The following is a 57,671-nucleotide window of genomic DNA, read 5'->3' as shown; positions in this document are numbered from 1 at the left end:
CCGCTCATCGGCGTCGGACTGCTCTACCGATCCGGCTACTTCCGCCAGTCGCTGACCGCCGACGGTTGGCAGGCCGAGCACTACCCGCCGCACGACCCTCAAGGGTTGCCTCTTCGTTTGCTGACGGACGCAGGCCCGGCTTCCGAAGACGGATCGCCGGTCGTCATTCACGTCGCCATGCCCGGTGGCCGGGTGCTGCGTGCGCGAGTGTGGATCGCTCAGGTCGGACGAGTGCCGTTGCTGCTGCTCGATTCCGACATCGCCGAGAACGACGCGGATCTGCGCGGCGTCACGGACCGTCTCTACGGCGGGGACCAGGATCACCGCATCAAGCAGGAGATCCTCGCGGGTATCGGCGGCGTCCGCGCGGTGCGCGCCTACACCGCGGCGTACGGATTGCCCGATCCCGAGGTGTTCCACATGAACGAGGGGCATGCCGGATTCCTCGGCATCGAACGGATTCGGGAACTTGTCACCACCAGCGGTCTGGACTTCGATTCGGCTCTGGCCGCGGTCCGTGCCGGAACGGTCTTCACGACGCACACTCCGGTTCCCGCCGGAATCGACCGCTTCCCGGCGGATCTGGTCCGTCACTACTTCGGCGGAGCGAACGGCGAGAACGAATCGAGTTTGCTTCCCGGCCTGACCGTCGACCGCATCGTCGGGATGGGGCGTGAAGCCGATCCGTCGATCTTCAACATGGCGCACATGGGTCTTCGCCTGGGCCAGCGAGCCAACGGCGTCTCGAAGTTGCACGGCATCGTCAGTCGCGACATGTTCAACGGTCTCTGGCCGGGCTTCGACGCCGACGAGGTGCCGATCGGTTCGGTCACCAACGGTGTTCACGCGCCGACGTGGGCGGCGCCGGAGTGGATGGACGTGGCCAGGCGGATCGTCGGTCAGGAGCAACTCGAAGAAGCACGCGGGTGGGAGCGCCTGCACGAGTTGTCGGCAACCGAACTGTGGGAAACACGTAATGCGTTGCGCGGCAAGTTGGTCGACGAAGTTCGTCGTCGTGTCCGAGCGTCCTGGCTCGAACGCGGCGCGACCGAGGCCGAACTCGGCTGGACCACTGGAGTATTCGATCCCAACGTCTTGACAGTCGGATTCGCGAGGCGCGTTCCGACGTACAAGCGGTTGACGCTGATGCTGCGTGATCCCGAGCGTCTGCGTGCGATGTTGCTCGACGAGAAACGTCCGGTGCAGTTGGTGGTGGCCGGCAAGTCGCACCCCGCCGACGACGGCGGTAAGGCACTCATCCAGCAGGTCGTGCGGTTCGCCGACGAAGCGGATGTGCGTCACCGCATCGTCTTCCTGCCTGATTACGACATGTCGATGGCCCGCTACTTGTACTGGGGCTGCGACGTGTGGCTCAACAACCCGCTTCGCCCCCTCGAGGCGTGCGGTACTTCCGGCATGAAATCCGCGCTCAACGGCGGCCTCAACCTCTCCATTCGCGACGGATGGTGGGACGAGATGTACGACGGCGAGAACGGGTGGGCCATTCCGACGGCCGACGGTGTTCTCGACGACGTGCGGCGTGACGATCTGGAAGCCAGCGCCCTCTACGAACTTCTCGAGCACGCGGTACTGCCGACGTTCTACGACCGTGATGCAGCCGATCTGCCGACGCGCTGGGTCGAGAGGGTTCGCCACACCCTCGAGAATCTGGGTCCGAAGGTGTTGGCATCACGCATGGTTCGTGACTACGCCGTCGACTACTACGCCCCTTCGGCGGAATCAGCTCGAGCGGTAGTGGCGGACGATTTTGCCGGCGCGCGTGAGGTGGCCGAGTTCCGCCGTCGCATCGAATCGCAGTGGCCGTCCGTCGCCGTCGAGCAGGTGGACGGTTCCGGACTGCCGGACACTCCGGAGATCGGTGCGACCATCTCGTTGAAGGCCAAGGTCCGTCTCGGCGGCTTGTCGGTCTCGGATGTCCAGGTACAGGCAGTCCTGGGACGCGTCAGCCCGGGCGAGGAGCTCACCGACGTGGTGACGTTCCCGATGACACACTTCGGCGCCGAGGACGGAACCGAGATCTTCGAAGCCGAGGTTGCGCTTCCGGTCTCCGGCTCCGTGGGATACACCGTGCGGGTGCTGCCGCATCACCGGTTGTTGGTCGATGCGTCCGAACTCGGGTTGGTGACCACTCCGAGCGTCTGACGTATTGCATTCTGCCCCGGTCCGTTCGGTCGGTACCGGGGCAGAATTGTGCCCGCGTGAGAACTGGGTCAGCGACGTGAGTCGCGGATGCGGGCGAGCGCCTTGCGGACGACTTCGGGGTTGGTCGTCTCCCAGAACGGAGGCAGCGATGCGCGAAGGTAACCCGCGTATCTCGCCGTGGCCAGACGCGGATCGAGCACGGCCACCACGCCCTTGTCGTCGGTGCTACGAAGCAGACGGCCGACGCCCTGTGCCAGGAGCAGCGCCGCGTGATTGGCCGAGACGCTGAGAAAGCCGTTATCGCCATGGGATTCGATAGCCTGCTGGCGAGCCATCAACAGCGGGTCGTCCGGGCGCGGGAACGGAATCCGGTCCAAGATGACGAGGCTCAGTGACGGACCCGGAACATCGACGCCCTGCCACAGGGACAACGTGCCGAACAGTGACGTGGGTTCGTCCTTGGCGAAGGCCTTGACGAGGGTGCCGGTGGCGTCGTCGCCCTGGCACAGGATGGGGGTATCGAGGCGTTCACGCATCGCCTCCGAGGCGGCTTTGGCGGCGCGCATCGACGAGAACAGGCCGAGGGCGCGTCCGCCCGCAGCCTCGACGAGTTCGGCGATCTCGTCGAGATAGACCGGGGAGAGGCCGTCGCGGCCGGGCGTAGGGAGGTGGCGGGCAATGTAGATGATGCCGGCCTTTGCATGGTCGAAGGGCGACCCGACGTCGAGTGAGTTCCAGCGGAAAGCCGAAGCGTCAGAAGGTGCTTCGGTGCCGATGGCGGTACCCGAGTCGGGGCGCGCGGACGATTCCGCAGGAAGACCCCAGTTGACGGCGAGACCGTCGAACGATCCGCCGACGGTCAGTGTCGCGGAAGTGAGAACGACGGTGGATTCGGCGAACAGTCGCGAGCGCAGCAATCCGCCGACGGAGAGCGGAGCCATCCGGACGGAGCGCCGCACCGATCCGCGGAACTCGTCCGAGGACAGCCAGACGACGTCCTTGCGCTTGGCCGGGTCGGGTTCGTCGAAAGCGGTGAGAATACGCACGGCACTGTCGTGGACGTCGTCGACGGACGAGAGTGCGGCGTTGCGGGCCGCAGCGGCTTCGGGGTCTGCGGCTGCCATGCCCGGTTTGGCCGGACCGATAGCGGTGCGCAGCGACCAGGCCGCGTCGCGGATCGCAGCCAGTGCGGGTGCCGCCCCGTCCGGGAGGCCTTCCCAGCGACCTGGGCGCAATTCCTCGAGGAGTCCAGCCCACCCCTCGCCGGCAGCTTCGAGGCGATCGGCATCCTGCTCTTCGGCGATCTTGCCGCAACGCCGGGCCGCGGCACTGATCGAGGCGGCAGTGAGATCGGCCGTGGCGACGCCGGTGACGCGGTCGACCAACTCGTGGGCCTCGTCGATCACCACGACGTCGTGGTCAGGCAGGATCTGGATGCCGGTGATGGCGTCGATCGCGAGCAGTGCGTGGTTGGTGACCACTACGTCGGCCTTCGACGCCTCGACTCGGGCGCGCTCGGCGAAGCAGTCCTCACCGACCGGGCACTGGTTCTTACCGATGCATTCGCGGGAGGTGACACTGACCTGCCGCCACGCCTGATCGGATACGCCCGGCACCAATTCGTCCCGATCACCGGTTTCGGTGTCGGAGGACCATTCGGTGAGGCGGACGACCTCCCGGCCGAGACGCGAGACCGTGAACGGATCGAACAACTCGTCCTCGGGTGGCTGCTCGGACGCGCCGGTATGGATCTTGTTCATGCACAGATAGTTGTTGCGGCCCTTGAGGATTGCGAACTCTGCGCGTCGGCCGAGTGGCTTCTTCAGGGCATCGGCGAGTCGAGGCAGATCTCGGTCGACGAGCTGACGCTGCAGCGCGATGGTGGCGGTGGACACGACCACGGTGCGTCCCGATTCGACCGCGTGGCGCAGGCTCGGAACGAGGTAGGCGAGCGACTTACCGGTACCGGTGCCGGCCTGGACGGCCAGATGCTCGCCGGTGTCGATCGAGTGCGCCACGGCGGACGCCATCGTCAGCTGACTGGTTCGTTCGGCACCGCCGAGCGACCGCACCGCTGTCTGGAGCAGTTCGGGAACGTTCGGGAGTTGATCGGCCACCCACGAAGGTTAATGGATCCCTACGTCAGAAACGTCCACGGATGATTCCCGGGGTGGTTCCCCGGCATTCGAGTCTTCTTGCGACGAGGCCTCGTCTCGCCCGATCAGCTGCACTCCCGCCTCCCGCATCTGCACCAATGCCGACTCGATCGTGGCGGTCGACACACCAGCGGTGAAGGGGAGAAGGACAGTCGTGGCGAACCCCGCGCGCGCGGCATCGACGGCCGTGGCCTTGACACAGTGATCCGTGGCAATTCCGATCACGTCGACGTCGGTGATCTCGTGGGCGCGGAGCCAGTCCTCGAGCGTCGTGCCGTCCTCGGCTGCTCCTTCGAAACCGGAGTAGGCCGCGCTGTAGTCGCCCTTGGAGAAGATCGCCGACCCGGCGACGGAAGCGTCGAACGCCGGATGGAACTCGGCGCCGGCTGTCCCGACGACGCAGTGAACCGGCCAGCTGTCGATGAAGTCGGGATTCTCGGAGAAGTGCGCCCCAGGGTCGATGTGGAAATCGCGAGTCGCGACTACGGCGTCGTACTCGTGGGAGTTGACGAAATCGTTGACGGCTCCCGCAACCGCAGCACCGCCGTCGACTGCAAGAGCTCCACCTTCACAGAAATCGTTCTGAACGTCGACAATTATCAGTGCTTTTGCACTCACTGGTGCTCACCTCCGGTGAATCGAACGGGCACAGCCGAGTCTCCGCGCGAGAGCTTGAGGCCTTCCCACGGCAGGCTCACGAGCCCTGCCTTCAGAACTGCTCTGCTCTCTTCGAGCGTCGGCGCGCTGTCGACGACCTTGCCTTCGCGAACCAGCGGGATCAGCAGTTCGGTCGCGCCGTCCGCCTCGGAGACAGGTGACGGTGATCCGGCGGGGTAGATGACTTCTTCGACGATCGTTCCGGTCGGACGCACTACGCGCAGTGCCTTCTTGGCGCCGCCGCGAGATGCCTTGTTGGTGCTTCTCTTCTCGACCGCGATTCCGTCGACCTCGACAAGTTTGTAGACCATGCCGGCGGTGGGGGCGCCTGATCCGGTGACCAGGGAAGTGCCGACGCCGTACGAGTCGACGGGTTCGGCGCGCAGAGCCGCGATCGCGTACTCGTCCAGGTCGCCGGAGACGACGATGCGTGTTTTGGTAGCACCGAGATCGTCGAGTTGCTGGCGTACCTGACGAGCAAGAACGCCGAGATCACCGGAGTCGATGCGAACTCCACCCAGTTCGGGACCGGCAACGGCGACAGCCGTTTTCACGCCCTCGGTGATGTCGTAGGTGTCGACCAACAAGGTGGTGGATACGCCCAGAGCGGCGACCTGACCGCGGAATGCCGCGGCTTCGTCCGGACCGTCATCGGTGGTGTGCAGGAGCGTGAAGGCGTGCGCGCTGGTACCTGCGCTGGGTACGTCGTGACGCCGCGCGGCTTCGAGGTTGGAGGTGGCGTCGAAGCCGGCGAGATAGGCGGCACGTGAAGCGGCGACGGCGGCCTGTTCGTGTGTACGACGCGAGCCCATCTCGATCATCCGTCGACCGCCCGCTGCGCTCACCATGCGGGCTGCGGCCGAAGCGATCGCGCTGTCGTGGTTGAGGATCGAGAGAATCAAGGTTTCGAGGATGACGCACTCGGCGAAAGTTCCGCGGACCGAGAGGATCGGTGAGCCGGGGAAGTAGAAATCGCCCTCGCGGTAGCCGTCGATGTCACCGGAGAATCGATAGTTGCGCAGCCACTCGACGGTCGTGTCGTCGAGAAATTTTGCAACGATCGCCAGTTCCGGTTCACCGAACCGGAACTGCTCGAGTGCGTCGAGAAGGCGTTCGGTACCGGCGACGACGCCGTAGCGACGGCCGTCTGGCAGCCGCCGTGCAAATACCTCGAAACTGCAGTTGCGGAAGGCAGATCCGTCGGCGAGAGCCGCCGAGAGCATGGTCAGTTCGTACTGATCGGTGAGCAGTGCGGTGCTGGCACCGGCGTCGCGGATGTCGGAAATTTGCGTAGGCACGCACACAACTCTATGCGCGAGACGACGTGGGTGGGTGTTGTCGCCTCTCGTCGCGCCGTACCCTGGATACATGGTTTTCGGCGGCGCGACCGTGTCCGGCACTTACTCGGCGAACGTAACGATGAGAGGCGCTACGGCTTCCTCTCCTCAAGCCACGCCCGAGCAGTCGGAGGCTGTTTCGACCATCGAAGCCGCAGATCGGCCCTGGGTGACCATCGTCTGGGACGACCCGGTCAATCTCATGCATTACGTGACTTACGTGTTCCAGAAGTTGTTCGGCTACAGCAAAGCCAAGGCCACCGACCTGATGATGCAGGTCCATTCGGAGGGCAAGGCCGTGGTCTCGAGCGGTTCGCGCGACAAGATGGAGGCCGATGTTCGTCGCCTCCACGCTGCCGGTCTCTGGGCCACGATGCAACGCGACGACACCTGAGAAAAGCACTTTTTCGACCGATTTGTTCGCCTAACTCGTAGACGGGAGTCCGACGCGTGCGGACGTGGAGTAGGAAGAGTTCACTCGGCGGAGTGAAGTTCAAGTCCGAGATGGACGGCCACGAGGCGGCGGTTCTGCGCTCGCTCGTGGAGTCGGTGACCGGGCTTCTCGACGAGCGTGCGTCTTCGGCGCCGCAAGACGAGCTCGCCGCGCTGACGGGCCTTCGTACCGGAAATTCGGAGACACCCGACAATCCGGTATTGGCGCGTTTGCTGCCCGACTTCCAGCGCACCGATCCGGACAAGGTCGCTCCGGACAGTGACGATCTCGACGACGCCGGTGCCAATGTCAACGGCGCGCTGCGCAGTTTGCACGAGCCCGAGATCATCGATGCCAAGCGTGAGTCCGCTCGCATGTTGTTGGCTTCGCTTCCGGAGGCCGGCGGCAAGGTCGTTCTCACGCAGGAACAGGCCGATGCCTGGCTGTCCTCGCTCAACGACGTCCGTCTCGCGCTCGGAACCAATCTCGGCATCGACGCCGACACACCGGAGAGCCTCGAACCCGACGACCCGCGAGCCCCGCATCTCGACGTCTATCACTGGTTGACGTGGATGCAGGACTCCCTCGTCCAGGCGCTCATGCCATGACCACAACGCGGACCGGGCCCACTGATTCGCTGACAGATGTCGCCGGCCTCGCCGTCGGTCATCACCACAAGCTCGACGAGGGAGCCACTCTCGGAAGCGGCGCAGCCACCGGCTGCACGGTCGTGCTCGCGTCGGCCGGTGTGGTCGCCGGAGTCGACGTCCGGGGCGGCGGTCCGGGTACCCGCGAGACCGATCTGCTCGACCCGAGCCATTCGGTCCAGCAGGTCAATGCCGTGCTGTTGACCGGCGGTAGTGCCTACGGACTTGCCGCGGCCGACGGAGTGATGCGCTGGCTCGAGGAACACGATCACGGGATCGCGATGGGCGCTCCCGGCCAGGTAGTACCGATCGTGCCCGGCGCCGTGATCTTCGATCTGCCGGTGGGGGACTGGACCGTTCGTCCGACCGGCGATTTCGGATTCCTCGCTGCCGACACTGCTTCGCGCGAATTCGCCACGGGCACGGTCGGCGCGGGGGTAGGTGCCAGAGCCGGAGCGCTCAAGGGTGGGGTGGGAACGGCCAGCGTCGTGATCGCCGACGGCCCCGCCGAGGGGACGACGGTCTCCGCCTTGATCGTGGCGAATCCGGTGGGTTCGGTCTTCGACCCCAGAACAGGCCTGCCGTGGGGCGTCGGCTCGGACGGCGCGGAGTCGTTCGGCCTCAGGCTCCCCGACGCGTCCGAACTCGCGTCGGCCAACGCCGTTGCAGCCAAGGGAACCGTCCTCAACACCACGATCGGTGTGGTCGCCACTGACGCCGCCTTGACGAAAGCCGGGTGCCGACGCGTCGCCGTCGCAGGTCATGACGGCCTGGCCCGAGCAATTCGGCCCGCACATTCGCCGCTCGACGGCGACACGATCTTTGCGCTCGCCACCGGTGATCACACTCCGAATTCGGAGATCACGGTTCCGGACGCTTTCCCGAACGATCTGCCGATACTCGACGCGGTGTGCGCGGCTTCGGCCCAGGTGGTCGAACGTGCGATCGTCACAGCGATTCTCGACGCCACGTCGGTAGCCGGAATCCCGAGTTACCGCGAACTCTTCCCGTCCGCATTTCTCTAGGCAGCACTCCTGGAATCGGCGGTAATCTCGAATTGAGCCTGGTCGCGAGTGACCGGATCAGAAAACCGGATCGACGGTGGAGGACGCACACGATGACGATGGATTTCAACAGTCCGGACTTCGGCACCCGGACGCCGGCACCGAAATCCGGTCCGCCCTCGGTGTGGAAGCAGTCGGCCGTGTTGGTGGGCGGCTTCGCGATCCTGCTCTACGTGATCGAGATCGTGGATGTCATCTCCGGTCAGAATGTCCAGAACGCCGGCGTCACCCCGCGCACGCTCGACGGCCTGTGGGGAATCCTGTTCGCCCCGGTGCTGCACGACGACTGGGGTCATCTGATCGCCAACACCATTCCGGTGCTGATCCTCGGATACCTCGTGCTGGTGTCGGGAATTGCGCGGGGACTCGCGGCGACCGGCATCATCTGGGTGATCGGCGGTGTCGGGACCTGGTTGTTCGCCGGCTCGAACTCGAATCACGTCGGTGCGTCCGTGCTGATCTTCGGCTGGGTCACCTACCTGCTGGTGCGCGGGTTCTTCACGCGGAGCTTCACACAGATCCTGATCGGCGTTGCCGTCTTCGTCGTGTACGGCGGAGTGCTGTGGGGCGTTCTGCCGAGCGATCCACGGGTTTCCTGGCAAGGGCATCTGTTCGGAGCGATCGGCGGCGTGGTTGCCGCCTGGGCGTTGACGTCGGGGGAGAGGGCCAAGCGCGCCGGGTCGGCGCCGGCCGTTCGACCACCGAGTTTCTGAACGGACGTGGGTCACACCCTCACTGCGGTGTGACTTCGACGCGCCAAAACCACCAAGAGCTTTTTCCCAGACGGGTAGACGTGGCAGCATGACCGGTATGCGCATGACCGTCCTGGGGTGTTCCGGCAGCGTCACGGGTCCGGATTCACCGGCTTCGGGATACCTGCTCACGGCACCGGGAACTCCGCCGCTCGTGATCGACTTCGGCCCGGGAGTTCTTGGGGCGTTGCAGCGATACGCCGATCCGGGCGAGGTGACGATCCTGCTTTCGCACCTTCATGCGGACCACTGTCTCGACATGCCCGGCCTGCTCGTCTGGCGTCGCTATCACCCCAACCCGCCGGTCGGCCGTGCTCTGGTTTACGGCCCCACCGACACCGCGTGCCGCATCGGAGTGTCCTCCGCCGAGTGCGCCGGCGAGATGGACGACATCTCCGACACCATCGACGTCCGGCTCTGGGCCGAGAACGAGCCGGTGACGTTCGGTGAACTGAGCGTCGTCGCCCGCCGGATGAATCATCCACCCGAGGCTTACGGTTTCCGGATCACCGGCGCCGACGGCCGCGTCCTCGTCTATACAGGCGACACCGGTATGTGCGACAACGTCGTCGAACTCGCGCGTGGTGCAGACGTGTTGCTCTCCGAAGCGTCGTGGACCGACAGTCCGGATCGCCCCGAGGGAGTTCACCTCTCCGGTAAGGAAGCCGGCCGTGTGGCTGCGCTCGCCGGCGTCAAGGAACTTCTCCTCACGCACATCCCGCCGTGGACATCGCGTGAAGACGTGATCGCCGAAGCGAAATCCGAATTCTCCGGACCGGTCCATGCCGTCTCCGCCGGAAGTGTCTACGACATCTGATTCCCCTCACATTCGGTGCAGCGCTCACCGGGCGACCGCTAGGCTCACGAAGGTGACTACACGAGAAGACGGTAGGGCGGACGACGAGCTCCGCACGGTCAAGATCACCCGCGGGTTCACCAGTCACCCGGCCGGATCCGTTCTGGTCGAGTTCGGGAACACTCGCGTCATGTGCACGGCCAGCGTCGAAGAGGGTGTACCCCGCTGGCGCAAGGGCTCCGGCTTGGGTTGGCTGACAGCCGAATACGCGATGCTTCCCGCCGCCACGCACACACGCAGTGGCCGCGAATCGGTCAAGGGCAAGGTCGGCGGCCGCACGCAGGAGATCAGTCGACTCATCGGCCGATCACTTCGAGCGTGCATCGATCTCGCGGCGATCGGTGAGAACACCATCGCCCTCGACTGTGATGTCCTCCAAGCCGACGGTGGCACTCGCACCGCGGCAGTGACGGGGGCATACGTGGCCCTGGTCGACGCCGTGACGTACCTGCGCGCAGCCGACCTGCTCTCCGACCCACAGCCCATCTCGTGTGGCATAGCGGCCGTCAGCGTCGGCGTCGTGGACGGACGAGTGCGTCTCGACCTTCCGTACGAAGAGGATTCGCGTGCTGAGGTCGACATGAATGTCGTGGCCACCGATACCGGCACGCTGGTGGAAATTCAGGGAACCGGTGAGGGCGCCACCTTCCCACGCTCGACGCTGGACAAGCTGCTCGACTCCGCTCTGGCTGGTTGTGAGCAACTTTTCGAGATCCAGCGTCAAGCGTTGGCCGAGCCGTATCCCGGGGTGCTACCCGAACCGAAGAATCCGGAACCCAAGAAGAAGTTCGGTGCCTGAGCTGTGAGCGTACGAGTACTGGTTGCCAGCCGAAATGCCAAGAAACTGAAGGAACTTCACCGGGTGCTCGACGCCGCCGGAGTGAGCGGAATCGAACTGGTCGGGCTCGACGAGGTCCCGCCGTTCCCCGAAGCCCCCGAGACCGGAGCGACGTTCGAGGAGAATGCGCTCGCCAAAGCGCGTGACGGAGCAGCTGCAACCGGAATGCCCTGCATCGCAGACGATTCCGGTGTCGAGATCGACGCACTCAACGGTATGCCCGGCGTGCTGTCCGCGCGATGGTCGGGCAATCACGGAAACGACGGCGCCAACACGGCTCTGGTCCTGGCTCAGCTGGGAGACGTGCCAGACGAGCGTCGAGGCGCGGCGTTCGTCTCCGCCTGTGCACTGGTGATCCCCGGCGGCGACGAGACCGTCGTGCGCGGCGAATGGCGCGGGGTGATCGGCCGCGAACCAGCCGGCGACGGCGGCTTCGGATACGACCCCATCTTCCGTCCGGACGGCGACACCCGCTCGGCCGCAGAACTCACCCCGGCCGAGAAGGATGCGGCGTCACATCGAGGGCGCGCGCTCGTACAGCTCGTTCCCGCGCTGGCGGCACTGGCCGGCTGAACCGAATCCGAAAAGTGGAGCCCTGAACGCGTCTGCGTTCAGGGCTCCACTTTTTGAAACTCTCAGAGCTGGTAAGCCTGCTTCACCTGGGCGGTTCGCTTGTGCTCGAACACGAACGACAGGAACGGGATCGTGCCGGCGAGCGCGGTGGCAACCGTCGTACCGGGCTTCCACCGGGCCTTGATCGCCAAGTCGATCGTGAATACGAGATAGAGCATGTAGAACAGGCCGTGGATCTGGCCGATGTAGAACAACCACGACGGTGCGTCCGCCGAATTGTCGAGAATCAGGTACTTGTAGACCATCTCACCGGTCAGGAACAGCAGCCAGAGGCCGGTGATCCAGGCGAGAACGCGGTATCGGACCAGCGCCGACGCAACCTTCTTCTGCTTTTCTGCGTTGACTGCGGGGGTAGCGATGCTCGCTTCCGAACCGGTACTCACGTCGTGCTCCTATCGGACTCGCGAGCGGCGAGCTGCGCAAGGTAGTCGTTGTATTCCAGCATTTGGCGGGCTTCAGGGTCGTCGACGTCGAGGTTCACATCGTCGAACTCGGCCCGCGGGCGTTGCGGCAAGAGGTCGGCGGGAATCTCACGCGGCTCAGCGGCGGCTTCCTCGGCTTCGGCCTCTTCGGGGTCCACGTCTTCGAGCTGAACGAACTTGCGATACGCGTACACGACAAACGCCGCGAACAGCGGCCACTGGAACGCGTACCCGAGATTCTGTCCCGAGCCTCCGACGGCTTCGAAGCGCTCCCACTGCCACCAGCCGAGCGCGAGGCAGCCGGCAGCTGACACGATGACCAGCAGAATCAGCGCAGGTCGGCGTTTAGTAGCGTTCTTGGACACACTAAGACGGTACCTGAGAGCTATAGTGCCTCGCCCTGCGATCTCCGACACGGTGTCGTAGAAGCCGTCCCGCAGCACCTGTGCGCTATGCCCATCCTCACCCGCAACGCCAGGGCACTGAACACATTCTCCCGGCTGTGCTGCATCGATAACCTCGGCGCGTATCCGAAAGCAGGGGAGTGTTTCATGCACATCAGAGTGATTCGCCCGGTCATCGACACCACACTGACTCCGGCGGTGACAGCCGAGGTGGAGCACTGGGCGGCGCCCGGTACGACGGTCGACGTCGTGTCACTGCTCTCTGGCACGGCGAGCATCGAGTCCGAGTACGACGAGGCACTTGCCGGCCCCGGGATCGTGCAGCGGGTCGAGGAGGCGGCAGCCGACGGCGTCGACGGTGTGTTCATCACGTGTTTCGCCGATCCCGGAGTGCATGCCGCCCGAGAGATCATCGACGCTCCGGTGGTCGGCGGCTTCGAGCCGTCATTTCTGACAGCGATGAGTCTGGGCGATCGCGTCGGTGTCGTGACCATCCTGCCGAATGTCGTGCCGATGCTCCGATCGCTCACTCGGCGGTATGGGCTGGACAATCGGCTGGGCAGTATTCGAGTCGTGGACATGCCGGTGCTGGGCCTCGCCGATCGGGAGGAACTGATCGATCGACTGGCCGCTCAGGCGTCTGCGGCAGTGGAGAACGGCGAGGCCGACACCGTCGTTCTCGGTTGCACCGGGATGCTCGGTGTGACCAGTGCGGTCCGAGACAGGCTGCATGGCAAAGGGATTCACGTTCCGGTTGTGGATCCGACGGCCTCGGCGATCACCTGGTTGGAGAGCTCGGTCCGTCTGGGGCTGACACCGAGTCGGACGACGTACATGACTCCACCGGTCAAGGATCGAAAGCGCTGACCTTGCTCACGAGAACCGAAAAAGCCCCGCCGGATCAGATCCGGCGGGGCTCTTCGTTGTGCGCGAGGGGGGACTTGAACCCCCACGTCCTGAGACACTGGAACCTAAATCCAGCGCGTCTGCCAATTCCGCCACTCGCGCGCGGAATTCAAAGGATACGCGAGTGGAATCGCTCGCGGGCACACCACCCTGGTCGGGATGCGCCCGCCCGCTCTCAGGCCGTTTCGGCGAGTGGATCCGCTGCGGGCGGCATGGTGGATTTCTTCGACCGGCGAGGTTGCTCGGCCGTGCGTTGATACCGCCACGCAGCGTGGGTGAGCGTTTGAACATCGACATCGAGATGTTCGGCAACCGCAACGAGCAACTCGGCTGCGTCGGTGCTCGACAACAATTCCTCACCACTGCTTGCTTCGGTGGCGAACCGTGCAAGTAGATCTATCGAAGTTACCGTCAACTTCCCGGACAGGAACACCAGCGTCTCGAAGGTCCTGGGGCCGAGCCCCGGAACGGAGACAACTGCCGAACGGAGGCTTTCGGTGTCCTCGACGTCGGCACTGGACCTGCAACCGGATTCGACGAGCGCCTTGGCCGCACGAGCCGCACCCTCGGCTTTGGTGAAGTAGTTGCCCGGCACGCGCTGGCGATTGCCGAGAATCGTTGCGAGCTCGTCGCCACGGTCGGTGAAGGCGGCGAGAGCGGACAAGCTGTCGAGGCGATCGTCGGCGGCTACCGAGCGGTGTGTGCGCCAACGGTCGACGACGGCGCGGACTCCGGTCTTCGGTGTTCCGTAGGCGGCGCGCGACGAGAAGATCGCGTCGAGAAGGGCGGATTCGGACTCGCGCGGCCATCCCTGATTCCAATGCGGCCACGCCTCGCGCGGAAGCTCGGCGCCGATGAATTCGGCCGCTCTGACTACGTCTGTGTCTTTCATGATTTCTCCCCCCGAGAAGTTGTCCGGTGTGGACGCGCTGAACGTAGCGAGGGGGTCCGACAGATTGTGGCCCGGAACGCACGGGATCGACCGTCCGTCAAGGAGGTCACGAATTGGTAACAATAAATATGAGGGGTTCCTCAGGTTTCTGAAAATCCCGGTAACAGTCCCAGGCAGGGCGTTCGCGACCTACTCGCGAGTCACTTTCTCGAAGTCTCGTGAGGAAGATCACGGCCCCGAAAGTCCAGATTTCCAGGGTGCCGACAAACGTGAGGAAATCCTCATGATTCTGTGTAAACCTTGTCTTGCACGAACGCCCTGACTCCGTCGATTCTCTCGACGAATTCGCGAGCACTTCAGCCGGGCAGCACACCGCAAATCCCACCTCGCCGCAGAGGTGACCAGGAGAGGACGTACGCGTGACGATCGATGACACGACACCTACAGGAAACGGACGCGACTCGAAGGGTGGACGCCGTTTCGGCGTCGATGGGGGACAGTCCCGCACGACCAGCAAAGGTGCCCTCGTCGATTCGCTGAACAACGGCGTTTCCTACGCAATCGCTTTCGGTGGACAGGGCGCTCCCTGGCTCACCTCGCTCGAGGAGCTCAGCCGTGACAACGGCCTGGAGCCCGTTCTGACCGATCTGGTCAACGACGCAGCCGCACGCCTCGCGCCCGTCGCACAGGATCTCCTCGTGGTTCGCCCGGTCGGATTCGATCCGATCGCGTGGATGCTCGAAGCCGAGATCGTCGACGAAGAAGAAGGTGAGAAGTCGGCCGGGCCTTCCGCTGCCGCGCTCACCGCAGCTCCGGTGTCACTCCCCGGTGTCTTCCTCACGCAGCTTGCGGCGTTGCGTGCACTCTCCGCTCAGGGTCTGGATGTAGCCGGTAACCCGCCGGCTGCCGTCATCGGCCACTCGCAGGGCCTTCTGGCCACGGCTGCCGTAGCCGCGCAGGGCAATGACGACGGTGAACTCCTCGCCGTCGCACAGCTCGTCGGTGCTGCTGCCAGCTTGGTCGGCCGTCGCCGCGGCGTCATCGCCGGCGCCTCCGCGAAGCCGATGGTTGCGGTCTCGGGCGTCGATCCCGAGCGTCTCGCCGCCATCGTCGCCGAGCTTGCCGAGGGTGTGGCGCCTGAGCGCGCGGCTGTCCTCGCCATCCGCAACGGCCGTCGCCGCGTCGTTCTCGCCGGGCCGCCCGCTCAGCTGGCACGCGTGCAAGAGCGTTGTGAACAGATCGAAGCCGAGGAAGCCCGCGAGCGTGAGGGTAAGAAGCGTGGCGGTTCCGTCTTCGCGCCGTCCTTCGATCCGCTCGACACCGAAATCGGCTTCCATCACCCCGCATTGACCGAGGCCGTCGAACTCGTCGGCAGCTGGGCGACCCGTTGCGGTCTCGACGCGGACCGTGCGCGCGAACTTGCGCAGGGTGTCCTCGTCGATCCGGTCGACTGGGTCGAGGCTGTCGACGGCGCAATCTCCGCCGGCGCCAAGTGGATTCTCGATCTCGGACCCAGCGATCAGCTGACCCGTATGACGTCCTCTTCGCTGCGTGGACAGGGCATCGGCATCATTGCCGCAGCCACCCGCGGCGGACACCGCAATCTGCTCACCCCCGGTGCAGCACCTGAGGTCTCACGTTCGTGGTCCGAGTTCGCGCCGAAGCCCGTTGCGCTTCCCGGCGGCCGTATCGGCGTCGAGACCGCGTTCACGAAGCTGACCGGTCGTTCACCCATCCTGCTAGCAGGTATGACGCCGACGACGGTCGACGCCAAGATCGTTGCCGCGGCAGCCAATGCCGGTCACTGGGCCGAGCTTGCCGGTGGCGGGCAGGTCACCGAAGAAATCTTCGAAGACCGTGTCGCAGAGCTGAAGATGCTGCTCGAGCCGGGCCGCGCGGTCCAGTTCAACTCCCTGTTCCTCGACCCGTACCTGTGGAAGCTGCAACTCGGTGGCAAGCGCCTCGTGCAGCGTGCCCGTACCGCCGGTGCTCCCATCGACGGCGTCATCGTCACCGCCGGTATCCCGGAACTCGAAGAGGCTGTTGCTCTCATCGACGAGTTGTCCGAGATCGGCATCACCAACATTGCATTCAAGCCCGGCACCGTGGCGCAGATTCGCTCCGTGATCCGCATCGCCAACGAGGTTCCGAACTTCCCGGTCATCGTCCACATCGAAGGCGGCCGCGCCGGCGGACACCACTCGTGGGAAGACCTCGACGACCTGCTCCTCGACACGTACGCCGAGCTGCGTACACGCCCGAACCTGGTCATCTGCGTCGGTGGCGGCATCGGAACACCCGAGCGCGCAGCCGATTACCTGACCGGTCGCTGGTCCGCCGCAGCCGGTTTCCCGGCCATGCCCGTCGACGGCATCCTGGTCGGCACCGCAGCCATGGCGACTCTCGAGGCCACCACCTCTCCCGAGGTCAAGCAGCTCCTCGTCGACACACCCGGTACGCCGGACTGGGTCGGTGCAGGTACCGCTGAAGGCGGAATGGCCTCCGGCCGTAGCCAGCTCGGTGCCGACATCCACGAGATCGACAACGCGGCTTCGCGTACCGGGCGCCTCCTCGACGAGGTTGCCGGCGATTCCGAGGCAGTGGCCGAGCGCCGCGACGAGATCATCGCCGCCCTCGACGTCACCGCCAAGCCGTACTTCGGCGACGTCGAGACCATGACGTACGCACAGTGGCTGCGCCGCTACCTCGAGCTGACCGTCGGCATCGACGCGGCGAAGGAATTCGACTGCGGCGCCGATCTTCAGGACGCCATCGTCGAGGCGACGTCGAGCCCGTGGCTCGACATCACCTGGCGTGCTCGCTTCGGCGAGATGCTCCAGCGCACCGAGGCGCGTCTGCACCCGGTCGACCGCGGCCCGATCCCCACGCTGTTCGCTGACGCCGAGACCCTCGAGCGCCCCGAGGCTGCAATCTGCGCACTGCAGGCGTCGTACCCGGACTACTCGACCACCGTTCTGCATCCCGCAGACGTCTCGTTCTTCATCTCGTTGTGCAAGACGCCGGGCAAGCCGGTCAACTTCGTTCCCGTCGTCGACGGTGACGTGCGTCGTTGGTGGCGCAGCGACTCCCTGTGGCAGGCACACGACCCCCGCTACACCGCCGATCAGGTTTGCGTCATCCCCGGCACCGTTGCCGTCGCCGGCATCACCCGTGTCGACGAGCCGGTCGGTGACCTGCTCGATCGCTTCGAGAAGGCGACCTACGACGAATTGGTTGCTGCCGGAACCACTCCGGTTGCACTCGCGAGCCGTCGCCACCAGGATTCCGCACCCGGACTTCTCGACGCCGTTCTCTCGGCTCCTGACCTCCAGTGGGCCGGCCGCCTGACCCAGAACCCCGTCCGTCGTCTCGGCGACCTCGACGAGTGGAGTGCAGAGTCTGCCGACAAGGCAGTTCACGGCACCACCGGTTCCAGTCTGACCGTCGTCGATTCCTCGCACGTGCTGCTTTCGGTTCCGTTGGTGGCAGGCAAGTCGGTCGACATCACGATCACGATCCCCGAGTCCGTCGTCGACGGCGGCGCTCCGGTTGTCACCGAAGCCGATGCCGAAGGTGCGATGTCCGCGCTCCTGGCAGTTGCTGCCGGACAGGAACTTCCGACAGTCAAGAACGGCAAGGCTCGCCTCAACGTCGCGTGGGTTCCCGATCGCATCGCCGATCACGCCGGTGTCACCGGTTCGGGTCTGCCCGCCACGCTCAGTGTCAGCGGCAAGGCTGTTCCGGACGTCGTCGTCGGAGCATGCTGGCCTGCAGTGTTCGCAGTCCTCGGCGCAGCCAAGCTCGACAGTCTTTCCGTTATCGAAGGCATGCTCGACCTGGTCCACCTCGACCACACCGTCGACTTCGTCGGTGAACTTCCCTCCGAGACAAGCATTCTCGTGGTCAATGCCGAGGTCGCCTCGGTTCTCGACACCGACCTCGGTCGTGTCGTCGAGGTCAAGGTCGAGGTCGGTGCCATGCTCGGCGAGGGCCTCGACGCCCCCGCAGTCGTCACCATGACCGAGCGTTTCGCGATCCGCGGACGCACCGGTGCAGGCGAACTCGCCGACCCGGCTCGCGCCGGTGGATCGATCAGCGATGCGGCTGTCGACACCTCGCGTCGTCGTCGCCGTGACGCGAAGATCCTCGCTCCGGTCAGCATGGGCGCGTTCGCTCAGGTTTCCGGTGACCACAACCCGATTCACACCTCCGACAACGCCGCTCTGCTGGCCGGCCTCGGAACGCCGATCGTGCACGGCATGTGGCTCTCCGCCGCAGCGCAGCAGGTAGTCACCGCAGTCGACCCGGCCGAGACCCGCGTCCCGCCGCGCCGCCTGACCGCCTGGACAGCTCGCTTCCTCGGGATGGTTCGACCCGGCGCCGAGATCGACGTCCGTGTCGATCGTGTCGGTATCGACCAGGGCGCGGAAATCGTCGAGGTCGGCTGCCGCATCGACGGTGAACTGGTCATGGTCGCCACCGGCCGCACCGCCGCGCCGAAGACCGTCTACGCCTTCCCCGGCCAGGGCATTCAGCGCCCGGGCATGGGCCTCGACGCTCGCGCACGCTCCAAGGCCGCCCGCGACGTCTGGGAGCGCGCGGACAAGCACACTCGTAAGGCACTCGGATTCTCGATTCTCGCTGTCGTGCGCGACAACCCGGTGACCGTCAAGGCCCGTGGTGTCGAGCACAGGCATCCCGACGGTGTCTTGCACCTGACTCAGTTCACCCAGGTGGCCATGGCCGTTCTCGGTGTTGCCCAGGTTGCCGAGCTGCGCGAATCCGGAACCTTCATCGAGGATTCCCTTCTGGCCGGTCACTCGGTCGGTGAGTACAACGCACTCGCCGCTGTCGCCGAGGTTTTCCCGCTCGAAGCACTTCTCGAGGTCGTCTTCCAGCGTGGCTCCGCCATGCACCAGCTCGTTCCCCGTGACGAAGCCGGACGCTCCGACTACCGCATGGCCGCTATTCGCCCGTCGCAGATCGGTGTTTCCGACGACGACGTGCAGGGCTTCGTCGCCGGTGTCGCCGAGACCTCCGGTGAGTTCCTCGAAATCGTCAACCTGAACCTGCGCGGCAGCCAGTACGCCATTGCCGGTTCGGTAGCCGGTCTCGATGCACTCGAGGTCGAAATCGATCGTCGCCGAGCAGAATTCGGTGGCAAGCGGGCATACATCCAGGTTCCCGGCATCGACGTGCCGTTCCACTCCACCGTCCTTCGCGGTGGCGTGGCGGACTTCCGCGTGTGCCTGCAGGACTTGCTCCCGCACGACATCGACCCGGACATCCTGATCGGCCGCTACATCCCGAACCTGGTTCCGAAGCCGTTCTCGCTGCGTCGTGACTTCGTTCAGGAAATCGCCGACCTGGTGCCGTCCGAGCCGCTGCAGGAAGTCCTCGCAGACTTCGACAGCTACGCAACGCGCACTCACGAGTTGTCCCGCATCATCCTGATCGAGCTGCTGGCTTGGCAGTTCGCCAGCCCGGTCCGTTGGATCGAGACGCAGGACCTGCTCTTCGGTGACGAGTCCGAAGGTGGACTCGGGGTCGAACGCTTCGTCGAGATCGGTCTCGGCGCTGCCCCGACCGTTGCAAACCTCGCGTCGCAGACCCTCAAGCTGCCGGGCCGCTTCGGCTACCCGGTTGAGGTTCTCAACGTCGAGCGCGAAGCCGCGATCGTCTACGGCACCGACGTCGACCCCGCTGTCGATGACGACGACGAGATCGAAGCGCCTGCCGCGCAGGCTGCTCCGGCCGCCGCGGCCGCTGCTCCGGTTGCCGCTGCCGCGCCGGCTGCACCTTCGGGTGGACCGCGTCCGGACGACCTCACCTTCAAGGCGCCCGACGCCACGAAGGTCCTGATCAGCCTGTGGACCAAGCTCCGTCCCGATCAGGTCGGCCCCGCGGACACGATCGAGGCACTGTGCGACGGCGTTTCCTCGCGTCGCAACCAGCTTCTGGTCGACCTCGGCTCCGAGCTCTCCCTCGGTGCCATCGACGGGGCCGCAGACGCCGACATGGGCTCCCTGGGGGCAACCGTCGACAAGCTCGCCCGTACGTACAAGCCGTTCGGACCGGTGCTCTCCGATTCGATCAACGATCACCTACGCAAGGTCTTCGGCCCCTCGGGCAAGCGTCCCGGCTACATCGCCGACCGCGTCAAGAAGGTCTGGGAGCTGGGCGACGGCTGGGCACATCACGTCACCGCAGCAGTGGCTCTCGGTACCCGTGACGGCGCCAGCATCCGCGGCGGCGACCTCGGTGGCCTGAGCTCCGGCGCACTGGCCGACGCTGCAGCAGTGGACGCAGTCATCGACAGCGCAGTTGCCTCGGTCGGGTCTGCTCGCGGAGTCAGCGTCTCGTTGCCCGCTACCGGCGGCGGAAGCGGCGGAACCGTCGACGCAGCCGCGCTGGGTGAGTTCACCGAGAACATCACCGGTCGCAACGGCGTTCTGGCCTCGGCCGCACGCCTGGTACTCGAGCAGCTCGGACTGAACGAAGAAACGGCAGTCGCGACGGTCGAGGACACCGAACTGGTCGACCTGGTCTCGGCTGAACTCGGCTCCGACTGGCCGCGTCTGGTTGCTCCGGCATTCGACGCGCAGAAGGCCGTTCTGCTCGACGACCGCTGGGCAAGTGCGCGTGAGGATCTCGCTCGCATTTGGCTCGGTGACACCGCGTTGTCGGTCGAGAACTTCATCGGTGCCGGCTCCACCGTCGCCGCACAGGCGAAGTGGTGGGCCACCCGTGCGACCGACGAAGGCCGCACCGCACTCGCCGAGGTCTACACCCGCATCGCTGATGCGGCTGCTGCGGCAGAATCCGACGCACCCGAGTGGGCAGGCGCGGTCGCAGTAGTGACGGGCGCCAGCAAGGGCTCCATCGCGGCAGCGGTCACGGGCAAGCTCCTTGCCGGTGGCGCAACGGTATTCGTGACCACCTCGCGACTCGACGGTCAGCGTCTCGGCTTCTACCGCGACCTGTACCGCGAGAATGCTCGCGCCGGTGCCGCCCTCTGGGTGGTTCCCGCGAACATGGCGTCGTACACCGACGTCGACGCACTGATCGACTGGATCGGCAACGAAGCCACCGAGAACGCAGGCGGCGCAAAGAAGCTCATCAAGCCGGCCATGACGCCGACGATGCTCTTCCCGTTCGCAGCTCCCCGTGTCGGCGGCGAACTCTCCGACGCCGGCGCTCGCGCCGAAATGGAAATGCGCGTGCTGCTCTGGTCGGTGGAGCGCCTCATCGGCGGTCTGTCGAAGATCGGTTACGACAGCGACGTCGACACGCACCTGCACGTGGTGCTGCCCGGTTCGCCGAACCGCGGAACGTTCGGCGGCGACGGTGCTTACGGCGAGGCCAAGGCTTCGCTGATCGCCGTGGTCAACCGCTGGAAGGCCGAGCGCAACTGGGCCGAGCGGGTCACGTTGGCACACGCGGTCATCGGTTGGGTTCGCGGAACCGGACTCATGGGTCACAACGATCCGATCGTCGACGCGGTCGAAGCTGCGGGCGTCCGCACCTGGTCCACCCAGGAGATGGCGACCCAACTGCTGAAGACGGCAACCCGCGAGTCGCGGCGCGCTGCTGCCGAGGCTCCGCTCGAGGTCGACCTGACCGGTGGGCTCGCCGAGGCGAACCTCGACCTCGCCGCACTGGCCAAGGAAGCTGCCGAGGTGGCCGAGATCGCCGAGGCTGTCGACGAAGCAGTGGACGAGTCCAGCATCCTGGCGCTGCCCGCGCCGGCTCGCATCGACGACTCGGTCAAGGCTCCGAGCTGGCCCGAACTGGACGTCACCCCCGCGGACCTCGTGGTCATCGTGGGTGCCGGAGAGCTCGGACCCTACGGTTCCTCGCGTACCCGCTTCGAGATGGAGGTCGACGAGCAGCTCTCTGCCGCAGGCGTTCTCGAATTGGCGTGGAACACCGGACTCATCGTCTGGGAGAACGACCCTAAGCCGGGCTGGTACGACGTCGAATCCGGTGACCTGGTACCCGAGGCGGAAATCGCCGACAAGTACCACGACGCAGTCGTCGAGCGTTGCGGCATCCGTCGCTACGTCGACGAGGGCGCGATGATCGACAACACCGCTCCGCTGCTCACCTCCGTGTTCCTGGACAAGGATCTGAGCTTCGTGGTCGGCAGTGAGGCAGAGGCTCAGGCCTTCGTCGAATCCGATCCGGAGAACACGACGGCGACGGTTTCCGCCGAGTCCGGAGACTGGACGGTCACCCGCCGCGCAGGCACCGAGATCCGCGTCCCGCGCAAGATGAAGCTGACTCGCAGTGTCGGCGGCCAGATCCCGACCAACTTCGACGTCACCAAGTGGGGCATCCCCGCCGACATGGCAGATTCGGTCGACCGCGTCGGCCTCTGGAACATCGTCGCAACGGTGGACGCCTTCCTCACCGGCGGCTTCACTCCGAGCGAACTGCTCCGCTGGGTACACCCGAGCCTGGTCGCCAACACGCAGGGCACCGGCATGGGCGGCATGACCTCCATGAGGAGCCTGTACATCGACACGCTGCTCGGCGAGAACCGTCCGAACGACATCCTGCAGGAAGCGCTGCCGAACGTCATTGCAGCGCACGTCGTTCAGTCGTACGTCGGCGGTTACGGTGCGATGGTTCACCCCGTCGCCGCCTGCGCCACGGCAGCGGTATCCGTCGAAGAAGGCGTCGACAAGATCCGACTCGGCAAGGCGCAGTTGGTTGTTGCCGGCGGGTTCGACGATCTGAGCACGGAAGGCATCATCGGCTTCGGCGACATGTCGGCCACTGCCAAGACCGAGGACATGCATGCCAAGGGCATCGAGGATCGCCGCTTCTCGCGGGCCAACGATCGTCGCCGCGGCGGATTCGTCGAGTCGGCCGGTGGCGGAACGATTCTCCTCGCTCGCGGTGACCTGGCACTCGAGATGGGTCTTCCCGTCCTCGGTGTGGTCGCCTGGGCCGGATCGTTCGCCGACGGTGTCCACACCTCGATCCCGGCACCGGGACTCGGAGCACTGGGCGCCGGACGTGGGGGAGCGGATTCGCAGCTCGCACTCTCGCTCAACGCACTCGGCGTGAGCGCCGACGACATCGCCGTGATCTCCAAGCACGACACCTCCACTGCCGCCAATGATCCCAACGAGGCAGAGCTGCACGAGCGGCTCGCCGGGGCATTGGGACGCAGTGAAGGCGCGCCGATGTTCGTGGTCTCGCAGAAGAGCCTGACCGGTCACGCCAAGGGTGGTGCCGCAGCCTTCCAGCTGATCGGGCTCTGCCAGGTACTGAGCCAGGGCATCGTCCCGCCGAACCGCAGCCTCGACTGCGTCGACGACAAGATGGCCGAATTCGAGCACCTCGTGTGGGCACGTCAGCCGCTCAAGTTCGGTGAGCATCTTCCGCTGCGCGCGGGCCTGCTGACCAGCCTCGGCTTCGGTCACGTCTCCGGACTGATCGCAGTCGTGCACCCGCAGGCATTCGTCGAGTCGGTTCCGGCCGACAAGCGTGACGCCTATGTTGCTGCGGCCCAGCAGCGGACGATCGACGGTCAGCGTCGCCTCGCGAAGGCGATGTGCGGTGGCGACAGCCTCTACGAGCGCCCGGCGGATCGTCGCCTCGGTGCCGACGGAACGCCGGCCAAGGCGTCGCGTCAGCTCGAAGCGGACATGCTGCTGAGCGAGGACGCACGACTCGGCGCAGACCAGGTGTACCGCTCGAATCTGCCCGGCTGCAAGTAGTAGTCACGGTATGGGAGTTCTGGGTATCGGTTTCGACCTCGTGACGGTGTCGGAGTTCGCCGAGCAATTGAACAGGCCGGGAACGGCAATGCTCGACAACTTCACACCGGGCGAGCGTCGAGACGCCGCTACCCGGAGCTCCGAACCGGCACGACATTTCGCCGCCCGGTGGGCTGCGAAGGAAGCAGTGATCAAGGCATGGTCAACTGCTCTCTTCGCCGGCCCACCGGTGCTGGGGGAAATGATCCACAATCAGATCGAGGTCGTCTCGGACGCCTGGGGGCGCCCCGGCATCCGGCTTCGCGGTGACGTGGCCAAACACCTGACCGGAGTGAAGATTCATATTTCGCTCACGCACGACGGGGACATGGCGGGCGCTTTCGCGGTCATCGAATCCGACCCGGAGTAGCACTGCCGGACACGAAAGAGCCGGTCTCCCAAGGGGAGACCGGCTCTTTGTCGTTCGACTAGTCCTTCGTGCGGGATTCCTTCTCGGCGACGAGGAGATACGCGATCATCAACCTTTTCAGTTCGGCGACGGCGTCGGCATGCGACTGACCGTCCTGAACCGAGAAATTGAGCATCGAATACACCACGTGGACAAGAACTTCCGCCATCATCAGGCGACGATCTCGCCGCGTACGAGGCGTCAACGGGCCGAGCATTTTCGCTACGGTCTCGGCGAACTGCTTTTCGTGAATGACTCCGGTTGCCCGCGTGGACGGCGTCGACTGCATCGCCAGCCAGACCTCGCGGCGCGACGGATCAGACGTCCACAGCCCGGCCATGTGATCGACGAAACTGTTCAGGAACCGCAACCAGTCGAGCGAGGGTACTTCGCCGCCGAACTGAGCAAGCTCGTGCTGGACCCCGACGAGGTCCTGGCGGTTCAATTCGCACACGATGACGTACTTGTTCGCGAAGAACTGGTAAAGCGTCCCAATCGGGACGTCAGCACGTGCCGCGACTTCTTCACAGGTGAACGATTCGAAACCGACATCGGTGAGGAGTTCCCGTGACGCAGCCAGGAGTGCGTCGAATTTACGCTGGCTGCGCTCTTGCGTCGGACGCTTGCGCGGCAGCAGTTCCTGCGGTTCTTCGAGGCTCTGGGGATTCTCCAGTGCTGGGTCGACTCGTCGCCGCGCGCGGTGACGAGTCGTGGGCTGCACGTCTTCCAGGCTATCGGTGTTTTCTGTCGAATTTGGGACTTGTGCATTATCCGGTGTCATCGGCCACCTACTTCGGCGGTCGTGATCGGTCGAAACGCACCGCGCAGGTGCGCGCACACGAGTCCCGATGCTGTTGCCACACCTCGATACTAGGTGACCAACTGTCCAGTAGCCGAAGAGGTTGCTGCGCGGTGTGGCGCAACGGCGATCCTGGCGCCTGCCTACGTCCGATTCGGGCAGACTGAGATTCTTCGGGCACACCGAGATTCGATGCCGAGGAGAGGGAGACGATGACGGAAGAACTGCGAACCGCGGTAGGTGAACTCATGCCGCGTGCCCGTGAGGATCTGAGTGCACTTGTGGCGATGAAGTCCGTCGCCGATGCACGGCAGTACCCGCCGGAAGAATGCGCGGCCGCTGCGCATTGGGTCCTGGAGGCATTCCGGTCTCAGGGTTTCGCCGATATCGAGGCGATCGAGACCTCCGACGGTTCGGCCGCGGTTGTCGGGCGTCGACCAGGCCCGGGCGGTGCTCCGACCGTTCTGCTGTACTGCCACTACGACGTTCAGCCGCCCGGAAGCGAAGAGCTCTGGGGCTCCCCGCCTTTCACGCTCACCGAGCGCGACGGACGGTGGTACGGACGGGGCGCTTCCGACTGCAAGGGCAACGTCGTCATGCATCTGACAGCTCTGCGAGCGCTCGCCGCAGCCGGTGTGGATCCGAGCGTCCACCTGACGCTCGTCGCCGAAGGATCCGAGGAGATGGGCACTGGCGGTCTCGAGGATCTGGTGCGAGAGCGGCCCGAACTTTTTGCAGCCGACATGATCCTGATCGCTGATACCGGCAACACCGAAGTCGGGGAGCCGACGATCACGACGTCATTGCGCGGGATCGCGAACGTTGTGGTCCACGTGTCGACGCTCGAGGGTGAGATTCACTCCGGTGTCTTCGGTGGACCGGCGCCCGATGCGATCACCGCGCTGGTGCACATACTCTCGACGCTGCACGACAGCGCCGGAAACACCACTGTCGAAGGCTTGACCAACGACCAGGAATGGGCGGGTGTCAGTTATGACGGCGATCAGTTCCGCTCCGACGCCGGGGTGCTCGAAGGGGTGCAGCTGACTGGTTCCGGTTCGGTCGCCGAGCAGGTGTGGGCTCGTCCGGCGCTGACCATCCTGGGTATCGACTGCCCGCCGGTCGTGGGTTCGGCGGCGGCGATCACGCCCCGCGCGTCGGCGCGCCTGAATCTTCGTGTCCCGCCTGGCACGGATCCGGCGCAGGCACAGAAGTTGTTGACGGACCACCTCCGCGCGGCGGCGCCGTGGGGCGTCCACATCGAGGTCGTTCCGGAATCGACGGGATCGCCGTTCTCGTCCTCGACGGAGGGTGCAGGTTTCGCGCAGCTGAAGTCCGCGCTCACCGATGCCTACGGCCGCGAAGTCGGATTTGCCGGCCAAGGGGGATCGATACCGCTGTGCAGTGCACTGGCCGAGCAGTTCCCCGACGCGGAGATCGCGTTGATCGGCGTCGAGGAACCGCAATGCCGCATTCATGCGCCCGACGAAAGCGTCGACCCGTCGGAGATCGAGAATCTCGCTTTCGCGGAGGCTCTGTTCTTGAGCCGGTACGGGAGTTAGACCGACAGATCGCGTCGTAGCTTGGCGACGTGACCGGTGGCCCTGACGTTGTACTGGGCCACCTCGATCTTGCCTTCCTCGTCGACGAGGAACGTCGAGCGGATAACGCCCTGGACGGTCTTGCCGTACATCTTCTTCTCACCGAACGCGCCCCAGGCTTCGAGCGTCGCCTTCTCGGGATCGGAGAGCAGCGGGAAGGTCAACTCTTCGGTATCGCGGAACTTCGCGAGTTTTGCGGGCTTGTCCGGCGAGATTCCGATGACTTCGAGGCCGGCACCGTTCAGCTCGGCGAGGCTGTCACGGAAGTCGCAGGCCTGCTTGGTGCACCCCGGGGTGCTGGCCGCCGGGTAGAAGTACACGATGACCTTGCGGCCGCGGTAATCGTGAAGGGAAACCTCGTTGCCATCGGCGTCTGGGAGCGTGAAATCCGGCGCGACGTCGCCGGCGGACAATCTACTGTTCTCGGTCACGGGAATCGAGGTTAGTCGAGAAATTGCGCGGCAGGTGGGCGCGAGGGCATTCTGCTCCTCTACGGTAGAGCGAAGTGTCGGCGCGCTGCGTCCGCACAGCAGACCCGCACACAGAGCAGCAGAACACAGACAAGTTGGAGGACACGTGCCCAGGGACACCGAGAGCATCGAACGCGAGATCGAGAAGGCGCGTAACCAGCTCGCGAGCACACTCGACGAACTGACGGTCCGCACCAACCCGAAGCGGCTGGTCGAGAACACCAAGAAGACGGTGCTCGCCAAGCTCAACGAGCCGGCAGTGAAGTACGCGCTGATCGCAGTCGGTTCAGTGGTGGGACTACTCGTGGTCCGGAAGATCATTCGCTGACCCGAGTTGTCGAAGACAGAACATGAAGAAGGCCCCCACCTGGTGAGGTGGGGGCCTTCTTGCAAGTGCGCCCACAGGGACTCGAACCCCGGACCCAGTGATTAAGAGTCACTTGCTCTACCAACTGAGCTATAGGCGCTCGCTCTTGCGAGACAGAACATTAGCCGACAGGCTCAGGAGTTTGCAAAACGCGTGTTCATCGTGGTGACGACGGTTACATCGCTTCCGGAATTCACGAGTGTGGAGGGTGCGAATCCGGCCAGCGGAGGGTGCTTTCCAACTGCTGTGCGACGGCGAGAATCGTCGGTTCACCACCGCTGCGCCCGACCAGTTGGACGCTCAGGGGGAGTCCGCGTTCGGAGAACCCGGCGGGCACAGCGGCCGCCGGGTTGCCGCAGACATTCCAGATCGAACAGTAGGCGGCGATCGGCAACGCCTTGCGGACTGCTGACAGAAGGCCGGTTCCTTCGAGTTGTCCGATCGGGCGTGGCAGCGCGGGCGTGGTCGGCATCAGGACCAGGTCGAAGGTGTCGAAGACCTGGTTGACCGTCGCTGCGATTCGCTCACCTTTGCGGTAAGCGAGTTTCCCGACGCGCGCGGGAGCGGCTATCCGGCCGATCGACGCGAGTGCTCGTGTGCGCTTCTCGAGTAACGCTGGATGATCGACGCGCAGTGCTTCGTCGCGGACGCCGCCGAGTACCTGCGGGAGAAACGCTGCAGTTGCGTCCGGGTACTCGGGATCGTGCTCTTCGACGTGATGTCCCAACGCGCTCAACATCTCTGCGATCGAATGCACCGCGGCAACGACCTCCCGGGACGGGCGGACGCCCCGGACCGGACTCCGGGTGGACACTGCAATGCGAAGCGGCCCGGGCGCCGACGCGGCTGACTCGGCAAAGCTGGTGCGGAGCGTTTCGGCTGTGTAGTCGTCGGTCCCGGTGGTACCGGTGATCACGTCGTACACGAGCGCGCTGTCCTCGACGGAACGAGTGAGGGGGCCGAGCGTGCCGAGTCCGCGCCAGAGGTTTCGGTTCGGCGCGGTGCTCACCCGACCGCGCTGCGGTTTGAGTCCGAACAACCCGCAGAACGCCGAAGGCAGTCGGATGGAACCGCCGCCGTCGCCACCGATTGCCGCTGCGACCATGCCTGACGCGACGGCCGACGCAGATCCTCCGCTCGATCCGCCCGTGGATACGCCGGTGTCCCAAGGGTTTCTGGTGTAGCCGTTTGCAGCAGTCTCCGTGAAGGGCCAGATGCCGAACTCGGGCATCGTCGTCTTGCCGACGATCACCGCGCCGGCGTCGCGCAACCGCCGGACGACCTCCGAGTCAGCAGAGGCGATGCGGGTTGCCGCCGCACCGCCGTACGTCGTCGGCGTTCCGGCGACGTCGTTCTCGTCTTTGATCGCGATCGGAACTCCGTGCAGTGGGCCCAGGCTGTGGCCGTCGGCCTGGCGCTGATCGAGACGTGTCGCTTCGTCGAGCGCTTCGTCTGCGAGAACTCGCACAAAAGCATTGAGCGTCGAATCGAGGCGTTCGATACGGCGAAGTGTGTTCTCGGTGAGCTCGCGGGCCGATATTTCTCCGGACCGGATCAGAGCGGCCTGACCCGCCACACCGGCAAATGCCAGCTCGCTGCCCGGTGTGGTTTCGCGCTCGGTCATCAATCCTCCAGGCCGTGGTTCCGATAACTGTGAAGTCTATTCACCACAACCTGTTCACCACGACACAAAGAAAAATCCCCACCTTCCGAAGAAGGTGGGGACCTTTGCAAGTGCGCCCACAGGGACTCGAACCCCGGACCCAGTGATTAAGAGTCACTTGCTCTACCAACTGAGCTATAGGCGCTCGCTCTTGCGAGACAGAACATTAGCCGAATCGCCGGTTCGGGAGCAAATCGCCAGGTGGAGGCGTCACCGCTGTAGTCCGATCGGAGGAAATCAGCTGAAAGCGGTAACAAAACGGACGGTTCGGAGCGATTGATACTTGAACGTTACTGACGGCGTGGCCTTTCATGACCGTTGGTAACGAGCGCGCCTGGCATCATTGGTGCAGCGCAGTCATACCGCAAGTCCCACTTGCCTTCCGGTAAGTGGGATTCGCATGTGACGCGGAAGTTAGTCGGAGAAATTGTGAAGCGGAGTCGAACGATGAGTCGTCAAAGGTGGGGTCTGTCCGTGCGCGGGGGGAACGGTCGAGCGTCGAAGGGCGCGGCGATGATCGCGGCGTCTCTCGGTGCTCTCGTTCTGATGACCGCGTGCACGTCGGGCGGCAAGGACGTCAGTACCGAAGGGTCGGCGCCGATCGATTCCAATCCGCTCACCGAACTCATCAAGCCGAAGCTCACCTCGACCGCTGCCGACGGCGCTGTCGGCTTCTCGCCGGGCGACCCGGTCAAGATCAACGTCGCTGACGGCGCTCTGTCCGACGTGACGATGGTCAATCAGGACGGCAAGGCAGTTGCCGGCGCGATTGCTGCCGACGGTGCGTCGTGGACCACCACCGAGCCACTCGGCTACAACCGCAAGTACAAAATCGAGGCCCGCGCATTCGGATTGGGTGGCGCAAGTACGACGGTCACGTCCTTCACCACCAGCGCACCCGGCAACGTCACCAAGCCGTATGTCTTGCCCAACGAGGGTGACGTGGTCGGCATCGGTCAGCCCATCGCGGTGCAGTTCGACGAGAACATCCCCGATCGCAAGGCTGCCGAAGCTGCGATCACCGTCACCACGACTCCGGCCGTCGAAGGTGCGTTCTACTGGGTCAACAATCGTGAGGTCCGTTGGCGTCCGGAGAACTACTGGGCACCGGGCACCAAGGTCGACGTGAGCGTCAACGTGTACGGGCGCAATCTCGGCAAGGGAGTCTTCGGGCAGGAAGACGCGAAGAGTTCCTTCACCATCGGTGATGCCGTCATCGCCACGGCGGACGACAACACCAAGCAGGTCACTTTCCAGGTCAACGGTGAGACTGTCATGACCATGCCCACCTCCATGGGCAAGGACAGCACTCCTACCGACAACGGCGTCTACATCATCGGTGACCGCTTCGCGAACATGATCATGGACTCGTCCACGTACGGCGTCCCGGTCACCTCGGCGCAGGGTTACAAGACCCCCGTCGACTGGGCGACCCGAATGTCCTACAGCGGTATCTTCTTCCACTCGGCGCCGTGGTCGGTCGGGCAGCAGGGCTACTCCAACACCAGTCACGGCTGCCTCAACCTGAGCCCGTCCAACGCCAAGTGGGTCTACGACAACACCAAGCGTGGGGACATCGTCGTCGTCAAGAACACCGTCGGCGGCACTCTCTCCGGCACCGACGGCCTCGGTGACTGGAACATCCCCTGGAGCGTCTGGAAGACCGGCAACGCGGACGTCTGAGTTCGTCCCTGAAGCGCTGAACGCCAGAATGCCCCCGACCGTCCGGTTGGGGGCATTCTGCATCTGCACACCTTTTGTGAGCGAAAGTGCCTCTCGGTCTATCTGAGGCGACGGGAGGTACGTTCGCTCGGTGTCAGCGTCGACCGAACGCGTCCACTCCGGTCATCTCAGCGGACAGTGCCCACAATCTGCGTGCGTCGGCGGGATCGGTAGCCCAAGGTTTCACTCCGCCGACGCTCATGTCATCAGTCTGCGCGACGTCCGCGATGTTGCAGTCCTGGAGGTACGCGCCGGAGTGATCGGCGAGTATCGGTGCCGTCGCTGCCCACACCGTTGTAGCGGCGCCCTGGGAGGGAGTCTTGAACCCCGGCACGGCGTCGCCATTCGACGTCGTCCATCCGAGATCGTGTTTCTCCGATGCAGAGAAGTGACGTTGAAGGGGAGTGAGGATGCTCCCGGGATGGACGGAGAACGCACTGATACCGCGTGAAGCGCCGGAGCTCGCCAGCTGTACAGCGAATAGAGCATTTGCAGTCTTGGCTTGACCGTACGCAAGCCAGCGGTCGTAACCGTTGCGGAAATTTATGTCATTCCAACGCACTCCCGACAGAAAATGTCCCGCCGACGAGACAGCGACTACGCGAGAACCGTTTGCGGGCATGGCTGGCACAAGCAGGTTCACCAGTACAAAGTGCCCGAGGTGATTGATCGCGAATTGTGATTCCCATCCGGAGCCGACACGGAGTTCCGGGCAGGCCATGATCCCCGCATTGCAGATGATGATGTCCGGAGTGATCCGGGATTCGAGAATTTCTCGCGCACACGATCTGACACTGCTCGGGTCCGACAGGTCGCACGCTCGCACTTCGATACCCGGAAGGTCGGCCACCGCGCTCCGTGCCTGTTCTGGTCGGCGGGCAAGAACTACAACTCGCGCCCCGACCGAAGAAAGTGACTGCGAAACCTCATATCCGAGTCCGGAGTACCCGCCAGTGACCAAAACCGTAGTGCCCGTTAAATCTTGTCCGGCAAGTACGTCGTCGGCAGTGGAGACTCGGGAGAATCCGGTGTTGATTTTGCGCTGGATGGAATTCATGACTGCGACCGTAAAATCTGGAGTGCACTCCAGGTCAAGGAAAGGTCGCCAGGCAATGCGCGAACTGTCAATCGGTGACGTCGCTGTCCAGACCGGAATCAGTATCGATTCCCTTCGATACTTCGAACGTGAGGAATTGCTCGTTCACGAGGTGGCGCGCTCGGCAGGTGGGCGTCGGGTGTACTCCGAAAGCGATGTCTCTTGGTTGAAGCTGTGTAATCGCTTCCGAGACTCGGGTATGCCGATCGCCACGATCCGCGAATTCGCCGCTCTCGTCAGGTCAGGTCCAGGAAACGAGAAGGAGCGGCTTTCACTTTTGCAGTCGCATGAGGAGTTGATTCGATCCAGGATCGCTGCGATGCAGGAAAACCTGAACGTCATCCACGACAAGGTTTCGGCGTACGAGCGACATGTTCGCGAGGGGACCGTCGCAGGTGTCTGGGAGCCGCAACCGTCGCCCGAGTGATCGACGGCTGGGGCTATTTGCGGCGAATTCCAGCTACCCCGATGTGAGCGAAAGTGGCTTTCGGTCTATCTGAAGCGACGAGAGGTACGTTCGCTCAGCTCGGGCACGGGTTGCTCGGGAGCGCGCGATTTGTCGCGGTCGCCACCCCACCCACTTCGGGTGAACGTATCGCTGCCCCTGTCAGAGAAGGGGAGCGATACGTTCACCCGGCTGTGGAAGGGGAGATTGGGGCTGGCGCACAAACCAAAAGAACCCCCGAAAATGTCTTCCGACATTCTCGGGGGTTCCGCTTGGGTGAGCGACGGGACTCGAACCCGCGACAGCCAGGATCACAACCTGGTGCTCTACCAACTGAACTACGCCCACCATTGCCTCGGCCACCGGTTTGACCCGGCTGCTTTGACGAAAGAGATACTAGCGCGAAAGTCGGTCAGGAAGCCAATCGGCAGGTCAGGCGGGACCCAAGCCCTCTACGACGGCTGCGATCTCCGCGCTCGACGGTCCGGGCGCCGCGACGAATGCAGTGCCGCGGTAGTACTTGAGTTCGCGGATGGATTCCTTGATGTCGGCGAGCGCCCGGTGGGCGAGACCTTTTTCGGGCTGGCCGAAGTAGATTCGCGGGTACCAGCGGCGGGAGAGTTCCTTGATGGAGCTGACGTCGATCATCCGGTAGTGCAGGTATGTGTCCAGTGCCGTCATGTCCCGTGAGATGAATCCGCGGTCGGTGGCGATTGAATTGCCTGCCAAGGGAGCCGTGCCGGAGACGGGAACGTGCTTGCGGATGTACGCGAGCACCTCTTTCTCCGCCTCGGCGAGGGTGACCGTCGACTTACGAACCTCTTCGGTCAGTCCCGACTTTGCGTGCATCTTCTTCACGACGTCGGGCATTGCAGCCAACGCGTCGTCGTCGGCGTGGATGACGATGTCCACACCTTCGCCCAAGATGTTCAAGTCGCTGTCGGTCACCAGAGCCGCAATCTCGATGAGTTTGTCCGACTCGAGTCGCAGCCCGGTCATTTCACAATCGATCCATACCAATTTGTCCTGCACCAGGAACACAGTAGTGCGCGCGGGAGCGGGATAAGGTCTGCGGTGGAAACTCGACGTGTGTGAGACGGCGTTCGGGTGATGACAAGAACTTCGCCGCATTGCAACGAGGAGGGCTTTTCGATGACCGTGGATCCGAAGGACGGAGCAGCGCCGCTGACGCCGGCGGAGAAGGCGAAAGCTGCCAAGGCTGCCGCTGCCGAAGCCGCTCGGATTGCAGCTGAAGCCGCTGCAGCAGCTGAGGAAGCAGAGAAGGAAGCGGCTGCCGCCGAGGCCGAAGCATCGGCCGGAGCCACCCCCGCTGCTCAGGTGCCCTCGGGTGCTGCCGCTGAAATCGCGGCGGGCTATTCATCCGAGGGGCGGGCACTCGAGCTCGGCTCGGTGGTGATCGACGGAGTTGCAGATCCCACCGCGCGGGTGCGGATTCCGTTGGCGACGATCAACCGTCACGGTCTGATCGCCGGTGCGACGGGTACCGGCAAGACCAAGACGTTGCAGGGCATCGCCGAGCAGCTGTCCGCCGCGGGTGTGCCGGTTGTGATGGCCGACGTCAAGGGCGATCTCTCGGGTCTGTCGAAGGCGGGGGATCCGAGCGAGAAGATGAAGTCTCGCGCAGTCGAGACGGGCGACGATTCGTGGACTCCCGCCGGGATGCCAGTCGAGTTCTTGTCGTTGGGTACTGACGGAATCGGTATCCCGGTGCGCGCGACCATCACCAGTTTCGGGCCGATCCTGCTCAGTAAAGTGTTGGGCCTCAACGAGACCCAGGAGTCGACTCTAGGGCTGATCTTCCACTGGGCCGACACTCAGGGCCTCGCCCTGCTGGACCTCAAGGATCTGCGTTCGGTCATCGCGCACCTGACGAGCGCTGAGGGCAAAGCGGATCTGAAGGGTATCGGCGGAGTTTCCTCCGCGACGGCGGGAGTGATTCTGCGCGCGTTGGTCAACCTCGAAGCAGATGGTGGTGACACCTTCTTCGGTGAACCGGAACTCGAAACCGAGGATCTGCTGCGTGTCGTCGGCGGTGCCGGTGTGATCACGCTGTTCGAACTCGGTGCCCAGGCGGCGCGCCCGGCAATGTTCTCCACCTTCCTGATGTGGGTGCTCGCGGACCTGTTCCAGACGCTGCCCGAAGAGGGAGATCTGGACAAGCCGAAGCTCGTGTTCATCTTCGACGAGGCGCACCTTCTGTTCGCGGACGCGTCGAAGGCCTTCCTGCAGCAGGTGGAACAGACGGTCAAGCTCATTCGTTCCAAGGGCGTCGGCGTGTTCTTCTGCACGCAACTTCCGACCGACATTCCGAATTCGGTGCTGTCACAGTTGGGTGCGCGGGTTCAGCACGCCCTGCGTGCCTTCACGCCCGACGATCAGAAAGCCCTCAACAAGACCGTCCGCACGTACCCGAAAACCGAGCACTACGACCTGGAAAAGGCACTGACTTCACTCGGCATCGGTGAAGCCATCGTGACCGTACTCTCGGAAAAAGGTGCGCCGACGCCGGTGGCCTGGACCAAGATTCGTCCGCCGAGGTCGCTGATGGACACCATCGGCAACGACGCGATCAAGGCGGCAGCGTCGTCGAGTCCGCTGAATCAGAAGTACGGCCAGACCATCGACCGCGAGTCGGCGTACGAGAAGCTGACGGCCAAGGTGGCCGGTGCTCCGACAGCGGATCAGTCCCTGGATCTTCCGTCGCTGCCCGATCTGCCGCCACCGCCGCCGGCCGAGCCGGAGGGCCCCAACATCGCCGAGCAGATCTTGGGCAACTCGGCTGTCAAGAGTTTCCTGCGCTCGGCGGCTTCGGCTGCGGGACGCGAGATTTCGCGAAACATCTTCGGCACCGGTAGTCGCCGCAGGCGCTGAGGCTCAGGCGCCCGCGAGGTCAGATGCCGACCTCGCGGGCCAGCAGGTCGTCGATCGATTCGCGCCTGATCAACGGCCGCGCAATCCCGCCCAGCACGGCGACGACCGGCGGCCGGCCGACGCTGTTGTAGGTGGAGGCCATGCTGTGGTGGTATGCGCCCGTACACGGCACTGCCAACAGGTCACCTTCATGTAGGTCGGCGGGAAGCCTTGCTCCGACGGCAATTTCGTCGCCCGATTCGCAGTGTCGCCCGGCGACGGTTACTTCCTGGAGCGGTGCGCGCGAATGTCGGTTCACCAGTTCGACGTCGTAGTGGCTGTCGTACAACGACACCCGAGGGTTGTCGCTCATCCCGCCGTCGACGGAGACGAAGGTTCGTCCCCCGCTGATCGACTTGATGTTCTGTACGCGATAGAGCGTGACTCCGGCCCGCGCAGCGATCGCTCGGCCAGGCTCGAGCACGATTTCGGGGCGAGGGAAGCGGTTTCGGGTGCACGCGTCGTCGAGAGTTTCGTCGATGACGTGAGCGAGGCGGGTCAGATCCAATTGGGCATCTCCCGGCACGTAGGCGATCCCATGGCCACCGCCGAGATCGAGTTCGGTGAGGATGATTCGATGCGAGCGTCGTATGTCGTCCATCTGTGCGATCATCGTCTCGATCGCGGGGCGGAAGAGTTCGGGATCGGTGATCTGGGAGCCGAGATGGCAATGCAGGCCGATGAGCTGCAGGTGCGTCGCGTTGGCGACGACGGATACCGTATGTTCCAGTTCTTCGGAAAACGCTGGTAGGCCGAACTTTTGGTCCACGATGCCCGTGGACACTGCCTTGTGTCCGTGTATGTCGATGCCGGGTGTGACTCTGACCAACACCTTCTGTCGGTGGGTGCACACCGACGCGAGCCGTACCGCTTCGCTGGGGGAGTCGAGGACGATCCGGCCGACACCCGCGTTGACCGCCGCCCTCAGTTCGGAAACCGATTTGGCATTGCCGTGCAGGATGATTCGGTTGGGGTCCACGCCCGCGGCAAGCGCGACGGCGAGTTCACCGGCGGAACAGGCATCCACCCCGAGTCCCTCGTCGGAGACCCAGGTAGCCATCGCTCGAATCATCAGTGCCTTGCCGGCGTACACGATCTCCGAGTCGGGGAAGATCTCTCGATACGTGCGGCAGCGGTGCCGCACGTCCGCCTCGTCGACGACGTACGTCGGTGTGCCGTACTGGTCCGCGATCTCTTCGAGGGAGACGTCGCCGATGCAGACACGCCCGCTGTGGTCGTGGCGAGTACTGATGGGCCACAACGCAGGATCCATACGCGGTGTCATTGCGCCGCGTAGGGAGGGGAAGATTTCGAGTAGCGTCACGTCGATCTCCTGAAGGTGACCCGCCGTGTTGCGGGCTACCTTCAGATCTACTCCCGAAGATCACCGGTGGGGCGGATCTTGACGCTTACTTGACGCGCCGCCGAACGAGGTTGACGCGGCCCTGACGGCCTCGGCACTATGCCCGTGGACTCACTGTGCCCGTCGCCGCCTCCATCCGAACCAACCGAGCACCGCGAGCAATGCCACCGCGGCGCCTCCGCCGATGACCGTCGATCGGTCGGCGGACACACCAACGGACGGAGTTCCGCCGGCACTCGGGGCGTAACCGGCGCCGTACACGGACTCGACCGCCGCTTGGATGTCGAACCCGGTTTCGGTAGCCGGCCCGCAGCTGTGCCCCTCGTGCTCGGCGTCGACGTCGTACGGCGCAGAAACGAACATCAGCTGCTCGGTGCCGAGCACGTAGCTTGTGCCACAACCGTTCCCGTTCGCGAGTGTCCCCACCGACGTCACCGATGCCAGATCGCCTTTGTAGACCCGGCTGACGTCGAACAGGTAGGTGTCCTCGAACCCGTCCGAAGTTTTCTCCGTCGGAGTCCCGAGGAAAACGGTGCTGGAGACGCTCACGGCTTCTTCCGGGGTAGCCGATGATGCGCACGAACATGCATTCGCTGCCGTGGGCAGCAGTAAGGGCAACCCTCCGGTCAAAAGAAGGATTGCCCCGACTGTCAGTGTTCTTCGCATCGCCATTAACCGACTGTACGGTCTGCTATGGCCTGCTCGGAGAAGTTTGAGTGAATCAGCCGCCGAGCTTCTTGTAGAACGTGCCCACGATCGGCGCAACGACGGCACGCGGGCTGTAACCGCCCGCGACGGACATCGCCTTGCTCAAGATGCCCGGTACGACGCGCATCTTGTTCTCGGCCAGGCCGTCGAGCGAGACCTTGGCGGTGTACTCGCTCGAGATCCAGAAGAAGTCCGGGACGAGCTTGTCGACGATCGATGCTTCGGCCGGGTCCGGGGTTTCGGTGCGAACGGGGCCTGGCGCGAGCAGGGTGACGTTCACTCCGGTGCCCTTGAGTTCACCTCGCAACGATTCCGCGAAGGTGTTCACGAACGCCTTGGTGGCTGCGTACGTCGCGTTGTTGGGGATCGGCATGTTGCCGGCCGCGGACCCGACCATCAGGATGGCTCCGGACTTGCGCGCGAGCATGCCGGGCAGCACGGCCAGCGTGAGATCGTGCACTGCAACGGCGTTGAGCTCGACCTGGTCGCGCTCGTAGGCCGGGTCCAGCTCGGCGATCGGCCCGAAGGTGGCGATACCGGCGTTGTTGCACAGGATGCTGATGTCGCGGCCACCGAGTTCCTCGACCAGAACGGCACGCGCCGCGCTGTCGGAGAGGTCCGATGCACGGACCTCCACCTCGACGCCGTGCGCGGCGCGAAGCTTCTCGGCGAGGACCTCCATGACCTCGCCACGACGGGCAACGAGGATCAGGGAGTGTCCGCGTGATGCCAGATCAGCGGCCAGTGCCTCTCCGATGCCGGAGGAGGCGCCGGTCACTACGGCGCGGGCTGTGGTTGTGGGTGTCGGCAGGCTCACGATCAGTCAGCGTAGCCGGTCAGATCTTCGCGGCCAGTCGTGTGCCCTGTTCGATGGCACGCTTGGCGTCGAGTTCTCCAGCGACATCCGCGCCGCCGATAATGTGGGTCACCACGCCCGCGACGGTCAGTTCGTCCACTAGATCGCGAACCGACTCCTGCCCGGCGCAGATGACGATGGTGTCGACCTCGAGAAGTCGGGGCTTCTCGTGCTTCTCACCGAAGGTGATGTGCAGGCCGGCGTCGTCGATGCGCTCGTAGTTGACGCCCGAGAGCTCGTGGACGCCCTTGTTCTTGAGGGCCGCCCGGTGGACCCAGCCGGTGGTCTTCGCGAGGCCGGCGCCGATGCGTCCTGACTTGCGTTGGAGGAGGTAGACCTCCCGCTCGGAGAGCTCTGGTACCGGAGTGGTGAGAGCGCCCGGGGCCATTTCGGGTTCGGTGACGCCCCATTCCTGCTTCCACTCCTTGAGATGAAGAGTGGGGGAAGTGGGGTGCGTGAGGAATTCGCTCACGTCGACGCCGATGCCGCCGGCACCGATGACGGCGACGGACTTGCCGACGGGCTTGCCCTCTCGGACGACCTCGGCGTAGGTCAGCACCTTCGAGTTCTCGATGCCGGGGATCTTGGGAACGCGCGGCGTCACGCCGGTGGCAACCACCACTTCGTCGAAGGATCCGATGAGATCTGCTGGTGCGACGCGGGTTTCGAGCTTGACTGTCACTCCGGCCACGTCCAGCATGCGGGTGTAGTAGCGAATGGTCTCGGCGAACTCTTCCTTACCCGGAATGAGCTGTGCGATCCCGAACTGTCCGCCGATCTTGTCCGAGGCCTCGAACAACGTGACCGAATGACCACGCTGAGCAAGATTGAGTGCTGCGGAAAGTCCGGCAGGACCGGCGCCGACGACGGCGAGGTTCTTGGTCCGCCGGGTGGGGGAGAGGATCAACGTGGTCTCACGGCCCGCGCGCGGATTGAGCAGGCAGGAGACCTGCTTGTGAACGAAGGCGTGGTCGAGGCAGGCTTGGTTGCAGGCAATGCACGTGTTGATCTCGTCGGACGCTCCGCGTTCTGCCTTGTTCACCCAGTCGGGATCGGCGAGCATCGGCCTGGCCATCGAAATCAACTGCGCGTCACCGCGGTTGAGGATCTCTTCGGCAGTCTCGGGCATGTTGATCCGATTCGAGGCGGCTACCGGAATGTCGACGTGCTTCTCGAGCTTGCTCGTGATGTCCACGAAGGCTGCTCGGGGAACCGAGGTGACGATGGTGGGCACCCGTGACTCGTGCCATCCGATGTCGGTGTTGATGATCGTGGCGCCGGCAGCTTCGACTTCCTTTGCCAATGAGACGATTTCATCCCAGGTCTGACCGCCCTCGACCAGGTCTGCCATCGACAACCGGAACACGATGATGAAGTTCGGGCCGACGGCCTTGCGTGTGCGTCGCACGATTTCGACTGCCATGCGTCGACGGTTCTCGGAACTGCCGCCCCACTGGTCGGTGCGCTTGTTCGTGCGCTCGCAGAGGAACTGGTTGATGAAGTAGCCCTCACCGCCCATGATTTCGACGCCGTCGTAACCCGCGGACTTGGCCAGACGCGCGCAGCGAACATAGTTCCGGATCTGCCAACGCACCCCACGGCCGGTCAGCTTGCGCGGACGGAACGGATTGATGGGCGCCTTGATCGACGACGCGGAGACACTGAACGGCTGGTAGCTGTAGCGGCCGGCGTGCAGGATCTGCATGGCGATCTTTCCGCCCGTGTCGTGAACCGCCTTGGTGATCCGGCGGTGACGGCGCGCTTCGATGCGGTTGGTCAGCTTGGCACCGAAGGGCAAGAGCCAACCGGTGCGGTTGGGCGCGTAGCCGCCGGTGATGATCAAGCCGACACCGCCACGAGCACGTTCGGCGAAGTACTCGGCCAAGCGGTCGGTGTCCTTCGCGCGATCTTCGAGGCCGGTGTGGATCGATCCCATGACGACGCGGTTCTTCAGCGTCGTGAATCCGAGGTCGAGCGGTTCGAGCAGGCGGGGGAACTGTGTATCCGTCATGACTGAAGATGTCCTTCCGTGGCGTACTCGCCAGTGTCTTCGGTGGCGGGCTCGCCAGTGTCTTCGGTGGCGTACTCGCCGGTGTCTTCGATGGCGTACTCGCCAGTGGGCAATGCGTCCAGGACTTCCTGGCACCAGTCGGTGAATCCTTCTTCGACGCGGATGCCGCCGCGAAGTACGAGGTACTGGTGCAGTGAAGAGCCGGAAAGCGCTGCTGGATTGGGGAAGTCACGCTTTTCGATGAGTCGGTAGACGTCGAGGCGGGCGGCGTGGCCGTCGCGGTGGCGAGCGACTTCGCGTCGTAGAGCGGGGAGATCGGCGTGCGCAGCGGCCCTGATCTTGATGGCCAACTCGTTGCGCAGGTGGTTCGGTTCGGACGGCTCTGCGATCCATCGGGTCAGTTCGGCGCGGCCGGCATCGCTGACGCGGTACATCTTCTTGTCCGGTCGGCCGTCCTGCGCGATGGCTTCCACCTCCACCCAGCCTGCCTCGTCCATTCGCTTGAGGACTCGGTAGATCTGCTGGTGCGTCGCGCTGTGGAAGAAGCCGATCGACTTGTCGAACCGGCGTGTGAGGTCGTATCCCGACGCATCCTGTTCGGACAGGGAGACGAGCAACGCATGTTCGAGTGCCATGGAAAAAGTATCTATGCACTCAGGTGCGTATGCAACTAAGTGCGTACTAACTCGGGTGCATAGAACGTCTTGTATGTCGACTTCGGAGAGAGGCGCCGAGTCGCCCGCGCGCAGTTAGGCTTCGCCGTATGAGCGCCGAGTCCACGAGCACGCAGGCCGAGCCACCCGCAGGCATCGGCGGTGCGGCCACGAAGAGTCAAGTGTTCGCATGGGGGCTGTGGGATTGGGGATCGGCCGCATTCAACGCAGTGATCCTCACGTTCGTCTTCTCGGTCTATCTCACCGACGCGGTCGGTGACGACCTTCCCGGCACGATTTCGGCAACTACGTGGCTCAGCTGGGCACTCGGAATCGCCGGCTTCTTCATCGCGATTCTCGCTCCGATCACCGGACAACGTTTCGATGCGTCGGGTAAACGTAAACTCTCGCTCGCGATACTGACCGGCATCACCGTGCTCTCGATGGCGGGCCTCTACTTCGTCGAAGACAACTACCGCTATCTGTGGCTCGGATTGGTTCTGCTCGCAATCGGTTCGGTGATCTTCGAGCTTGCCGGCGTTCCCTACAACGCCATGATGCGGCAGGTGTCGACACCGGAGAATCTGGGTAGAGTCTCCGGCTTCGGCTGGGCCATGGGATATTTCGGCGGAATCGTGCTGCTGTTGCTGTGCTATTTCGGGTTCATCGTCGGCGACGGCGACACTCGGGGATTCCTCGGATTGACCACCGACGGCGGCATGAACATCCGGATGGTGGCACTGCTGGCTGCAGTGTGGTTCGCGGTCTTCGCGATTCCGGTGTTCTTCAAGGTTCCCGAGTTGCCCAGCCCCGCGGTCGATCCGGGAGCGTCCAAGGCCGGGTTCCTCGACTCCTATCCGGTGTTGTGGCGCGATCTGCGCGAACTCTGGAACGTCGACAGGCGCACGATCTGGTACCTGATCGCGAGCGCGCTCTTTCGTGACGGTCTCGCGGGCGTGTTCACCTTCGGAGCCGTGCTGGCTGTCAACGTCTACGGAATCAGTGCGGCCGACGTGCTGTTGTTCGGTGTTGCGGCCAACGTGATTTCCGCAATCGGTGCATTGGTGGCCGGACGTTTCGACGATCGGATCGGACCCAAACAGGTCATCACCGTCTCGCTGGCGTCGATGATCGTGGTCGGCGCGATATTGATCGCGGTGTCGGGGCCGGTGATGTTCTGGATCTTCGGTCTCGCGCTCTGCCTCTTCGTCGGGCCCGCTCAGTCTTCGGCACGAACCTTCCTGGCGCGCATCACCCCGCCTGGGCGTGAAGGTCAGATGTTCGGCCTGTATGCGACCACAGGCCGAGCAGTGTCGTTTTTGGCACCGACACTGTTCGGCCTGTTCGCATGGCTCTTCGGTGCAGACCGTGCCGGCATCATCGGACTGCTGGTGGTTCTCGGCGTCGGTCTTGCCGCATTGTCAATGGTGAAGGCGCCGGAAGGGGACAGTGCGCTTCCCGTCAATCCTTGAAGTAGACCAACTGGTGTGTCGTAGCGAGCAATGCGCCGTCACTGCCCCAAATTTCGGCCGACTGATCGAAGTACCCGTTGCCGAACCGTTGGGTCCGCGCCGTTCCCAGGACGGAATTGTCTGCCTGTTCGGTCAGCGTCTGAGCGTCGGCGTGGAAGTAGATGGTCATCGAGACCGTTCCAGCCAGAGCCATCTTGCCTCGGCGCAAGAAGACTCGTGGGAAGAAGACATCGCACAGTGCGGTCAGCGACGTGAAGTCGAGAGCGCGTGCCGGTTGATCGCGCACCCAGAGCGTCGTTGTCGAGTCGGGATGCTCGCCCGACTCCAGGTCGGGGATCGCACCCTCGACAAAGCGCATCTCGTAGTTCTGTGCCCAGGCGATGAACTCGGGGAACGGCAGCAGCGTAACGTCTTCGGCCGACGGAACTTCCGGCATCGTGATCTCGGTAGACGACCAGGTTTCACGCCTGGTACCGAACACTGCCGTCGCGGTAGTGGCGACGGTTCCGTCCTGAGACAGTTCGATGGACCAGTGCTGCGTCGAGCGGTTGGTGCGCACCGGCCGGGCGGAGATCTCGAAGGCGCCCTCGGTGATCGGACCGGCAAAGTTGACGGTCAACGACAGCGGATCGCCGAGGCGTTCGGGGTGCTTCAGTACGGATTCGAGCAACGTGGCAGCGGTGACGCCGCCGAATGGCCCGACCATGTTGTTGTACGCCGGATTGGTCTCGCCGGTCGACAAGCCGGCGGTGAGTGGCGTCAATCCGACAGCAGCGTCGAAAGGATGGGGTGGTGCAACGGTCTCGGTCATCGCAGAACTCCTGGTGATGGAATCAATTCGGCTCTATGTATGACAACATACATAGAGCCGAATTCGTCGCGGCGATCAGGATCCTGCACGTGCGAGGATCGCCTCGGCCAACTCTTCGGCTCGCTCTTCCGGAATCCAGTGACTTCCGCCGTCGAGCACGACGAACTCGTAGGGGGCGTCCACGAATTCACCACAGCGTTCTGCGCCTGCGCGGCCGAGCGCTGTGTCGCCGGTGCTCCAGACGTACGTAGTCGGCACAGTGGTGCGATCGATGTCGCCGAAGTCGCGGGTCATCGCGCGGTACCAGTTCAAGGCGCCGGTCAGCGCGCCCTCCCCGCTCAGGACACGAATGTGCTCGTCGGCGAATTCAGGATCGATCTGGCCGTCGAACATGGCACGCAGCCGGCGAAAGTTGTCCTCCGACAACACTTCCTCGGCTTTTCCCTCCTGTCGGAGAAGTCCGATGTAGGACGAGCGTTGCTTCTGGTCCTCGTCCTCGCGGAGTGCCCAACCGAAGGCGGTGGGGTGGGGGACCGAGATCGCGGTCAGACTGCGGATCCGGTTCGGATGGCGACCGGCGACCTGCCAGGCGACCGCCGAACCCCAGTCGTGACCGACAAGATGCGCGTCGGACAGGCCGAGCGCGTCGAGCAATCCGACGACGTCGGCTACCAGGTGCTCGATCTTGTAGGCATCCACCCCTTCGGGGCGTGCGCCGGCGGAGTAACCGCGCTGATTCGGTGCGATTACGCGGTAGCCCGCTGCGGTGAGCAGTGGTGTGACCTTGCCCCAGGATGCGGCGCTCTCCGGGAAGCCGTGCAGCGCTACCAGCGGAATGCCGTCGTCCGGGCCCGAGATCAGTACGTCGAAGGTGAGGTCGCCAACGGGGATTTCGTATGTACTCGTGGAAGACATGACTCTCACCGTACGTCGAAAAGGTGAACCCGAGGTCAGTTTCGAGGTGGATTCCAGGTGGCCATTCCGAGCATGATGACTCGCAGTTGCTTCTCGGCTCGTGTGATGACGGCGGCTTCGTCGCGATACCCGGCGGTCCCGGCGTCCAGCAGTTCGACGACAGCACTGAACATCGTCGAGACGATCAGGTCGGCAGCCATTTCCAGATCGTCCGACGACCAGCTTTCCAGTCCGGCAATTCTGGAGAGGTCGATGGTCAGTTCGCTGACGAACAACCGCATTTCAGTGGCTATCGCACGTCGTACCTCACTGACGCCGCTGTAGCGTTCGCGGCAGAGGAACCGAAACTGTCGCTCGTGTGTATGCACTTGTCGCACAAGGATGCCCAGGGACGTAGCGGCGTCCTTGGTGCTGGGATTACGCCTTGCGTCGCGCAGCATCTGGCGCAACATGCGCATGCTCTCTTCGACGAGGACGACACCGACGTCCTCCAGTGAAGCGAAGTGGCGGTAGAACGCCGTCGGAACGATCCCGGCTTCCCTGGCTACCTCTCGCAGGCTGATTCCGGCGAAGCCGCGATCGGCCGAGAGGTCCATGGCAGTGTCCAGGAGCGCTTGGCGTGTGCGTTCCTTCTTGGCGGCACGACTTTCCGGTTCCCTGTTGTCGGGCTCCCTGCGCTCTGGGTTCACCGGTCCGGCCTTCGTCACGACGTCGAGTGTAGGTACAGGCATTCCGGCTCCTTTCGGCAACTCGTGTAACTCGGATCACATTCTTGTTGACATGTACTTGTGTGCACCTGTCACACTATCTTCGGTGAACATTTGTACACTGAATTCACGCAGTCGGGGGAAGCTAGCCCAGCAATCGATACACCCGGCAATCGAAGTACGAGGAGGGTCATGACAATCGCATCTGCTCCTGAGAACACGACACCGAAGTCCGCACCTCGGCGCGGACTGTCCTTGGTGGGACTGATCGAAGCCATGGCTGCTCCACATCAGATCGATCGGTACCTCGAGCTGGTCAACCCGATGGCGACGGTTCGTGACATCCGCGCGCAGGTTGTCGCCGTCGACCATCCGACGGCTGACTCCGTCACTCTCACGCTGCGCCCGACTCGCCAGTGGCGCGGTTTTCAGGCGGGCCAGTTCGTGCAGTTGGGCGTGGTGATCGACGGTGTTCGTCACACTCGCTGCTACTCGCCGGCCGGGGGTGCGTCTACGCGCAGTGGGCTGATCGAGCTCACCGTGAAAGCGCATCCGGGTGGCCTGGTGTCGCAGTATCTGTACGCCAACGCGGCACCCGGACTCGTTGTCAGCCTCTCGCAGGCAGACGGTGTGTTCTCCCTTCCCGTCGACCGCCCGCGTCGGGTGTTGTTGATCAGTGGCGGCAGTGGAATCACCCCGGTCATGTCGATGCTTCGGACGCTGGTGGAGGAGCAGCACTCGGGCGAGATCGTGTTCGTGCATTACGCGAACACCGATGCCGACGTGGCGTACACGCGCGCGCTGAAAGCCATCGCCGAGCAGAACCCGAACGTGAAACTGGTACTCGTGTACACCGAAAGCGGTGGAGGTGACCTCGAAGGTTTCTTCGATCGCGGGCACCTCGACGCGGTGGCTCCTTGGATCGCCGATCCGGACACGATCGACGCCCAGGCTTATCTCTGCGGACCTCCCGGACTGATGCGGGGAGTGCGTGAGGTGTTCCGTGAGGTCGACGTCGAGCACTTGCTCAACACCGAGGAGTTCGCGCCGGCGGTGGCCGAGCCAGGGGAGGCCGGCGGCGAGGTGTCATTCACCAAAAGTGGGGTGGCGGCCGAGAACTCCGGCGAAACACTACTCGAACAAGCAGAAGCTGCGGGCCTCAATCCCGAGTACGGATGCCGGATGGGAATCTGCTTCTCCTGCACCTCCGTCAAGAAGGCGGGCCGTACCCGAAACGTGCGCACCGGTGAGACAGACGACGAGCCGGACAAGAAGATCCAGCTGTGCGTCAGTGCTCCCGTCGGCGACGTCACCGTCGACATCTGAAGTCCCATTTTCCACACGACTGTCTGGAGACCGACATGTTTGGACTTTCACTTCCCACCCTCCCGTTCCTCGGCAACGGTTCCGATGCGAAGGACGACGCTCCCGTCGTCCTGACGTACGAGCAGGTCGAGGAGATCGGCCGCGAGTTGGACGCATTGCGCGATCGCACCGTCGCCTCGCTCGGGGCGGAGGATCGGGAGTACATCTACAAGATCATCAAGGCTCAGCGCGGGTTCGAGGTCGCAGGTCGCGGCTTGATGTACCTCGGCTTCCTGCCTCCGGTGTGGCTCGCGGCAGTCGGTGCATTGAGCGTGTCCAAGATCCTCGACAACATGGAGATCGGCCACAACGTCATGCACGGTCAGTACGACTGGATGCGTGAACCAGGGCTCAATTCCGAAGTCTTCGAATGGGATACGGTGTGCCCGGCCGACCAGTGGCGTCACTCGCACAACTACATGCATCACACGTACACCAATATTCTCGGCAAAGACCGTGACATCGGATACGGCATCCTGCGTATCGACGACGCGCAGAAGTGGAACCCCTATTACCTCGGTAATCCGGTCTGGGCCTTCGCCTTGATGGTGCTCTTCGAGTGGGGCGTGATGATGCACGATCTCGAGATCGAGAACGTCATCCAGGGCAAACGCAAGTGGCACGACGTCAAGCCGCTCCTGAAGGGCTGGTGGAACAAGGCGGGCAAGCAAGTCCTCAAGGACTACGTCATCTTCCCGGTTCTCACGGGGCCGCTGTTCGTGACCACTCTCGCGGGGAATGTCACCGCCAACCTGGTCCGGAACGTGTGGACGTACTCGATCATCTTCTGTGGCCATTTCCCCACCGGTGTCCAGAGTTTCACCGAGGACGAGACGGCCGACGAGACTCGCGGGCAGTGGTACGTGCGTCAGATGCTCGGCAGCGCCAACATCGAGGGAAGCCCGCTCTTCCACATCATGTCCGGCAACCTCTCGCACCAGATCGAGCACCACCTGTTCCCGGACCTGCCTGCGCATCGTTATCCGGAACTCGCTCCCCAGGTGAAAGAATTGTGCGGGAAGTACGGTTTGCCGTACAACACCGGTGGGTTCTTCAAGCAGATCGGTTCGGTATGGGGCAAGATCTTCAAGCTCGCTCTTCCGCCCGGTTTGGTCAAGTCGACGACCCCTCCCGGTGTTATCGTCGAGCGCCAGCGAACTGCAGCCTGAGAGGCACACACTGATGGTCGGGAAATTCGAACGCCGCAAGGACACGGTCCAGGAACTGACCGAAAGTGCAGCCAACCACGTGGGCTCGATCGCGATGATCATCGCCGGGGCCGTTCGAGACGTGACGCGCGAGATCGGCGACTGGGTGTCCGACGGAATCGAGATGCGTGAAGCAGCGAAAAAGGCTGCAGCTGACGATCGTTCGGAGTCCGTGACCATCGAGCACGACGACAGCGATCCACCTGAAGACTGGCGTTGATTCACCGCGGCGGACGGCCTGATCGCGTAACCGCGAGCCGTCTCGCCTGAACGACCGCGTTGCCCTCCGTCACAGATGACGGAGGGCAACGCGGGTTTCGTGGACTGCCTCGGCGGCCGAAGACGCGGATCGAACGCCGATCACAAGTGAGGTCCTAAGCAGCGCTGCCGAGGCTCGCCGAGTCGAAGCTGCCGAGCCCGGTGCTACCGAGACCGCTGCTACCGACTCCGCCCAGTGCGAGTGCATTGCTGCTGCCCGCGCTCAGTAGCTGGACGATGATGTTGATGACGATGGGGTCGCCGGTGAGCGGAATTGTAGGCACAGGGGGACCTGCTTTCTGTTTCGAGATGTGGTGAGAAGGTGAGCGGCGACGGGATCGTCGACGTGGTCAGGCGGGCTGTTTCAGCCACTTCCGGTGCTGCCGAGCGACACGATGGAGCCGTTGCCGAAGCCGAGTGCTCGGGAGAGTGAGCCGAAGTCGATGACCAGGCTGCCCAGGGTGTGCTGGTTTATCACGGTGGTTCCTGTCTGTGCCGCGACTGTGTGATGCGAGCGGGTAAGTCGATCAGGGAGCAGGCGTCGTGGGAGTTTCGCCGCCGCCGCCAATCGGAGAGTTGTCGGTGTAGAGGAAACTGCTGCCGGCGTTGAACATCTGTAGGACGGTGTTCAAGACGACGGCCAAAGCGCCTGTGGTTGGTGCGGCGATCATGTGCTTGCTCCTGGTTTCAGCGGTGGCGACGTGGTGGTCACCGTGGTCACCGCCATCACAGTGTCAGGCGGCTTGGAGCGGGCCCTGTGCGAGAGATTCTCTCGCACAGGGCCCGAGATTCGTCCTAGGAGACGCCGCCGCCATCCGTCGAGCCCGTGCCGGTGCTGCCCGCGTTGAAGAGCTGCAGGATGGTGTCGAAGAAGGCACCGAGGAGAGCGTTATCCTGGCCGTTGATCATGTGTTTCCCCTTAATTGTTACTGGTTTGCGCGGTGATTCGCACCACACTTTTATAGCCCGGTTCGGAGCGGAAAAGTGGGGTCCAGGCGCCACACGTGGACAGCTAATAGCGAGGATGTGAGTGTTCACATTTTCGCTGGACGATTGTCCACATCAGTGCTTGCGAAGGTCAGCGAGATCATGGCAGCGCGCAGTTTGAGCAGTTCAGAGGGCAGGGCCGGATCCAATCCGGTCAGGGTTGCGATGCGCTTGATTCGATTGTCGACGGTGTTGGTGTGCAGGCCGAGCGCCGACGCGGTGCGCTGACGATGCTGGCCGTTGGCGAGATGTATGGACAATGTCTGCAGCAGTTCCGGATTGCCGTCGAGTGGCTTGAGAAGATTGATCAAGCTGTCGCGGCCTGCGCCACCCCGAGTGAGTTGATACTCGAGCGCGAGGTCTTCCATTCGGTAGGACCGCGCCGGCAGTCTCAGGCGCCGCACGAGTTGCGCCAATTCGTGAGTGGTTGCTTGGGCGGCGGCGATATCTCGTACCGCGGCGTTCTCGGCGATTGCTGTGATCTCCACCCCGACCGTTGCGCGTGCGCGTTGGATGACCTCGCACACTGTTCCCCAGTCGGGTGTGCCCTCGATCAGGACCAGACCACGTTGCGGTGCAGGAGCTTCGAGCAGCGCCGACCCGAAGTGGGCCGCGATTTTCGATTGAGCGACGGAGAGGTCACGGTAGGCCTGTATGCGCTGGTGGTTGCCGTTGCGTGCTCCCGGGCGGATGGGCGGCAGGTTCACCAGGAGCCGCAGGACGAGATAGCGGGGTGCGAGTTCAACGCCCATCTGCAACGCAAGCTGGGTGGGATCGTCGCCGTCCAGCATGGCTTTCACGAGAGCGCCGGCGGAGTATTCCCCGAGTTGGGAACCGGCAGGAAGAGCCGAAAGATAGCTGATCGAGATGAACGAGTGAAGCCGCTGCGCAAGTGCGAACAAGAACTCGTTGAGATCCCCGAGATTGGCGGAGTCCTCGGCGTCGGCCCGGCTGAGGATGAGGGTGCGAAAAGTGCTGATGCCCTCGTTGGTCAAGTTGAGGATCGCGCTGAGTGGCACGCCTTTCAATGCTTGTTGGACGGTCATCGTGTGAATGCCGTCCAACTCTTGGTCGGTGGGAAGTTTGCGGTGATCCAATAGCTGGATCCCCACTTGGAGCCCCTGCACGATCACCGCAATCAGTTCCCGACGTACTGCCTCCGTTTGGAGGGAAGTCAACGTCGGGTTGGCACGGGACAGGTGATCTACGAGATCGCTTGCCAGTGGGATGACGTCGTTGACCGCTGTGGAGGCGGGCTTGCCTCCCAACATGAGCGGTCCCGGGTTGTTCAGCAGCGCTGGGGACATGGGTGGCCTCCTCTAGACAGGTGCGTCGCCTGGCACAGGCACCCGGAGGCTCGGCGCGTTACGAAGCGGGGTACACGCTGAGGCCTTGTTCGGGGGCATACTCGCCGCTGAAATTTGCGGATCGAATTGCGCCAGGCGTTGTGATTTCTACCACATGAACGATCGTCCAACTGTGAAATGGACAAATGTGAAGATAAGTCCATATGCCCCACGCGCTGCGGACCTAAACAATCGTCCACTTACGGTGTTTTTCGACGTCAGAGCGGAAAACGGTTTCGGAGGACACCACGAGTTCCGTCTGGGATCATTGCCGCGCCTACGGTGCTCGTCGCGGGCGATTTGCTCGGAGCAAGCTCGAGGGCCCTGGGTCCTCGCGGACCCAGGGCCCTCGAGGCCTAGGTATTGATTCGACCAGTCCGATGTACGGGAACCGGTTCAGGGTGAAATCACCCTTTTTGTACTGCTGTCTGTGGTGCGGAAATCTCTAGATGACGCCCAGTGAAATCATGGCGTCGGCCACCTTCACGAAGCCGGCAATGTTCGCGCCGTGCACGTAGTCGCCGGGCTTTCCGTACTCGGCAGCGGTGTTGATGGTGCGCTTGTGGATGCCGCGCATGATTCCGGCGAGACGCTCGTCGGTGTACTCGAAGCTCCAGGAATCACGCGAAGCATTCTGCTGCATTTCGAGAGCGGAGGTTGCAACGCCACCGGCGTTGGCCGCCTTGCCGGGTGCGAAGGCTACGTTCGCGTCACGGAAGAGCTGGATGCCACCGGGGGTGGTGGGCATGTTCGCGCCTTCGGCAACGGCCTGAACGCCGTTGGCGATCAAGGTCTTTGCGGCATCTTCGTCGAGCTCGTTCTGAGTCGCGCAGGGGAGTGCGACGTCGCACGGCACGTCCCAGATGGAACCGTCGGCGATGAACTCGGCATGCGGAACTGCGTCGGCGTACTCGCTGATGCGGCCGCGGCGAACTTCCTTGATCTCCTTGAGGAGGTCGAGATCGATGCCCTTCTTGTCCACGATGTATCCCGAGGAATCCGAGCAGGCGATCGCGACGCCGCCGAGCTGGTGGATCTTCTGGATTGCGTAGATGGCGACATTGCCGGATCCGGAGATCACGACGTTCTTGCCTTCGAGGCCTTCACCCTTCGCCTTGAGCATTTCGGCGACGAAGTACGCGACGCCGTAGCCGGTGGCCTCGGTGCGAACCTGCGATCCGCCCCAGGTGATGCCCTTGCCGGTGAGGACGCCCGACTCGTACGTGTTGGTCAGCCGCTTGTACTGACCGAACAGGTAGCCGATCTCGCGACCGCCGACGCCGATGTCGCCGGCCGGAACGTCGGTGTATTCACCGATGTGACGCTGCAGTTCGGTCATGAAGGACTGACAGAAGCGCATGACCTCTGCGTCGGAGCGGCCCTTGGGATCGAAGTCCGAGCCACCCTTGCCGCCGCCGATGGGCAGGCCGGTCAGTGAGTTCTTGAAGATCTGCTCGAAGCCGAGGAACTTCACGATGCCCAGGTTGACGCTGGGGTGGAAGCGCAGGCCGCCCTTGTAGGGGCCGAGTGCACTGTTGTACTGAACGCGGAAGCCACGGTTGACGTGAACGTTGCCCTGGTCGTCGGTCCACGGCACGCGGAAGATGATCTGGCGTTCCGGCTCGCAGAGCCGCTCGATGAGTCCGGCGTCGGCGTAGCGGGGGTGGCGTTCGAGCACTACGTGAAGAGACTCGAAGACCTCTGCGGCGGCCTGATGGAACTCGGGCTCTCCTGCATTGCGAACCAAAACCTGATCGTAAATCTGCGCTACGCGGTCACGTACGGACACCGCTCACCTACCTCGTTGTGAGAACTCTTTTACATTTCCGTTACATACTAGGCGCCTTTATTGCTGTATCGGACAACTGTCCTGTGAAGGTGAAATCGGACACAGCTGTCACTTGTGTCAGTTGAACGGGCGATTTATAACAATTTGCTCAGCTTTCACTCTCTTAACACAGTCCAAATGGTTTGCTTCTGCGGTCGGGGATCACTGTGCCTGTGGTCCGAACGGGAGTCGAAATGATCAGAGGGGCTGCACGTGCGTAAAAAACACTCCATGTCGGCGATGTTGTCGATAGGCGTCGTCACGATTGCCGCGACGATTGCCGCAGCACCGTCTGCGTCGGCGATCGGCGGACCGTGCGGTTCGGGAGGAAGTGGTTCCGCCGGATCGATGACGGGTTCGCTCGGCTCGCTGACCGGATCGCTCGGCAGTGGATCCGCCGGTACCGGCTCCCTCGCCAACGCGCTGCCTTGGATCACCGGCGCCCCCAACGGTGCTCTGCCGGTGCTGACCGGCCGCACCAAGGCGATCGAAATGGTCACTGGCCCAGGCAGTCCCAACAACACCATCGAGCGGTTCAACGTGTCGGGTACCGACCTCGGAATCATGTGGGACAACGGTCTTTCGGGGCCGGATCACGACGTGCTGATGGCATTCGGCGACACGGTGGGCGACTGCGACACCCCTGGTGACGACTGGCGCAGCAACGTATTGTTCCGCAGCAACGACACCGCCATTGCCGACGGGATGAAGATCGACAGTTCTCCTTTGGACGGCCCCAATCATTCCAAGGAGATCATTCCGGGATTCGGCATTCCGGGTGAGTTCACCACCATCCCGACCGCTGGAATCTCTTACGGTGGTGTGCAGTACATCAGATTCATGTCCGTTCGGTCGTGGGACGAACCTGGAGCCTGGACCACCAACTACTCGGCTCTGGCCTTCTCCACGGACAACGGTGAGAACTGGGAACTCGATCCGGCGACAGTTCGCGCCAATACCGAAGGACTTGGCATTCCGGGGATTCCGGCAGTATCGCCGATCAATTCCAACTTCCAGCAGAGCGCCTTCCTCGACGGTCGGGACGGCTACATTTACGAATACGGAACTCCCTCAGGTCGTTTCGGTAAGGCGATCCTGGCGCGAGTGGCCGGCGCCGACATCAGAAATCTCGGCGCCTACGAATACTGGGACGGCTCCGGTTGGAGTCCGCGAGATACCGATGCCGTTCAGGTCATCAAGGCACCGGTCAGTGAACTCGCAGTGCAGTGGAACGACTACCTGAACAAGTACGTTGCCATGTACACCAGTGTCGAGGGCAACCTGGTGATCCGTCAGGCCGACCAACCGCAAGGCCCGTGGAGTGGTACGCAGACCCTGTTGAGTGGAATCACGTTGCCCGCGTTGTACGGCGGATTCATGCACCCGTGGGCGAGCGGACAGTTCCTCGAATTCGTCGCCACCACGTGGGACCGTTACAACGTCATCTACATGCGGACCGATTTGAACGGACTCCAGATGGCGTCGTCGGATTCGCGCGATCGTCCTGACCCCGCGACCACCGGTGAGGCTCGCATACTCGAAGTCACGATGCCGGAAGACCGCTAGCCGAGCAAGATTCGACAACTATGGCCTGCAACTCGATCGAGTTGCAGGCCATAGTTCTGTGGGTAGTGATATTCGGGTGATACTCAGAGAATGAAGAGCATTTCCTGATACGTCGGGAGTGGCCAGTGATCGTCGGCGACGATGGTTTCGAGGAAGTCGGCCGCTGCACGTACCTCTGCCATGGCGGGCAGGAGTGCGTCCTGTGCGTGCTTGGCCTGATCGAATGGCGACTCGCCGGCGTCGGTGTCGATTGCTGCGCGCAGGGCCGCGAGCGCTGTGCGCAGAGCCGCAACGGGCGCCGACACTTCTTCGAGCGGTGCTGAATCCGGTTCGAGGCCGGCAGACTTCAGTGCGACGAAGTTCTGCGCAACTTCCGTCTGGTGGCGCACTGCGGCCGGAAGAATCAGCGTCGTACCGATTTCGGCGGCCAGGCGTGCCTCGACGCCGATGCTCAGTGCGTACTGTTCGAGTCCGACCTCGTAGCGGCTGTGCATCTCCCGGTGGTTGAAGACCTTGTACTTCTCGAAGAGTTCCATCGAGGATTCGGTGATCAGTTCAGGAAGGGCGTCCAGCGTGGTGCGAAGGTTCGGCAGGCCGCGAGACTCGGCCTCGATCTGCCAGTTCTCCGAGTAACCGTCGCCGTTGAAGACAACCGCACCGTGGTTGGTGATGATCTCGGTGAGCAGATTCTGGACGGCGGTGTCGAAATCGGCGCCGTCGGCGACCGCGGCCTCAAGTTCGGTGGCCATGTAGTCCAAGGCCTCGGCCATGATCGTGTTGATGGTGACCATCGGGCCGTTGACTGTTTGCAGCGATCCTGGCGCGCGGAACTCGAAACGGTTGCCGGTGAAGGCAAATGGGCTCGTACGGTTGCGATCGCCCGGGTCGGTCGGTAGGACGGGAAGGGTATCGGCGCCGATCATCATGGTGCCCTTGTCCTTCGACGATGTCGCGGCGCCCTTGGCGATCTGCTCGAAGACGTCGGCCAGTTGATCGCCGAGGAAGATCGAAATGATGGCCGGGGGAGCCTCGTTGGCACCGAGGCGGTGATCGTTGGTTGCCGATGCGACCGACGCGCGCAGGAGGCCCGCGTATTTGTGGACGGCCCGGATGACTGCGGCGCAGAATACGAGGAACTGGGCATTGTCATGCGGATTGTCGCCGGGGACAAGCAAACTGCCGAGTTCGGAGTTGCCCAGCGAGAAGTTGACGTGCTTGCCGGAGCCGTTGACACCGTCGAACGGCTTCTCGTGGAACAGACATTCCATGCCGTGCTTCTTGGCGATTGTCTTGAAAGTGGTCATCAGCAACTGCTGGTGGTCCGCGGCGATGTTGCCTCGCTCGAACATCGGGGCGATTTCGAACTGGCCGGGCGCAACCTCGTTGTGCCGCGTCTTGGCGGGGATACCGAGTTTGAAAAGTTCCCGCTCGGTGTCCATCATGAATCCGAGCACACGTTCCGGGATCGCCCCGAAGTAGTGGTCGTCGAACTCCTGGCCCTTGGGCGGCTTTGCGCCGAAGAGTGTTCGGCCGGCGTTGAGGAGGTCGGGGCGGGCGAGGAAGAAGTGTCGATCGATCAGGAAGTACTCCTGCTCGGGTCCGCAGAACGACACGATGTGCTCGGGATCGGTATGACCGAACAACTTAAGGATTCGTTCGGCGTGGAAACCCATTGCCTGTTGTGAACGCAGCAGGGGAGTCTTGTGGTCGAGCGCTTCGCCGGTCATCGAAACGAACACGGTCGGGATACACAGTGTGTTGCCGTTGGGGTTTTCGAGAACGTAGGCCGGGCTCGTGACATCCCAGCCGGTGTATCCGCGAGCCTCGAACGTGTTGCGCAGCCCGCCGTTCGGGAAACTCGAAGCGTCGGGTTCACCTTGGATCAAGGTCTTGCCGGCGAACTCCGCCAGTGCACTGCCGTCGCCGACCGGCTCGAGGAAGCTGTCGTGCTTCTCGGCGGTCAACCCGGTCAGTGGATAGAAGACGTGGGCGTAGTGGGTTGCGCCTTTCTCCAACGCCCAGTCCTTCATCGCCGACGCGACCGCATCGGCGACCATGGGATCAAGCGGTTTGCCTTGCTCGATCGTCGCCATCACCGACTTGTAGACGAGCTTGGGCAGTCGCTTCTGCATGACCACCTTGTTGAAGACGTTGGCACCGAACACCTCGCCGGGTGTCTCGTCGGTGGTGAAACTGACCACCGGAGGTGTGTAGGCCTCGACGTCCTTGATCGCTTGCAAGCGAACTGCATTTCCACTCATGTGCTTACCCCTCGCCCGGGCCCAGGGCTGCGCTGCTGATTGCGAGCCCGACTTCGGCAAACCCTACGAACCTCCCGTATCGGGGGTGTTTCGTAGATATTGCGCCTGTCCGCAAACTTCGAGTCACAACGGAAATGTCGATCTGTCGGAGGTCTACGGCAGAATTCGAGCGGAGGGGTCAACGCGGGTCAGACGAATCGGAGAGTCTTTGTGATCAGGGTTTTGGTGCCAACCACAGTGGAGCAGGGCGATCTCGCGGAAGTGCTTCGGTTGTACGACGAACTTGTCACCGAGACCCGAAAAGAGGTCGGCTGCATCAATTACGAGTTACTGCAGCGCACCGACAATCCCTGCGAGCTCGTGTTGGCGGAGGAATGGGAATCGCAGGAGCACCTCGACGCCCACACTCATACCGAGCACTTCGTCAGGTTGGTTGAGGCGCTGGACAAGCTCGAGACGGCAGCGCCGGCGCAGATCTTCACGAAGGTTCTGTAGCGGCGGGATCAGGGCTCAGCGCCTGCTCATCTTGTAGACGCGAACGAGCGTGCCGTCCAATTCGGGGGCCACGGTGCCGCAGTGAAAGCTGTGGGTTCGTCGAGGTACTGGACCCCGTGCCTTCCGCCGTGAAAAGAAGTTTGAATCGAATAACAGGCGGCTGTGACGTCGACTTCGAGTGAACCGTCGACCACTGACAACACCCAGGTGTCGAATTCTTCGAGCAGTACAGCGGACCCCCTGTCGCATCCGTCGCAGGCACAGTCAGGAATGGACGCCATCGCCACAGCCGGGTTGCCCGCGGCAATCGTGACATTGAACGGGTGGGCGCTGTCGACCGGAGTGTGCGTGGTCAGCACGAGCGGAACCGCACCGTCACTCGAAGGCTCCAAAACGGTGTCGGCCCCGCCGGACTCCAAGGGACGGAGCGCCCATCGCACAGGCGGTACTTCTCGTGCCCAGCCGCGATCGACGAGGACCTTTGTCCACGCTCGAGCTCTTGCCACCACGATCAGGAACTTCTCCGGATCGCTACAACGCTCGTACGAGTCCTTGCGGGGTTGGACGTCGCCGCTGTATGGGCTCAGCCACCCTGGTGTCTGCGCGCCCGTGATGGCGAACGCGGCAGCGACGTCATCGAGTAGGTCGCATAGTTCGCGAGAGAGCCTGGAATCGTCTTCGCTCCAGCCATTTTCGCGGGCGGAGAGGACGTTGTTGTTGTAAGTCTCCCACCACGGCCTCGTCGGGTCCGTAATCATGACGGCAACGCTACTGGCAACTCTGACGATCAGTCTCCGATATATCCGGTCTCCGGGTTGACCTTGCTGAGGAAGTCGCGGATCGACGCACGGTGTTCATCGATAGTTTCGGGCTGAATTTCGTTCGATGGACTGTTCGCTCGGTCGAGGACACTGTAGTAGGAAACACGGTGAAAACTGGAAAACCCGTACCCCTCGTTCGGCCCCGATTTCCAGTCGTAGTCGGACGCGCCCGGCTCCCCGGGGCGGACCGTCACCGTGAAGATTTCTCCATCGACTTCCAGCGTGAATGGCCCATCATCTGCGATCGGACGGCTTTTACATGTCGACTCGTCCTGTTCCTCGCACGTCATGTGTCGACCCTGTCACAAGGGAAGGGCTACAACGATTGGTCGGGTCCGGTCAACGAGGCGGGACCGGTAGTCGGTTGGTGTGCGCCGGTGAACCGCTCGACGACGGATACAACGACGATCGCGAGTGCCAGGATTCCAACGGTCCGGGCGAGTGACTTCAGGGTCTTCGGAAGTGCCTTCTTCATGCGAGGCAGATTACTGCGGACGGCACGTAATTTGTGGGCTAGGTTTCGGTCCGTATCGGACTGCTCTGCCCAGTGGCCGCTCGTCCACGCAGTGTGACTATCCGTGAATCAAATCTTGTGGTGCCCCCGGCA

The 57,671-nt window shown here is 63.5% G+C and carries 48 protein-coding genes, 5 tRNA genes and 1 pseudogene (2 of these 54 cut by a window edge); 22 read left to right on the top strand and 32 right to left on the bottom strand.

Features of this window, described 5'->3' with window-relative positions; translation table 11 throughout:
• Positions 1–2,163, top strand: partial view of an alpha-glucan family phosphorylase gene (glgP, locus tag G9U53_RS15695; RefSeq protein ID WP_003945364.1) — the 3' portion only. Its footprint begins 438 nt before the window's first position; only the last 2,163 of its 2,601 coding nucleotides appear in the window; its start codon lies beyond the left edge, outside the window; its stop codon occupies positions 2,161–2,163.
• Between the two features lie 68 nt (positions 2,164–2,231).
• Here the strand turns inward: glgP and G9U53_RS15690 are convergent, their stop codons facing one another.
• The 3 genes from G9U53_RS15690 to G9U53_RS15680 are packed head-to-tail and all read right to left on the bottom strand — an operon-like array spanning position 2,232 to position 6,274.
• Positions 2,232–4,280 carry an ATP-dependent DNA helicase gene (locus G9U53_RS15690; RefSeq protein WP_165638879.1) on the bottom strand — a complete coding sequence of 683 codons (2,049 nt, stop codon included), beginning with the start codon at positions 4,278–4,280 and terminating at the stop codon, positions 2,232–2,234.
• Between the two features lie 9 nt (positions 4,281–4,289).
• On the bottom strand, positions 4,290–4,937 hold the full coding sequence (locus G9U53_RS15685) for a nicotinamidase (RefSeq protein ID WP_165638878.1): 648 nt from the start codon (positions 4,935–4,937) through the stop codon (positions 4,290–4,292).
• Positions 4,934–6,274: a nicotinate phosphoribosyltransferase gene (locus G9U53_RS15680; RefSeq protein WP_165638877.1), complete on the bottom strand. Its 1,341-nt coding sequence runs from the start codon at positions 6,272–6,274 to the stop codon at positions 4,934–4,936. The genes G9U53_RS15685 and G9U53_RS15680 overlap by 4 nt, the downstream gene beginning before the upstream one ends.
• 121 nt (positions 6,275–6,395) lie before the next feature.
• On the opposite strand from G9U53_RS15680, the gene clpS reads away from it, so the two are divergent.
• From clpS to rdgB, 7 genes are all read left to right on the top strand, one after another.
• Positions 6,396–6,707, top strand: a complete 312-nt coding sequence (gene clpS, locus G9U53_RS15675; protein ID WP_037132099.1) for an ATP-dependent Clp protease adapter ClpS — start codon at positions 6,396–6,398, stop codon at positions 6,705–6,707.
• Positions 6,708–6,763: 56 nt separating this feature from the next.
• Complete coding sequence (locus G9U53_RS15670) at positions 6,764–7,354, top strand: DUF2017 domain-containing protein (protein ID WP_003945318.1); 591 nt, start codon at positions 6,764–6,766, stop codon at positions 7,352–7,354.
• Complete coding sequence (locus G9U53_RS15665) at positions 7,351–8,418, top strand: P1 family peptidase (RefSeq protein WP_007733272.1); 1,068 nt, start codon at positions 7,351–7,353, stop codon at positions 8,416–8,418. Before G9U53_RS15670 ends, G9U53_RS15665 begins: the two co-directional genes overlap by 4 nt.
• Positions 8,419–8,510: 92 nt before the next feature.
• A complete protein-coding gene (locus tag G9U53_RS15660) occupies positions 8,511–9,170 on the top strand; it encodes a rhomboid family intramembrane serine protease (protein WP_007733273.1) in 660 nt (219 codons plus the stop codon).
• Between the two features lie 97 nt (positions 9,171–9,267).
• Positions 9,268–10,026 (top strand): cyclic nucleotide-degrading phosphodiesterase, encoded by a 759-nt coding sequence (locus tag G9U53_RS15655; protein ID WP_007733274.1) that lies wholly within the window; start codon positions 9,268–9,270, stop codon positions 10,024–10,026.
• Positions 10,027–10,078: 52 nt separating this feature from the next.
• A complete protein-coding gene (gene rph / locus G9U53_RS15650) occupies positions 10,079–10,864 on the top strand; it encodes a ribonuclease PH (RefSeq protein WP_003945332.1) in 786 nt (261 codons plus the stop codon).
• A gap of 3 nt (positions 10,865–10,867) precedes the next feature.
• Positions 10,868–11,476, top strand: coding sequence for an RdgB/HAM1 family non-canonical purine NTP pyrophosphatase (gene rdgB / locus G9U53_RS15645; protein ID WP_042925783.1), 609 nt, complete (start codon positions 10,868–10,870; stop codon positions 11,474–11,476).
• A gap of 62 nt (positions 11,477–11,538) precedes the next feature.
• Here rdgB and G9U53_RS15640 read toward each other — a convergent pair whose 3' ends face one another.
• Together G9U53_RS15640 and G9U53_RS15635 are read right to left on the bottom strand one after the other, a co-directional pair.
• Positions 11,539–11,919, bottom strand: a complete 381-nt coding sequence (locus tag G9U53_RS15640; RefSeq protein ID WP_003945334.1) for a DUF3817 domain-containing protein — start codon at positions 11,917–11,919, stop codon at positions 11,539–11,541.
• Positions 11,916–12,323: a hypothetical protein gene (locus G9U53_RS15635; protein ID WP_020970031.1), complete on the bottom strand. Its 408-nt coding sequence runs from the start codon at positions 12,321–12,323 to the stop codon at positions 11,916–11,918. The genes G9U53_RS15640 and G9U53_RS15635 overlap by 4 nt, the downstream gene beginning before the upstream one ends.
• Before the next feature lie 186 nt (positions 12,324–12,509).
• Here G9U53_RS15635 and G9U53_RS15630 point away from each other — a divergent pair, with 186 nt between their 5' ends.
• Entirely contained in the window at positions 12,510–13,229 is a 720-nt protein-coding gene (locus G9U53_RS15630) for an aspartate/glutamate racemase family protein (protein ID WP_165638876.1), read from the top strand.
• Positions 13,230–13,288: 59 nt separating this feature from the next.
• Here the strand turns inward: G9U53_RS15630 and G9U53_RS15625 are convergent.
• Together G9U53_RS15625 and G9U53_RS15620 are read right to left on the bottom strand one after the other, a co-directional pair.
• A tRNA-Leu gene (locus tag G9U53_RS15625) sits at positions 13,289–13,370 on the bottom strand.
• Positions 13,371–13,443: 73 nt separating this feature from the next.
• Positions 13,444–14,160, bottom strand: coding sequence for a hypothetical protein (locus G9U53_RS15620; protein WP_030537909.1), 717 nt, complete (start codon positions 14,158–14,160; stop codon positions 13,444–13,446).
• A gap of 419 nt (positions 14,161–14,579) precedes the next feature.
• Here G9U53_RS15620 and G9U53_RS15615 point away from each other — a divergent pair, with 419 nt between their 5' ends.
• The gene (locus G9U53_RS15615; RefSeq protein WP_165638875.1) at positions 14,580–23,891 is read left to right on the top strand and encodes a type I polyketide synthase; all 9,312 of its coding nucleotides are present in this window, start codon (positions 14,580–14,582) and stop codon (positions 23,889–23,891) included.
• A 10-nt stretch (positions 23,892–23,901) separates the two neighbouring features.
• Entirely contained in the window at positions 23,902–24,300 is a 399-nt protein-coding gene (locus tag G9U53_RS15610; RefSeq protein WP_003945362.1) for a holo-ACP synthase, read from the top strand.
• A gap of 58 nt (positions 24,301–24,358) precedes the next feature.
• Here G9U53_RS15610 and G9U53_RS15605 read toward each other — a convergent pair whose 3' ends face one another.
• Entirely contained in the window at positions 24,359–25,060 is a 702-nt protein-coding gene (locus tag G9U53_RS15605) for a TetR family transcriptional regulator (RefSeq protein ID WP_003945379.1), read from the bottom strand.
• Between the two features lie 290 nt (positions 25,061–25,350).
• Here G9U53_RS15605 and G9U53_RS15600 point away from each other — a divergent pair, with 290 nt between their 5' ends.
• On the top strand, positions 25,351–26,700 hold the full coding sequence (locus G9U53_RS15600; RefSeq protein WP_054827001.1) for a dipeptidase: 1,350 nt from the start codon (positions 25,351–25,353) through the stop codon (positions 26,698–26,700).
• Here G9U53_RS15600 and bcp read toward each other — a convergent pair.
• On the bottom strand, positions 26,697–27,170 hold the full coding sequence (bcp, locus tag G9U53_RS15595; protein WP_007733290.1) for a thioredoxin-dependent thiol peroxidase: 474 nt from the start codon (positions 27,168–27,170) through the stop codon (positions 26,697–26,699). The genes G9U53_RS15600 and bcp overlap by 4 nt on opposite strands.
• 145 nt (positions 27,171–27,315) lie before the next feature.
• Between bcp and G9U53_RS15590 the strand changes: the two genes are divergently transcribed.
• Positions 27,316–27,537, top strand: coding sequence for a DUF3618 domain-containing protein (locus G9U53_RS15590; protein ID WP_003945299.1), 222 nt, complete (start codon positions 27,316–27,318; stop codon positions 27,535–27,537).
• A gap of 66 nt (positions 27,538–27,603) precedes the next feature.
• On the opposite strand, the gene G9U53_RS15585 is transcribed toward G9U53_RS15590, so the two are convergent.
• From G9U53_RS15585 to G9U53_RS15575, 3 genes are all read right to left on the bottom strand, one after another.
• Positions 27,604–27,676, bottom strand: a tRNA-Lys gene (locus G9U53_RS15585).
• A gap of 93 nt (positions 27,677–27,769) precedes the next feature.
• Entirely contained in the window at positions 27,770–29,200 is a 1,431-nt protein-coding gene (locus G9U53_RS15580) for an amidase (protein WP_165638874.1), read from the bottom strand.
• 111 nt (positions 29,201–29,311) lie between these two features.
• Positions 29,312–29,384: transfer RNA gene (locus tag G9U53_RS15575), tRNA-Lys, on the bottom strand.
• Between the two features lie 302 nt (positions 29,385–29,686).
• Between G9U53_RS15575 and G9U53_RS15570 the strand changes: the two genes are divergently transcribed.
• Positions 29,687–30,922, top strand: coding sequence for an Ig-like domain-containing protein (locus G9U53_RS15570; RefSeq protein ID WP_050656803.1), 1,236 nt, complete (start codon positions 29,687–29,689; stop codon positions 30,920–30,922).
• Positions 30,923–31,055: 133 nt separating this feature from the next.
• Here G9U53_RS15570 and G9U53_RS15565 read toward each other — a convergent pair whose 3' ends face one another.
• Positions 31,056–32,018, bottom strand: a complete 963-nt coding sequence (locus G9U53_RS15565; protein ID WP_165638873.1) for an oxidoreductase — start codon at positions 32,016–32,018, stop codon at positions 31,056–31,058.
• Positions 32,019–32,073: 55 nt separating this feature from the next.
• On the opposite strand from G9U53_RS15565, the gene G9U53_RS15560 reads away from it, so the two are divergent.
• Positions 32,074–32,484 carry a MerR family transcriptional regulator gene (locus G9U53_RS15560; protein WP_064074826.1) on the top strand — a complete coding sequence of 137 codons (411 nt, stop codon included), beginning with the start codon at positions 32,074–32,076 and terminating at the stop codon, positions 32,482–32,484.
• 293 nt (positions 32,485–32,777) lie between these two features.
• Here the strand turns inward: G9U53_RS15560 and G9U53_RS15555 are convergent.
• Both G9U53_RS15555 and orn read right to left on the bottom strand, forming a co-directional pair.
• Positions 32,778–32,850, bottom strand: a tRNA-His gene (locus G9U53_RS15555).
• A gap of 84 nt (positions 32,851–32,934) precedes the next feature.
• Positions 32,935–33,534 (bottom strand): oligoribonuclease, encoded by a 600-nt coding sequence (orn, locus tag G9U53_RS15550; RefSeq protein WP_076948676.1) that lies wholly within the window; start codon positions 33,532–33,534, stop codon positions 32,935–32,937.
• 120 nt (positions 33,535–33,654) lie between these two features.
• On the opposite strand from orn, the gene G9U53_RS15545 reads away from it, so the two are divergent.
• Positions 33,655–35,394 (top strand): helicase HerA-like domain-containing protein, encoded by a 1,740-nt coding sequence (locus G9U53_RS15545; protein ID WP_007733320.1) that lies wholly within the window; start codon positions 33,655–33,657, stop codon positions 35,392–35,394.
• 19 nt (positions 35,395–35,413) lie between these two features.
• Here G9U53_RS15545 and lysA read toward each other — a convergent pair whose 3' ends face one another.
• The 5 genes and pseudogenes from lysA to G9U53_RS15520 all read right to left on the bottom strand — a co-directional run.
• Positions 35,414–36,757, bottom strand: coding sequence for a diaminopimelate decarboxylase (gene lysA, locus G9U53_RS15540; protein WP_165638872.1), 1,344 nt, complete (start codon positions 36,755–36,757; stop codon positions 35,414–35,416).
• 150 nt (positions 36,758–36,907) lie between these two features.
• Positions 36,908–37,345, bottom strand: coding sequence for a hypothetical protein (locus G9U53_RS15535; RefSeq protein WP_063316250.1), 438 nt, complete (start codon positions 37,343–37,345; stop codon positions 36,908–36,910).
• A 172-nt stretch (positions 37,346–37,517) separates the two neighbouring features.
• Complete coding sequence (gene cmrA, locus G9U53_RS15530; protein WP_019749133.1) at positions 37,518–38,321, bottom strand: mycolate reductase; 804 nt, start codon at positions 38,319–38,321, stop codon at positions 37,518–37,520.
• A gap of 19 nt (positions 38,322–38,340) precedes the next feature.
• Positions 38,341–40,371 (bottom strand): NADPH-dependent 2,4-dienoyl-CoA reductase, encoded by a 2,031-nt coding sequence (locus G9U53_RS15525; RefSeq protein WP_099698701.1) that lies wholly within the window; start codon positions 40,369–40,371, stop codon positions 38,341–38,343.
• 110 nt (positions 40,372–40,481) lie between these two features.
• Positions 40,482–41,006: pseudogene (locus G9U53_RS15520) on the bottom strand (PadR family transcriptional regulator); the annotation flags it as partial.
• A 128-nt stretch (positions 41,007–41,134) separates the two neighbouring features.
• On the opposite strand from G9U53_RS15520, the gene G9U53_RS15515 reads away from it, so the two are divergent.
• On the top strand, positions 41,135–42,496 hold the full coding sequence (locus tag G9U53_RS15515) for an MFS transporter (RefSeq protein ID WP_165638871.1): 1,362 nt from the start codon (positions 41,135–41,137) through the stop codon (positions 42,494–42,496).
• On the opposite strand, the gene G9U53_RS15510 is transcribed toward G9U53_RS15515, so the two are convergent.
• The 3 genes from G9U53_RS15510 to G9U53_RS15500 form a co-directional block, all read right to left on the bottom strand.
• Positions 42,486–43,307 (bottom strand): thioesterase family protein, encoded by an 822-nt coding sequence (locus tag G9U53_RS15510; RefSeq protein WP_165638870.1) that lies wholly within the window; start codon positions 43,305–43,307, stop codon positions 42,486–42,488. The two genes, G9U53_RS15515 and G9U53_RS15510, sit on opposite strands and share 11 nt — an antisense overlap.
• Positions 43,308–43,382: 75 nt before the next feature.
• Complete coding sequence (locus tag G9U53_RS15505; protein ID WP_003945355.1) at positions 43,383–44,222, bottom strand: alpha/beta hydrolase; 840 nt, start codon at positions 44,220–44,222, stop codon at positions 43,383–43,385.
• A gap of 35 nt (positions 44,223–44,257) precedes the next feature.
• Positions 44,258–44,953 (bottom strand): TetR family transcriptional regulator, encoded by a 696-nt coding sequence (locus G9U53_RS15500; RefSeq protein WP_003945327.1) that lies wholly within the window; start codon positions 44,951–44,953, stop codon positions 44,258–44,260.
• A 168-nt stretch (positions 44,954–45,121) separates the two neighbouring features.
• Between G9U53_RS15500 and G9U53_RS15495 the strand changes: the two genes are divergently transcribed.
• From G9U53_RS15495 to G9U53_RS15485, 3 genes are read left to right on the top strand one after another with little or no spacing between them, the layout of a single operon-like run.
• Complete coding sequence (locus G9U53_RS15495) at positions 45,122–46,255, top strand: ferredoxin reductase (protein WP_165638869.1); 1,134 nt, start codon at positions 45,122–45,124, stop codon at positions 46,253–46,255.
• 35 nt (positions 46,256–46,290) lie between these two features.
• A complete protein-coding gene (locus G9U53_RS15490) occupies positions 46,291–47,463 on the top strand; it encodes an acyl-CoA desaturase (protein WP_003945297.1) in 1,173 nt (390 codons plus the stop codon).
• A gap of 13 nt (positions 47,464–47,476) precedes the next feature.
• Complete coding sequence (locus G9U53_RS15485) at positions 47,477–47,722, top strand: hypothetical protein (protein ID WP_003945295.1); 246 nt, start codon at positions 47,477–47,479, stop codon at positions 47,720–47,722.
• A gap of 154 nt (positions 47,723–47,876) precedes the next feature.
• Here G9U53_RS15485 and G9U53_RS15480 read toward each other — a convergent pair whose 3' ends face one another.
• The 4 genes from G9U53_RS15480 to gdhA form a co-directional block, all read right to left on the bottom strand.
• Positions 47,877–48,044, bottom strand: coding sequence for a hypothetical protein (locus G9U53_RS15480; protein ID WP_003945367.1), 168 nt, complete (start codon positions 48,042–48,044; stop codon positions 47,877–47,879).
• A 243-nt stretch (positions 48,045–48,287) separates the two neighbouring features.
• On the bottom strand, positions 48,288–48,431 hold the full coding sequence (locus G9U53_RS15475) for a hypothetical protein (RefSeq protein ID WP_003945326.1): 144 nt from the start codon (positions 48,429–48,431) through the stop codon (positions 48,288–48,290).
• Positions 48,432–48,794: 363 nt separating this feature from the next.
• Positions 48,795–50,054: a helix-turn-helix domain-containing protein gene (locus G9U53_RS15470; protein WP_003945374.1), complete on the bottom strand. Its 1,260-nt coding sequence runs from the start codon at positions 50,052–50,054 to the stop codon at positions 48,795–48,797.
• A 484-nt stretch (positions 50,055–50,538) separates the two neighbouring features.
• Positions 50,539–51,882 carry an NADP-specific glutamate dehydrogenase gene (gdhA, locus tag G9U53_RS15465; RefSeq protein ID WP_003945368.1) on the bottom strand — a complete coding sequence of 448 codons (1,344 nt, stop codon included), beginning with the start codon at positions 51,880–51,882 and terminating at the stop codon, positions 50,539–50,541.
• A 270-nt stretch (positions 51,883–52,152) separates the two neighbouring features.
• On the opposite strand from gdhA, the gene G9U53_RS15460 reads away from it, so the two are divergent.
• Positions 52,153–53,487: a DUF4185 domain-containing protein gene (locus G9U53_RS15460; protein WP_165638890.1), complete on the top strand. Its 1,335-nt coding sequence runs from the start codon at positions 52,153–52,155 to the stop codon at positions 53,485–53,487.
• Between the two features lie 83 nt (positions 53,488–53,570).
• Here G9U53_RS15460 and G9U53_RS15455 read toward each other — a convergent pair whose 3' ends face one another.
• Positions 53,571–55,748 carry a glutamine synthetase III gene (locus G9U53_RS15455; protein WP_003945365.1) on the bottom strand — a complete coding sequence of 726 codons (2,178 nt, stop codon included), beginning with the start codon at positions 55,746–55,748 and terminating at the stop codon, positions 53,571–53,573.
• A gap of 225 nt (positions 55,749–55,973) precedes the next feature.
• Here G9U53_RS15455 and G9U53_RS15450 point away from each other — a divergent pair, with 225 nt between their 5' ends.
• The gene (locus G9U53_RS15450) at positions 55,974–56,243 is read left to right on the top strand and encodes a putative quinol monooxygenase (protein ID WP_223257903.1); all 270 of its coding nucleotides are present in this window, start codon (positions 55,974–55,976) and stop codon (positions 56,241–56,243) included.
• Positions 56,244–56,269: 26 nt separating this feature from the next.
• On the opposite strand, the gene G9U53_RS15445 is transcribed toward G9U53_RS15450, so the two are convergent.
• The 4 genes from G9U53_RS15445 to G9U53_RS15430 all read right to left on the bottom strand — a co-directional run.
• Positions 56,270–57,001 (bottom strand): DUF6226 family protein, encoded by a 732-nt coding sequence (locus tag G9U53_RS15445; protein ID WP_063316247.1) that lies wholly within the window; start codon positions 56,999–57,001, stop codon positions 56,270–56,272.
• 29 nt (positions 57,002–57,030) lie between these two features.
• Positions 57,031–57,354: a hypothetical protein gene (locus G9U53_RS15440; protein WP_063316246.1), complete on the bottom strand. Its 324-nt coding sequence runs from the start codon at positions 57,352–57,354 to the stop codon at positions 57,031–57,033.
• A gap of 26 nt (positions 57,355–57,380) precedes the next feature.
• Positions 57,381–57,539 carry a hypothetical protein gene (locus tag G9U53_RS15435; RefSeq protein ID WP_003945304.1) on the bottom strand — a complete coding sequence of 53 codons (159 nt, stop codon included), beginning with the start codon at positions 57,537–57,539 and terminating at the stop codon, positions 57,381–57,383.
• A gap of 118 nt (positions 57,540–57,657) precedes the next feature.
• A tRNA-Arg gene (locus G9U53_RS15430) sits at positions 57,658–57,671 on the bottom strand (it continues 62 nt past the right edge of the window).

It is taken from the genome of Rhodococcus sp. D-46, from assembly GCF_011290655.1.
Taxonomy (GTDB): Bacteria; Actinomycetota; Actinomycetes; order Mycobacteriales; family Mycobacteriaceae; genus Rhodococcus_F; species Rhodococcus_F qingshengii.
The sequence above is the reverse complement of the archived record's forward strand: the minus strand, read 5'-3'. Positions and strand labels throughout refer to the sequence as shown.

Excerpts from the sequence above, each read along its gene's own strand:
- G9U53_RS15470 (WP_003945374.1), bottom strand. The coding sequence starts at position 50,054 with ATGTCCCCAGCGCTGCTGAACAACCCGGGACCGCTCATGTTGGGAGGC.
- G9U53_RS15565 (WP_165638873.1), bottom strand. The coding sequence starts at position 32,018 with ATGAATTCCATCCAGCGCAAAATCAACACCGGATTCTCCCGAGTCTCC.
- clpS (WP_037132099.1), top strand. The coding sequence starts at position 6,396 with ATGAGAGGCGCTACGGCTTCCTCTCCTCAAGCCACGCCCGAGCAGTCG.
- G9U53_RS15475 (WP_003945326.1), bottom strand. The coding sequence starts at position 48,431 with ATGATCGCCGCACCAACCACAGGCGCTTTGGCCGTCGTCTTGAACACC.
- G9U53_RS15620 (WP_030537909.1), bottom strand. The coding sequence starts at position 14,160 with ATGAAAGACACAGACGTAGTCAGAGCGGCCGAATTCATCGGCGCCGAG.
- G9U53_RS15445 (WP_063316247.1), bottom strand. The coding sequence starts at position 57,001 with ATGATTACGGACCCGACGAGGCCGTGGTGGGAGACTTACAACAACAAC.
- G9U53_RS15510 (WP_165638870.1), bottom strand. The coding sequence starts at position 43,307 with ATGACCGAGACCGTTGCACCACCCCATCCTTTCGACGCTGCTGTCGGA.
- G9U53_RS15580 (WP_165638874.1), bottom strand. The coding sequence starts at position 29,200 with ATGACCGAGCGCGAAACCACACCGGGCAGCGAGCTGGCATTTGCCGGT.
- G9U53_RS15545 (WP_007733320.1), top strand. The coding sequence starts at position 33,655 with ATGACCGTGGATCCGAAGGACGGAGCAGCGCCGCTGACGCCGGCGGAG.
- G9U53_RS15455 (WP_003945365.1), bottom strand. The coding sequence starts at position 55,748 with ATGAGTGGAAATGCAGTTCGCTTGCAAGCGATCAAGGACGTCGAGGCC.
- G9U53_RS15570 (WP_050656803.1), top strand. The coding sequence starts at position 29,687 with ATGAGTCGTCAAAGGTGGGGTCTGTCCGTGCGCGGGGGGAACGGTCGA.
- G9U53_RS15655 (WP_007733274.1), top strand. The coding sequence starts at position 9,268 with ATGCGCATGACCGTCCTGGGGTGTTCCGGCAGCGTCACGGGTCCGGAT.
- G9U53_RS15435 (WP_003945304.1), bottom strand. The coding sequence starts at position 57,539 with ATGAAGAAGGCACTTCCGAAGACCCTGAAGTCACTCGCCCGGACCGTT.
- G9U53_RS15440 (WP_063316246.1), bottom strand. The coding sequence starts at position 57,354 with ATGACGTGCGAGGAACAGGACGAGTCGACATGTAAAAGCCGTCCGATC.
- G9U53_RS15505 (WP_003945355.1), bottom strand. The coding sequence starts at position 44,222 with ATGTCTTCCACGAGTACATACGAAATCCCCGTTGGCGACCTCACCTTC.
- G9U53_RS15600 (WP_054827001.1), top strand. The coding sequence starts at position 25,351 with ATGACGGAAGAACTGCGAACCGCGGTAGGTGAACTCATGCCGCGTGCC.
- G9U53_RS15490 (WP_003945297.1), top strand. The coding sequence starts at position 46,291 with ATGTTTGGACTTTCACTTCCCACCCTCCCGTTCCTCGGCAACGGTTCC.
- G9U53_RS15485 (WP_003945295.1), top strand. The coding sequence starts at position 47,477 with ATGGTCGGGAAATTCGAACGCCGCAAGGACACGGTCCAGGAACTGACC.
- G9U53_RS15495 (WP_165638869.1), top strand. The coding sequence starts at position 45,122 with ATGACAATCGCATCTGCTCCTGAGAACACGACACCGAAGTCCGCACCT.
- G9U53_RS15660 (WP_007733273.1), top strand. The coding sequence starts at position 8,511 with ATGACGATGGATTTCAACAGTCCGGACTTCGGCACCCGGACGCCGGCA.
- G9U53_RS15515 (WP_165638871.1), top strand. The coding sequence starts at position 41,135 with ATGAGCGCCGAGTCCACGAGCACGCAGGCCGAGCCACCCGCAGGCATC.
- G9U53_RS15630 (WP_165638876.1), top strand. The coding sequence starts at position 12,510 with ATGCACATCAGAGTGATTCGCCCGGTCATCGACACCACACTGACTCCG.
- G9U53_RS15460 (WP_165638890.1), top strand. The coding sequence starts at position 52,153 with ATGTCGGCGATGTTGTCGATAGGCGTCGTCACGATTGCCGCGACGATT.
- G9U53_RS15500 (WP_003945327.1), bottom strand. The coding sequence starts at position 44,953 with ATGCCTGTACCTACACTCGACGTCGTGACGAAGGCCGGACCGGTGAAC.
- G9U53_RS15610 (WP_003945362.1), top strand. The coding sequence starts at position 23,902 with ATGGGAGTTCTGGGTATCGGTTTCGACCTCGTGACGGTGTCGGAGTTC.
- G9U53_RS15560 (WP_064074826.1), top strand. The coding sequence starts at position 32,074 with ATGCGCGAACTGTCAATCGGTGACGTCGCTGTCCAGACCGGAATCAGT.
- G9U53_RS15525 (WP_099698701.1), bottom strand. The coding sequence starts at position 40,371 with ATGACGGATACACAGTTCCCCCGCCTGCTCGAACCGCTCGACCTCGGA.
- G9U53_RS15665 (WP_007733272.1), top strand. The coding sequence starts at position 7,351 with ATGACCACAACGCGGACCGGGCCCACTGATTCGCTGACAGATGTCGCC.